34 protein-coding genes (1 of these 34 only partly in view) are annotated in these 41,300 nt (G+C 69.0%); 14 read left to right on the forward strand and 20 right to left on the reverse strand.

Translation table 11 applies throughout. From position 1 onward, the window contains the following. Positions 1–3,026, forward strand: partial view of a phosphoribosylformylglycinamidine synthase gene (purL, locus tag JHD82_RS01430; protein WP_199135180.1) — the 3' portion only. Its footprint begins 1,009 nt before the window's first position; the window shows 3,026 of its 4,035 coding nt (coding positions 1,010–4,035); its start codon lies off the left edge, out of view; its stop codon occupies positions 3,024–3,026. A gap of 78 nt (positions 3,027–3,104) precedes the next feature. Here purL and JHD82_RS01435 read toward each other — a convergent pair whose 3' ends face one another. The 3 genes from JHD82_RS01435 to JHD82_RS30250 all read right to left on the reverse strand — a co-directional run bounded on the left by JHD82_RS01435 (position 3,105) and on the right by JHD82_RS30250 (position 5,606). Next, a complete protein-coding gene (locus JHD82_RS01435; RefSeq protein ID WP_199135181.1) occupies positions 3,105–3,944 on the reverse strand; it encodes a TIGR03915 family putative DNA repair protein in 840 nt (279 codons plus the stop codon). A 15-nt stretch (positions 3,945–3,959) separates the two neighbouring features. Further along, positions 3,960–5,279, reverse strand: coding sequence for a putative DNA modification/repair radical SAM protein (locus tag JHD82_RS01440; RefSeq protein WP_199135182.1), 1,320 nt, complete (start codon positions 5,277–5,279; stop codon positions 3,960–3,962). Positions 5,280–5,474: 195 nt separating this feature from the next. Then, a complete protein-coding gene (locus JHD82_RS30250) occupies positions 5,475–5,606 on the reverse strand; it encodes a hypothetical protein (protein ID WP_256974396.1) in 132 nt (43 codons plus the stop codon). 151 nt (positions 5,607–5,757) lie between these two features. On the opposite strand from JHD82_RS30250, the gene JHD82_RS01445 reads away from it, so the two are divergent. The 8 genes from JHD82_RS01445 to JHD82_RS01480 all read left to right on the forward strand — a co-directional run bounded on the left by JHD82_RS01445 (position 5,758) and on the right by JHD82_RS01480 (position 16,841). Continuing rightward, positions 5,758–7,203: an SWIM zinc finger family protein gene (locus JHD82_RS01445; protein WP_199135183.1), complete on the forward strand. Its 1,446-nt coding sequence runs from the start codon at positions 5,758–5,760 to the stop codon at positions 7,201–7,203. Continuing rightward, positions 7,200–8,966, forward strand: a complete 1,767-nt coding sequence (locus tag JHD82_RS01450; protein WP_199135184.1) for a DUF5691 domain-containing protein — start codon at positions 7,200–7,202, stop codon at positions 8,964–8,966. The genes JHD82_RS01445 and JHD82_RS01450 overlap by 4 nt, the downstream gene beginning before the upstream one ends. Before the next feature lie 65 nt (positions 8,967–9,031). Further along, complete coding sequence (locus JHD82_RS01455; protein ID WP_012206645.1) at positions 9,032–10,114, forward strand: AAA family ATPase; 1,083 nt, start codon at positions 9,032–9,034, stop codon at positions 10,112–10,114. A 62-nt stretch (positions 10,115–10,176) separates the two neighbouring features. Continuing rightward, entirely contained in the window at positions 10,177–12,750 is a 2,574-nt protein-coding gene (locus tag JHD82_RS01460) for a DUF5682 family protein (RefSeq protein WP_199135185.1), read from the forward strand. After that, positions 12,747–13,979 carry a VWA domain-containing protein gene (locus JHD82_RS01465; RefSeq protein ID WP_012206643.1) on the forward strand — a complete coding sequence of 411 codons (1,233 nt, stop codon included), beginning with the start codon at positions 12,747–12,749 and terminating at the stop codon, positions 13,977–13,979. Before JHD82_RS01460 ends, JHD82_RS01465 begins: the two co-directional genes overlap by 4 nt. A 128-nt stretch (positions 13,980–14,107) precedes the next feature. Next, positions 14,108–15,085: a DUF808 domain-containing protein gene (locus JHD82_RS01470; RefSeq protein ID WP_012206642.1), complete on the forward strand. Its 978-nt coding sequence runs from the start codon at positions 14,108–14,110 to the stop codon at positions 15,083–15,085. A gap of 308 nt (positions 15,086–15,393) precedes the next feature. Next, positions 15,394–16,002 carry a hypothetical protein gene (locus JHD82_RS01475; RefSeq protein ID WP_199135186.1) on the forward strand — a complete coding sequence of 203 codons (609 nt, stop codon included), beginning with the start codon at positions 15,394–15,396 and terminating at the stop codon, positions 16,000–16,002. A gap of 32 nt (positions 16,003–16,034) precedes the next feature. Further along, positions 16,035–16,841, forward strand: coding sequence for a hypothetical protein (locus JHD82_RS01480; protein ID WP_199135187.1), 807 nt, complete (start codon positions 16,035–16,037; stop codon positions 16,839–16,841). A 37-nt stretch (positions 16,842–16,878) separates the two neighbouring features. Here the strand turns inward: JHD82_RS01480 and JHD82_RS01485 are convergent, their stop codons facing one another. Next, the gene (locus JHD82_RS01485) at positions 16,879–17,133 is read right to left on the reverse strand and encodes a hypothetical protein (RefSeq protein ID WP_012206639.1); all 255 of its coding nucleotides are present in this window, start codon (positions 17,131–17,133) and stop codon (positions 16,879–16,881) included. A gap of 433 nt (positions 17,134–17,566) precedes the next feature. Next, entirely contained in the window at positions 17,567–18,187 is a 621-nt protein-coding gene (locus JHD82_RS01490; protein WP_034396003.1) for a glutathione S-transferase family protein, read from the reverse strand. A gap of 524 nt (positions 18,188–18,711) precedes the next feature. Here JHD82_RS01490 and JHD82_RS01495 point away from each other — a divergent pair. The 4 genes from JHD82_RS01495 to JHD82_RS01510 all read left to right on the forward strand — a co-directional run bounded on the left by JHD82_RS01495 (position 18,712) and on the right by JHD82_RS01510 (position 23,197). Further along, positions 18,712–19,326, forward strand: a complete 615-nt coding sequence (locus JHD82_RS01495) for an OmpW family protein (protein WP_012206635.1) — start codon at positions 18,712–18,714, stop codon at positions 19,324–19,326. Between the two features lie 388 nt (positions 19,327–19,714). Beyond that, positions 19,715–20,773, forward strand: a complete 1,059-nt coding sequence (egtD, locus tag JHD82_RS01500) for an L-histidine N(alpha)-methyltransferase (protein WP_199135188.1) — start codon at positions 19,715–19,717, stop codon at positions 20,771–20,773. Further along, positions 20,760–22,058, forward strand: coding sequence for an ergothioneine biosynthesis protein EgtB (gene egtB, locus JHD82_RS01505; protein WP_199135189.1), 1,299 nt, complete (start codon positions 20,760–20,762; stop codon positions 22,056–22,058). The genes egtD and egtB overlap by 14 nt, the downstream gene beginning before the upstream one ends. Before the next feature lie 86 nt (positions 22,059–22,144). After that, positions 22,145–23,197 carry a hypothetical protein gene (locus tag JHD82_RS01510; RefSeq protein ID WP_199135190.1) on the forward strand — a complete coding sequence of 351 codons (1,053 nt, stop codon included), beginning with the start codon at positions 22,145–22,147 and terminating at the stop codon, positions 23,195–23,197. 67 nt (positions 23,198–23,264) lie between these two features. Here the strand turns inward: JHD82_RS01510 and JHD82_RS01515 are convergent, their stop codons facing one another. Further along, on the reverse strand, positions 23,265–24,554 hold the full coding sequence (locus JHD82_RS01515) for an O-acetylhomoserine aminocarboxypropyltransferase/cysteine synthase family protein (protein WP_199135191.1): 1,290 nt from the start codon (positions 24,552–24,554) through the stop codon (positions 23,265–23,267). A 315-nt stretch (positions 24,555–24,869) separates the two neighbouring features. Here JHD82_RS01515 and JHD82_RS01520 point away from each other — a divergent pair, with 315 nt between their 5' ends. Continuing rightward, on the forward strand, positions 24,870–26,048 hold the full coding sequence (locus JHD82_RS01520; protein WP_199135192.1) for a GGDEF domain-containing protein: 1,179 nt from the start codon (positions 24,870–24,872) through the stop codon (positions 26,046–26,048). Here the strand turns inward: JHD82_RS01520 and JHD82_RS01525 are convergent. The 14 genes from JHD82_RS01525 to JHD82_RS01590 form a co-directional block, all read right to left on the reverse strand. Beyond that, complete coding sequence (locus tag JHD82_RS01525; protein WP_199135193.1) at positions 26,045–26,938, reverse strand: 3'-5' exonuclease; 894 nt, start codon at positions 26,936–26,938, stop codon at positions 26,045–26,047. The genes JHD82_RS01520 and JHD82_RS01525 overlap by 4 nt on opposite strands. Before the next feature lie 260 nt (positions 26,939–27,198). After that, positions 27,199–28,011: a crotonase/enoyl-CoA hydratase family protein gene (locus tag JHD82_RS01530; protein WP_199135194.1), complete on the reverse strand. Its 813-nt coding sequence runs from the start codon at positions 28,009–28,011 to the stop codon at positions 27,199–27,201. 17 nt (positions 28,012–28,028) lie between these two features. Then, positions 28,029–28,919: an SDR family oxidoreductase gene (locus JHD82_RS01535; protein WP_199135195.1), complete on the reverse strand. Its 891-nt coding sequence runs from the start codon at positions 28,917–28,919 to the stop codon at positions 28,029–28,031. Between the two features lie 85 nt (positions 28,920–29,004). Beyond that, positions 29,005–30,153: an acyl-CoA dehydrogenase family protein gene (locus tag JHD82_RS01540; RefSeq protein WP_199135196.1), complete on the reverse strand. Its 1,149-nt coding sequence runs from the start codon at positions 30,151–30,153 to the stop codon at positions 29,005–29,007. Between the two features lie 25 nt (positions 30,154–30,178). Beyond that, positions 30,179–31,741 (reverse strand): long-chain-fatty-acid--CoA ligase, encoded by a 1,563-nt coding sequence (locus tag JHD82_RS01545; RefSeq protein ID WP_199135197.1) that lies wholly within the window; start codon positions 31,739–31,741, stop codon positions 30,179–30,181. A 9-nt stretch (positions 31,742–31,750) separates the two neighbouring features. After that, on the reverse strand, positions 31,751–32,833 hold the full coding sequence (locus JHD82_RS01550) for a CaiB/BaiF CoA-transferase family protein (protein WP_012206624.1): 1,083 nt from the start codon (positions 32,831–32,833) through the stop codon (positions 31,751–31,753). 12 nt (positions 32,834–32,845) lie between these two features. Further along, positions 32,846–34,501, reverse strand: a complete 1,656-nt coding sequence (locus JHD82_RS01555) for a long-chain-fatty-acid--CoA ligase (protein WP_043819689.1) — start codon at positions 34,499–34,501, stop codon at positions 32,846–32,848. A 35-nt stretch (positions 34,502–34,536) separates the two neighbouring features. Next, a complete protein-coding gene (locus JHD82_RS01560; protein ID WP_199135198.1) occupies positions 34,537–35,763 on the reverse strand; it encodes an ABC transporter substrate-binding protein in 1,227 nt (408 codons plus the stop codon). Between the two features lie 169 nt (positions 35,764–35,932). Next, positions 35,933–36,805 carry an enoyl-CoA hydratase-related protein gene (locus JHD82_RS01565; RefSeq protein WP_199135199.1) on the reverse strand — a complete coding sequence of 291 codons (873 nt, stop codon included), beginning with the start codon at positions 36,803–36,805 and terminating at the stop codon, positions 35,933–35,935. A 29-nt stretch (positions 36,806–36,834) separates the two neighbouring features. Continuing rightward, on the reverse strand, positions 36,835–37,863 hold the full coding sequence (locus JHD82_RS01570) for a branched-chain amino acid ABC transporter permease (protein WP_199135200.1): 1,029 nt from the start codon (positions 37,861–37,863) through the stop codon (positions 36,835–36,837). A 176-nt stretch (positions 37,864–38,039) separates the two neighbouring features. Continuing rightward, positions 38,040–38,912 carry a branched-chain amino acid ABC transporter permease gene (locus JHD82_RS01575; RefSeq protein ID WP_199135201.1) on the reverse strand — a complete coding sequence of 291 codons (873 nt, stop codon included), beginning with the start codon at positions 38,910–38,912 and terminating at the stop codon, positions 38,040–38,042. A gap of 5 nt (positions 38,913–38,917) precedes the next feature. Then, entirely contained in the window at positions 38,918–39,643 is a 726-nt protein-coding gene (locus JHD82_RS01580) for an ABC transporter ATP-binding protein (RefSeq protein ID WP_199135202.1), read from the reverse strand. Then, positions 39,627–40,451, reverse strand: a complete 825-nt coding sequence (locus JHD82_RS01585) for an ABC transporter ATP-binding protein (protein WP_199135203.1) — start codon at positions 40,449–40,451, stop codon at positions 39,627–39,629. The genes JHD82_RS01580 and JHD82_RS01585 overlap by 17 nt, the downstream gene beginning before the upstream one ends. A gap of 69 nt (positions 40,452–40,520) precedes the next feature. Next, the coding region (locus JHD82_RS01590) for an acetyl-CoA C-acyltransferase (protein WP_199135204.1) at positions 40,521–41,300 on the reverse strand (780 nt) is incomplete at its 5' end.

Here is a 41,300-nt window from a genome sequence, read left to right on the forward strand (position 1 = left end):
GCGACGAGGGCGCCACGGGCCGCGGCTCCAAGCCCAAGGCCGGCCTGTCGGGCTTCACGGTCTCCAAGCTGTGGGGCAGCGAAGTGGGCAAGCCCGAGCACATCGCCAGCCCGCTGCAGATCATGATCGAGGGCCCGCTCGGTGGCGCGGCCTTCAACAACGAATTCGGCCGTCCCAACCTGACCGGCTATTTCCGCGAGTACGAGCAGCAGGTCGGCGTGGGTGCCGATGCCGTGATGCGCGGCTACCACAAGCCCATCATGATCGCGGGCGGCCTGGGCGTGATCGACTCCGAGCTGACTCAGAAGATCGAGTTCCCCGCCGGCACCCTGCTGATCCAGCTGGGCGGCCCCGGCATGCGCATCGGCATGGGCGGCGGCGCTGCCAGCTCCATGGCCAGCGGCACGAACGCGGCCGAGCTGGACTTCGACTCCGTGCAGCGCGGCAATCCCGAGATCGAGCGCCGCGCCCAGGAAGTCATCAACCACTGCTGGGCCCAGGGCGACAAGAACCCCATCCTGGCCATCCACGACGTGGGTGCCGGCGGCCTGTCCAATGCCTTCCCCGAGTTGACCAACGATGCGGGCCGCGGCGCGCGCTTTGACCTGCGCGCCGTCAACCTGGAGGAATCCGGCCTGGCGCCCAAGGAAATCTGGTCCAACGAAAGCCAGGAACGCTATGTGATGGCCATCGCTCCCGAATCGCTGGCCGAGTTCACGGCCTTCTGCGAGCGCGAGCGCTGCCCGTTCGCCGTGATCGGCACGGCCACGGAAGAACGCCAGCTGGTGCTGGAGGACACGGCGGTGGCCTCGGGCGACCAGAAGTTCCCCGTGGACATGCCCATGAACGTGCTGCTGGGCAAGCCGCCCAAGATGCACCGCGACGTGGCCACCGTGCAGCGCGAGCTGCCGCCCATGGACCTGACCGGCGTGCCGCTGGAAAAGGCCGTGATCGACGTGCTGGCCCACCCCACCGTGGCCTCCAAGCGCTTCCTGATCACCATTGGCGACCGCGCCGTGGGCGGTCTCACGCACCGCGACCAGATGGTCGGCCCCTGGCAGGTGCCCGTGGCCGACGTGGCCGTGACCCTGGCCGACTACCGTGGCTTCAAGGGCGAGGCCATGGCCATGGGCGAGCGCACGCCGCTGGCCTCCATCAACGCCCCGGCGTCGGGACGCATGGCCGTGGCCGAGGCCATCACCAACATGCTGGCCGCGCCCATCGAGCTGTCCAAGGTCAAGATGTCGGCCAACTGGATGGCGGCCTGCGGCGAGCCCGGCGAAGACGCGGCGCTCTACGCCACCGTCAAGGCCGTGGGCATGGAGCTGTGCCCGCAGCTGGACATCTCTATCCCCGTGGGCAAGGACAGCCTGTCCATGCGCACCCAGTGGAACGAGGGCGGCCAAGTCAAGAAGGTGACCTCGCCCGTCAGCCTGATCATCACGGGCTTCGCCTCCATCGACGATGTGCGCGGCACGCTCACGCCCCAGCTGGACGCCACGGAAGACGACAGTACCCTGGTCCTGGTGGACCTGGGCCGCGGCAAGATGCGCATGGGCGGCTCCATCCTGGGCCAGGTGCTGGGCCAGTCCGGCAATGAAACCCCTGACCTCGATGACGCCAAGGACCTGATCGCTCTGGTCGATGCCGTTAACGACCTGCGCGCCAAGGGCCAGATCCTGGCCTACCACGACAAGGGCGACGGCGGCCTGCTGGCCACCGTGGCCGAGATGGCCTTCGCCGGCCATGTGGGCGTGGCCATCAACGTGGACATGCTGGTCACCGAAGGCGACGGCATCAGCGACAGCCGCATGGACTCGGGCGAAGGCAAGAACTGGGCCTCCCAGATCAGCGGCCGCCGCGACGACATGACGCTGCGCGCACTGTTCAACGAAGAGCTGGGCGCCGTGCTGCAGATCCGCACGGCCGACCGCGCCGCCGTGCTGCAGACCCTGCGCGAGCATGGCCTGTCCACCTGCAGCCACATCATCGGCAAGACGCGCCCCGTCTCGTCCAAGGTCGATGCGGGCAAGGGCGAACTGCAGGTCTGGCGCGATGCCAAGTCCGTCTTCGGCGCCTCGCTCAGCGACCTGCACCAGGTCTGGGATGCCGTCAGCTGGAAGATTGCCCAGCAGCGGGACAACCCGGCCTGCGCCGACAGCGAGCACGCCGCAGCCGGCGAGCCTGCCGACCCGGGCATGCACCTGCACCTGACGTTCGACCCGGCCGAGAACCCCGCCGCACCCTTCCTGAACCTGGGCGCGCGCCCCCGCGTGGCCGTGCTGCGCGAGCAGGGCGTGAACTCCCATGTGGAAATGGCCTACGCCTTCACCGAAGCCGGCTTCGACGCGGTGGACGTGCACATGACCGACCTGCAAAGCGGCCGCGCGCAGCTGCAGGACTTCGCCGGCGTGGTGGCCTGCGGCGGCTTCAGCTACGGCGACACGCTGGGCGCCGGCATCGGCTGGGCGCGCTCCATCACCTTCAACGACAGCCTGTCCGCGCAGTTCCAGCAGTTCTTCGGCCGCAGCGATACCTTCGGCCTGGGCGTGTGCAACGGCTGCCAGATGTTTGCCGAGCTGGCCGACATCATTCCCGGTGCGCAGGACTGGCCGCGTTTCACGCAGAACCAGAGCAACCGCTTCGAGGCGCGCCTGTCCATGGTGGAAGTGCTGGAGTCGCCCAGCCTGTTCCTGCAGGGCATGGCCGGCAGCCGCCTGCCCATCGCCGTGGCCCACGGCGAAGGCTTTGCCAACTTCCGCTTCCGCGGCAATGCGGACAAGGCCATCGCCTCAATGCGCTATGTGGACAATCACGGCAAGGCCACCGAGCAGTACCCGTTCAATCCCAACGGATCGGCCGGCGGCCTGACGGCAGTGACCACGGCCGATGGCCGCTTCACGGCCATGATGCCCCACCCCGAGCGCGTGTTCCGCAACGTGCAGATGAGCTGGACCAACGGCGACAAGTCGGAATTCAGCCCCTGGATGCGCGTGTGGCGCAACGCCCGCAAGTGGCTGGGTTGATGCACTGAGCGACGCTGCAAAGCAGACAAAGGCCCTTCGGGGCCTTTTCTTTTTTCTGTTTCTTTTTGGCGGCTGCCGTTACGGCGCCAGCATCTGCGCCGTGCGCGCGCGGGCCTGCTGGACCAGGGTGGAGATCAGCACCGTCTCGGGCAGGTTGTGCCAGTAGCGGCGCGGCATCTCGCGCAGCATGGCCTGCTCCTTCAGGCGCGCCGGGTTGAAGGTGCTGGCGTAGTAGGTCAGCCACAGGGCCTCGCCCGCGTCGGCTGGCGGGGCATCGCTGCGGCGCGCACCGGGCGCCAGGCGCAGCGCATGGCCGTCCCAGTGCGCGCTGCATTGCGGCGTGAGGATGGCCCAGTGCATGTTGGCAAAGCGCTTGCAGAAGAAGGGCGCCGCCGCGCGCACGATGTGGTGCTCGGGCTCGAACCAGGCAATGTGCAGATCGGGCTGGTTCTGCCGCTGCGTGGTCCGAAAGCGCACAAAAGCGTGCATCTTGTGGATCTCGCGCGAGACGGGGCGGGCCAGGGCCTCGATGGCGCGCCAGTCCGCATCCAGCGCATCCAGCCTCAGTTCGGGCCGGGCCTGCATGCGCGCCAGCCAGCGGTGGCATAGCTCGAAGCGGCCCGCCGCGCGGTGCATGCAGGCATGGCGCAGCGCGGACATCTGGGTGTCCGACAGGGACAGCCCTGCCTCGCCGGGGCCGGCCAGCCCGGCAAGCGCCGAGGCGGGCATGGCCTGCTGCGGCGCGCTGGAAAACAGGTCCACCCCCGCGCCGAGTGGCTGCGCACCCTGCGTGTCAGGCCACCGCCAGCGCACCAGGGCGGGGTCGGCGCCATGGGCCAGCAGCGCCCTGCAGGCTGCGCGAAAGCCGGGCCAGTCGTCGGGGCTGTCGAGTTCGATGGTGAGAGCCTGTGCTTGCATGGCGTGCTCCAGGCGCTAGAACAGGCTGGCCTGCAGCGCGTTTTGCACGCGCATGCCGCTGTGCCGTGCCTGGGCCTGGCTGGCCTGCGACTGCGCGATCAGCCGTGTGCGCAGCGCGGCCGAGTCGGTCTCGCCCAGCAGGGGCCGGTGGCCGTCGATCAGCACGAAGGGCAGGGCCTTTTGCACGGGGGCGCGCAGCCGCAGCAGATCGTCCAGCCGCAGCCTGCGCACGCGGCGCGCCGCCAGCAGGCGGTCCACCGTCTGCGTGCCCAGGCCCGGCACGCGCAGCAGCAGGCTGCGTGGCGCACGGTTGAGGTCCACGGGGAACTGCTGTCGGTTGGCCAGCGCCCAGGCCAGCTTGGGGTCGATCTCCAGGTCCAGCATGCCGTGGCGGCTGGCCGCCGCGATCTCGCCCGCCCCGTAGCCGTAAAAGCGCATCAGCCAGTCGGCCTGGTAGAGCCGGTGCTCGCGCATGAGGGGCGGCGCCTGCGGCGGCAGATCGCGCGAGGCATCGGGAATGGGGCTGAAGGCCGAGTAGTACACGCGGCGCAGGCCGTAGCCCGCATACAGCGTGTGGCTGGATTCGAGGATGTCGGCATCGGTTGCGCGGTCGGCGCCCACGATCATCTGCGTGCTCTGCCCGCCCGGCGCAAAGCGGGGCACGGCGGCGCGCTGCGCGGGCGCGCCGGGCAGGGACTGCGCCTGGCGCTGCTCGCGCGTGGCCGCGCGCCAGGCCTGTACATGCCGGTCCACGCCCTGCATGGCCTGGCGTATGCGCTGCCCATCCTTTTCAGGCGCGAACTGCGCCAGGCCGCTGGCCGTGGGCAGTTCCACATTGATGCTCAGGCGGTCGGCATGGCGGCCTGCCTGGGCCAGCAATTCGGGGGCGGCATCCGGGATGGTCTTCAGATGGATGTAGCCGCGAAAGTCATGCTCCTCGCGCAGGCGGCGCGCCACTTCCACCAGTTGCTCCATGGTGTAGTCGCTGGAACGGATGATGCCGCTGGACAGGAACAGCCCCTCGATGCAGTTGCGCCGGTAGAAATCCAGCGTCAACTGCACCACCTCGGCCACCGTGAAGCGGGCGCGCTGCACGTTGGAGCTCTTGCGGTTGATGCAGTAGCGGCAGTCGAAGATGCAGACATTGGTCAGCAGGATCTTGAGCAGCGAGATGCAGCGCCCGTCGGGCGCATAGCTGTGGCAGATGCCCATGCCGGTGACCGAGCCAATGCCCTTGCCGTCCAGCGAGTCGCGCCCCTGCGATCCGCTGGAGGCGCAGCTGGCGTCGTACTTGGCGGCGTCGGCGAGGATGAAAAGTTTGCGTTGCAGCTCCATGGCTGTATAAATATACAGTATATTTGCATGGCACGTCCGGTTTTCTGAGAGCCCATCCCCCAGCCAGGGTCTGGTCCGGCCTTGCCTGGCTGCGGGTCGAACGCACTGTCGCGCTATCGCAATGGCCAGCGGATTGCAATGGTTGCCAGTGCAATGGAATGAAACCGTTTTCAGGTGCGGAATGAGTGCTTGCTTTCAATGGGTGGCGATGTGCATCGCAGGAAATGGTGAATGCGTGTTTTCTGCGTCTTTCGCAATGCCTGAAGGCTGGCATGGCTTGGTGCCATCAATGCATGCGCTGATATAGCGCAGCTGGCTGCGCGCCATGGGGTTCCCCATTCATGGGAGAGAGGCTTGGTGTTGTTGTGAATTGTTTCAAATTGCCGATAACTATTGCTGATAGGCTTTCAGTTTTGCCGGGCAGTGCCGTTTCATTCAATGCGCCCGGCGATGACAAACACTTGGAGAGGGAGCTTCGGTGTCGCGTGTATTAGGAACAGAGAGCGAAGTGCTGGCGCTGTCGCCGGACGCCTCATCCAGCAAGGCCGCCAAGGGCCTGCAATCGCCCGCCAAATGGCCCGCCATGGGCGCCAATGATGTGGCGGTCTGGGGTGAATGCCAGGGCAGCGGCAGCAAGCCCTACCAGACCCAGGTGGACCTGTCGGGGCCTTCCTTCAAATGCTCTTGCCCCAGCCGCAAATTCCCCTGCAAGCACGGGCTGGCGCTGATGCTGATGCGTGCCGGCGGGCAAGTCCCCGAAGGCGTTGATCCGCCTGCCTGGGTGCAGACCTGGCTGGACAGCCGCCAGGAAAAGGCCGAGAAGAAAGAGGCCAAGGCTGCCGCCGCAGCGGCCGAGCCGCCACCCGATCCCGAGGTCGCGGCCAAACAGCAGGCCAGGCGCGAGGACAAGCGCTGGGACAAGGTCGAAGCCGGCCTGCAGGAACTGTCGCTGTGGATGCAGGACATGGTGCGTGCGGGCCTGGCCAACCAGGCCAGCGACACGCAGATGCGCCAGCGCTGGAACAACATGGCCGCGCGCATGGTCGATGCGCAGGCCACCGGCATGGCGGCGCGCATCAAGGATTGCCGGGATCTGGTGGACAGCCACCGCGACTGGCCGCGCGACATGCTGGTGCAGCTGGGCCACTGGCAGTTGATCATCGACGCCGTGCGCCGCCGCGAATCGCTCAGCCCCGAGGTCAAGGCCGACGTGATGGCCGCGCTGGGCTGGCCCATGGACAAGGCCGAGGTGCAGGCCAGGGGCCAGCTGGTCGAGGACGAATGGCTGGTGGCCGGCCTGCGCATGATCGAGCGCGAAGGCCGACTCATGGAGCGGCGCGTCTGGCTGCAGGGCCAGCGCACTGGGCGCATGGCCCTGGTGCTGGACTATGCGCAGGGCGGCCGCGGCTTCGAATCGGCCTGGGTGCCGGGCCATTGCTACGGCTGCGCGCTGAATTTCTATCCGGGCCATGCGCCGCTGCGCGCCATTGCGGCCAATGGCAACGGGCCTGCGCTGCCTGCCGATGGCGCCAGCCCGCTGGCCAACTCGGCCGGGGGCGACGTCCTGCAACTGCTGGGCCAGCGCATTGCCGCCAACCCGCTGCAGGCCACGCAGCCGCTGTGCCAGGACCGGCTGCGGCTGGTGCCCGCCCAGGGCCAGTGGTTCGCGGCCTGGCCCCAAGCGCCGGATGCATCGCCGGTCGCCCCTGGCACGGCGGCGCCAGTGCAGCCCGTTCCCGTGGCGATTGAAGATGCCGAGGCCTGGCGCCTGCTGGCGCTCAGCGGCGGTGCGCCCATGCAGCTGTTTGGCGAATGGGAACCCGGCCCGGCCGTGGGCCGCTGGCGGCTGCTGAGCGCCTGGCAGGCCCGCGAAGGCGAAACCGCCCAGCAATGTATCTGGCAGAACCAGGGTGATCCGGTATGAGCAACGCACAACTTTGGGCTGCGCTGCAGCAATCGGCCATGGTCGGCTCGGACCGGCTGGCCGTGCCGCCTGCGCTGGCTTCTGGCGTGGACCCGTCCGCAACCGGGTCGCAGCAGGCCGTGCAGGCCGCGCTGCAGCCCCGCACTGACGTGGCCGGTGACTCACCCGCCCAGCAACTGCTGCGCGCCAGCGCCGTGGCGGCCGTGTTCGAGCGGGCCGGCTGGCAGCCTGGCGTGCAGGTGCGCCTGACGGCACCGCTGGCCGTGCCGGCCGCAGCGCCTGCGGAGTCGCGCATCGCGCCTGCCGATGCGCGCCTGCACACCCTGATGGGCGACGTGCTCAAGGACGGCCCGTTCGAGCTGCAGGCCTCCATGCTGCGCACCCTGGACCAGGCCGGCCAGCGCCTGCCCCATGACCTGCTGGTGCCTGCGCTGGAGCAGGGCCGCCAGTCCGTGGAACTGCGCCAGTGGCTGGCCCCCGTGCTGGGCGAGCGCGGGCGCTGGCTGGGCGCGCTCAACCCGCAATGGGGCTATGCCAGCGGCGTGGAGGAAACCGCCGACCCCGAGCTGGTCTGGCAGGAAGGCTCGGTGGAGCAGCGCGTGGCCCTGCTGCGCAGCGAGCGCGCAACCGATGCCGCCAAGGCCCGCACGCGGCTGGAAGGCAGCCTGAAGGAGCTGGGCGCCAAGGAGCGCCTGCCCCTGGTCCAGGCCCTGGCCGTGGGGCTGGGCATGGACGATGAGCCGCTGCTCGAAAAACTGCTGTCCGACCGCAGCAAGGAGATCCGCGAGAACGCCGCGCAAATGCTCTCGTGCCTGCCGGACAGCGCGCACAGCCAGCGCGTCATGGGCTGGATGCAGTCCATGCTGCAGCAGGACGACAAGGGCCAGTGGATCGTGGAGCCTCCCGAAGAAGGCCTCAAGGAATGGGAGCGCGACGGCATCACGCTCAAGCCCGACGCCTACCACCGTGGCGGCAAGAAGGCCTGGCTGCTGGAGCAGATGGTGCAGCTCACGCCCGTGTCCTTCTGGACCCGCGCCCTGGGCCTGACGCCCCTGGAAGTGATGGAGTGGAGCCGGCGCAGCGACTGGAAGTCCTCGCTGCGCCAGGGCTGGGTGCGGGCCCTGCAGTACCAGCTGGACGTGGAATGGATCGATGCCGCCCAGACCATGGGCCGCGACATGCGCCACGACGCGCTCCTGCCCGCCCTCATGGCCCGGCTGTCCCGCGAGGAACGCGAGACCCGCTGGATTGCCCAGTTCGAGCGCGACAGGCACAAGCTCATCGACGCCATCGAAGGCATGTCCCAGTCGCTGGGCGGCGCCGAAGTGCTCTCGCCCGCGCTGTCTGCGCGGCTGACCGAGGCACTGCACCTGGCCGTGGGCGGCAAGCAGATCACGGGCAACTGGCACAGCTACCGCGCCGACCAGGCCCTGCTGTCCTGTGCGCGCATGCTGGACGTGACCGCGCTGGAGCGCTTTGCCGAACTGTGGCGCAAGCCCTCGGTGCTGGATGCGCAGCCCGAGCCCGAGCCCGAGCCGCAAACCGAACCTGCTGCTGCAGCAGTCACGGCCACCGCTACCGCCACAGCCGCTGCAGTTGCCGCACCGGCAAGCATTCCCCTCACGCCCCAGCAGCAGGCGCGCCTTGAACGCAGCCGCGTGCGGCCCTGGGACGAGGAGCGCATGCGCGGCCATCTGGAGCGCATCGTCGATCTGCGCCTGGGCCTGCACCAAGCCTTTGTTGCCCTGCGCGGCCCGGCCTGAGCCGCGCCCGTCCTGCCGCATACCCCGAACCGAATCCAACCCTTACCCCTTCCCGGAAGCACACCATGAGCCAAGTCCTGCGCCAGCATGCCGAACAGCAATTCGCCGAAGAACTCGAAGCCCTGCGCAAGGTGGACGACCGTCCGCGTCCGCCCAACTGGAAGCTCTCGCCCTGGGCCGTGCTCCAGTACCTGATGGGCGGCAAGCTCGGCAACGGCTTCGAGGTCAGCCCCAAGTACATCGGCAATCCGCGCCTGATGGAAATCGCCGTCTCCACCCTGGCCACCGACCGCGCCCTGCTGCTGTACGGCGTGCCGGGCACGGCCAAGTCCTGGGTGTCCGAGCACCTGTCGGCAGCCGTCAGCGGCGACTCCACCATGCTGGTGCAGGGCACGGCCGGCACCAGCGAGGAGCAGCTGCGCTACGGCTGGAACTACGCCCAGCTGCTGGCCCACGGCCCGTCCGAGAAGGCGCTGATTCCCAGCCCCCTGGTCAATGCCATGAAGCTGGGCAAGATCGCCCGCATCGAAGAGCTGACCCGCATCCCGGCCGACGTGCAGGACACGCTGATCACCGTGCTGTCCGAAAAGACCCTGCCCGTGCCCGAGCTGGGCAGCGAAGTGCAGGCCGTGCAGGGCTTCTCGGTCATCGCCACGGCCAACAACCGCGACAAGGGCGTGAACGAGTTGTCCAGCGCGCTCAAGCGCCGCTTCAACACCGTCATCCTGCCCGTGCCGGCCTCGCAGGACGAAGAGGTGCAGATCGTCACCAAGCGCGTGGCCGAGCAGGGCCGCGCCCTGGCCCTGCCCGCCGAGCCGCCGGCCCTGCAGGAAGTGCGCCGCGTGGTGCAGATCTTCCGCGAACTGCGCAACGGCCAGACCGAAGACGGCAAGACCGTGCGCGTCAAGTCGCCCAGCAGCACGCTGTCCACGGCCGAGGCCATCTCGGTCATCAACAGCGGCATGGCGCTGGCCGGGCATTTCGGCGACGGCGTGCTGCGCGCGGGCGATGTGGCCTCGGGCCTGCTGGGCGCCGTGATCAAGGACCCGGTGCAGGACAGCGTGGTCTGGAAGGAATACCTGGAGACCGTGGTCAAGGAACGCAGCGACTGGAAGGACCTGTACCGCGCCTGCCGCGAGCAGCTCTGAAGCCCGCACTCCCGCACCGCTGACCGACCGCATCTTCTGCGCATCTCCTGCGCACTTCCCGTATGGCCACCTCTGCCAATCCGCTTCATTTCTTCGGCATCCGCCACCATGGCCCGGGCTGCGCGCGCAGCCTGCTGCAGGCCCTGGAGCAGCTGCAGCCCGACTGCCTGCTGGTGGAAGGGCCGCCCGAGGGCGAGTCCCTGCTGCCCATGCTGCAGCATGCCGACCTGCAGCCGCCCGTGGCCATGCTGGTCTATGTGCAGGACAGTCCGGCCCATGCCGCCTTCTATCCCTATGCCGAGTTCTCGCCCGAATGGCAGGCCCTGCAATGGGCGGCGCGCCAGGGCGTGGCCACGCGTTTCATCGACCTGCCCCAGACCCACCGCATGGCGCTGGACATGGCCGAGCAGGAGCGGCGCCGGGCCGAGGCGGCGGCGGCAGATGCAGCCGATGCAGGCGCGGATGCGGCCGATGGAGGCCAGGATGCAGATGCCGGCTCCGATTCCGTCGCCGCTGCGGCAGACGGCAGCCAGCTACAGAGCAATGCCGCCGAGGCCCTGGACCGCGACGACACCACGCAGTCCGTGCCGGCTGCCGACCTCGCCGTCGATCCCTCGGACTCCGGCAGGCGGGACTGGCGCGATCCGCTGGACCTGCTGGCTGAGGCCGCTGGCTACCCCGACGGCGAAAGCTGGTGGAACCGCATGGTCGAGGAACGCGGCGACGGCGCCACCCTGTTCGAGGGCATTGCCGAAGCCATGACCGTGGTGCGTGCCGAGCTGCCCAACGAAGTGCGCGGAGAACGCCATGCCCAGCGCGAGGAGCTGCGCGAAGCCTGGATGCGCCAGTGCATGCGCGAGGCCGTCAAGGCCGGCCACCAGCGCATTGCCGTGGTCTGCGGCGCATGGCATGTGCCTGCCCTGCAGGCCCAGGTCACCGCCAAGGCCGATGCCGCCACGCTCAAGGGCCTGCCCAAGGCCAAGGTCCAGGCCACCTGGGCACCCTGGACCTACCGCAACCTGTGCTCATCCAGCGGCTATGGCGCGGGCGTGGATTCGCCGGGCTGGTATGAACATCTGTGGCGCTGCTCCGAGCCTGTGCCCGAGTCCTTGCTCCAGCCCGCACCTGCTGCCGACCCGGCACGCGCCAGCACCCAGCGCACCGTCGGCTGGCTGGCGCGCGTGGCCCATCTGCTGCGCTCCAAGGACCTGGACTGCTCCAGCGCCCACATCATCGAGGCCACGCGCCTGGCCGAAAGCCTGGCGGCCCTGCGCGGCCATGCCAGCCCCGGCCTGCCCGAGCTGGACGAGGCCATCGTCACCGTCATCAGCATGGGCGAGCGCACGCCGCTGCGCCTGATCGAGCGCGAACTCAGCGTGGGCGACCGCATCGGCGGCGTGCCCGCCGACGTGCCCCAGGTGCCGCTGCAGCGCGACATCGAGCAGCAGCAAAAAAGCCTGCGCCTCAAGCCCGAGGCGGCCGCCAAGGTCCTGGCCCTGGACCTGCGCAAGGACACGGACCGCGAACGCAGCCACTTCCTGCACCGCCTGCGCCTGCTGGGCATAGAGTGGGGCAGCGTCACCACCGACCAGCAGCGCAACCGTGGCACCTTCCGCGAAAGCTGGCAGCTGCAGTGGGAGCCCGAGCTGGCCGTGCGCATCATCGAGGCCAGCCGCTACGGCGGCACCCTGGTGCAGGCCGCCGCGGCCAAGGTGCGCCAGGCGCTGACGCCCGAGACCCCGCTGCCCGAGCTGGCCAAGACCATCGACGACGCCCTGCTGGCCGACCTGCCTCACCTGGTCGATGCCCTCATGCACGACCTGGCCGACCGCTCGGCCAGCACCGGCGATGTTTCCCAGCTCATGCAGGCGCTGCCGCCGCTGGCCAATGTGCTGCGCTACGGCAGCGTGCGCCAGACCGACACCCAGGCCCTGGCCACGGTGATCGACAGCATGGCGCTGCGCGCCGCCATCGGCCTGCCACTGGCCTGCATGGCGCTGGACGAAGACGCTGCAAGACACATGCAGGCCACGGTGCTGCAGGCCCACGAGGCCCTGCGCCTGCGCGATGCCGAGGAGCCGCGCGAAGCCTGGTTCGGCGCCCTGCGCAGCATTGCCATGGGCGACGCGGGCGCCGCCTTGCTGCGCGGCGCGGCCTGCCGCCTGCTGCTCGATGCCCACCGCCTGGACAGCGAGGCCGTGGCCACGCAACTGGGCCGCAATCTCTCGCTGGGCGTGCCGCCGCTGGACGCTGCCGCCTGGCTGGACGGCTTTCTCAACCGCCAGGCCCTGGTGCTGCTGCACGACGACGCCATCTGGGGCGCCGTCGATGCCTGGCTGGCGCAGCTGGGCGAGACCCAGTTCACCCAGATCCTGCCCCTGGTGCGCCGCAGCTTCTCGGCCTTTTCCAACCATGACCGCCAGAGCCTGGGCGAAAAGGCTCGGTGCGGCCAGGGCAGTGCGGCCGTGGCGGCCGCATCCGCAGGTGCCGCAGGTGCCGCAGGTGCGGCAGGCGATGGGAACGACGGCGCCTGGAACGAGGCGCGTGCCGTGCTCGCCATTCCCGTACTCGATCAACTGCTGGGCCTGAACCTGCCCGCGCAACTGCTGTCCAGCCCGCAGGAGGCCCAGCCATGAACACCGCTGCCACCGTGAACGATGCATCCCTTGCCGGCGCCGACCCGCAGGAGACCGCCCCCCAGCCCACCACCCGCCTGCAACGCTGGCGCCTGGTGCTGGGCCAGCCGTCCGAGGCCAGCTGCGGCGGGCTGGGCCCCAAGGGCAGCTCCATCGACGAGATGGACAAGGCCCTGGCCGCGCTCTACGAAGAGGACAACAAGGACGGCGGCCTTTCGCGCCGCGGCGGGCGGGGCAACTCCTCGCCCAGCGTGGCGCGCTGGCTGGGCGACATCCGCAAGTACTTTCCCAGCCAGGTCGTGCAGGTCATGCAGCGCGACGCCATGGAGCGCCTGAACCTGCGCGAACTCATGCTCCAGCCCGAAATGCTGGAGCATGTGCAGCCCGACGTGCACATGGTGGCCGACCTCATCTCCCTGGGCTCCGTCATCCCGCAGAACACCAAGGAGACCGCGCGCATCGTCGTGCGCAAGGTGGTGGATGACCTCATGCGCCGCCTGGAAGAGCCCATGCGCAGCGCCGTCTCGGGCGCGCTGGACCGCAGCCAGCGCAACCGCCGTCCGCGCCACTCCGAGATCGACTGGAACCGCACCATCCGCGCCAACCTGCGCCACTGGCAGCCCGACTACCGCACCATCGTGCCCGAGACCCTGGTCGGCTACGGCCGCAAGGTGCGCCGCCCGCAGCGCGAAGTCATCCTGTGCATAGACCAGAGCGGCTCCATGGCCAACTCCGTCGTCTACTCCAGCATCTTCGGTGCCGTCATGGCCAGCCTGCCGGCCGTCGCTACCCGTCTGGTGGTCTTCGACACGGCGGTGGTGGACCTGACCGACAAGCTCTCCGACCCGGTGGACGTGCTCTTTGGCGTGCAGTTGGGCGGCGGCACCGACATCAACCGTGCCGTGGGCTACTGCCAGGGCCTGATCAGCGAGCCGCGCAACGCCATCGTCGTGCTCATCTCCGACCTTTACGAAGGCGGTGTGGAAAGCGGCCTGCTCCGCCGCGCCTCCGAACTGGTGGAGTCGGGCGTGCAGTTCATCACCCTGCTGGCGCTCAGCGACGAAGGCGCCCCCGCCTACGACGCGCAACTGGCCGCCAAGCTGGCCGCGCTGGGCGTGCCCTCGTTCGCCTGCACGCCGGACGCCTTCCCGCAGCTCATGGCCGCCGCCATCCGCCGCGACGACGTGGCGGCCTGGGCGGCAGGGCAGGGCTTCAAGACCAGCAAGTGACGGACGGCCGGTCGGCCCCGTGACCGGGCTGGCCGCCGGGCATCTCCTACATGGGCAGGACATGCCCAGGCCCCATGATGGCGCCCGGGCAAAAAGAAGTTCCCCGAACAATTCACTGGAGTAATGCGATGGCTGGTGCTGGTTTGCTGATGCTGCTGGACGATATTGCAGCGATCCTGGACGACGTGGCCCTCATGACCAAGGTGGCAGCACGCAAGAGCGTGGCCATGGCCGACGATGTGTCCGTCATGACCAAGGTGGCCGCGCAGAAGACGGCCGGCGTGCTGGGTGATGACCTGGCCCTGAACGCCCAGCAGGTCACGGGCGTGCGGGCCGAGCGCGAGATTCCCGTGGTCTGGGCCGTGGCCAAGGGCTCGCTGATCAACAAGGCCATCCTGGTGCCGGCGGCGCTGCTCATCAGCGCCTTCATTCCCTGGGCTGTCACGCCGCTGCTCATGGTCGGCGGCGCCTTTCTGTGCTTTGAGGGTTGCGAGAAGCTGGCCCACAAATTCCTGCATTCGCCCGAGGAAGATGCCGTGGAGCGCGAGCGCCTGACCCAGGCCAATGCCGATGCGGGCGTCGATCTCGTCGCCATGGAAAAGGACAAGATCAAGGGCGCCGTGCGCACGGACTTCATCCTCTCGGCCGAGATCATCGCCATCACGCTGGGCACCGTGGCCTCGGCGCCGTTCGGGCAGCAGGTCGCCGTGCTGGCGGGCATTGCCCTCATCATGACCGTGGGCGTCTATGGTCTGGTGGCCGGCATCGTCAAGCTCGATGACCTGGGACTGTGGCTGGGCCAGCGTGCCAGCGCCGCGGCCCGCGCGCTGGGCCGGGGCATCGTCGCCGCCGCGCCCTGGCTGATGAAGGGGCTGTCCGTTGCGGGCACGGCCGCCATGTTCCTGGTGGGTGGCGGCATCCTCGTGCACGGCGTGCCTGCGCTGCACCACGCCGTGGAGGGCCTGGGCGAGGCCGTGGCCCAGGGCGCGCTGGGCGGCCTGTGGCGCGTGCTGGCCGTCAATGTGCTCAACGCGGTGGCCGGCATCGTGGCCGGTGCCATCGTGCTGGCGGCTGTCGAAGGCATCAAGCGCCTGCGCCGCCGCTGAGTCGCGGCAAACATCGCCGGCCGGCCCTGCAGCCGGCAAGGCACGCCACGGGGGCCGGACGGCCCCCGTTTGCATGGAATTTTCGCTTTGGCGCATCGCATTTGACTGTGGGCGCAAGCACATGCATTCCCGCTGGAACTCCGCAAGGCCAGGCGTCCTCCTGTCCCTTGGCGGCGGCGCAATGCGTTTGCGCCTGCCGGCCGCCGAGGCTCCGGGAACGGCCCATTGCCGCAGCGGAGCCGTTGTCGGGACCGGGCGGCTGAATTCGCATCCGCACCGGTCCCAGGGTGTTCATCAGGGGGGACTCCATGATTTCCAACCTCACCAAGGCCCGCGTGCTGCGGTCCGTCATCGCCGGATGCACGCTCGCGCAAGCGGGCAGGGCCGAGAAACTCAGTACCGAGCGCGCGCGCACGGCGCTCAACCGCATCTGCGAGCTGCTGCATCTGCCCAACGACCTGGCCGCCATCCACGCGGAGCCGCAGCTGTACCTCGAATCCCTGGCCCACTTCGAGAGCCTGCCCCAGTTCGAGCTGCGCACGCCGCTGGTGGCCAAGCTCAAGCAGGTGCTGGGCCTGCGCTCGTCCAGGCAACTGACGCCGGCCGTGCTCGCGCAGGTCAGCGCGTCACAGCTCATCAACCAGGGCGTCTCCATCATTGCCCTGGCCGATCTGCAGGAGTGGCTGTTCAAGCATGACCTGTCGCTGATGCATGGCCCGCCCATCACGGATATCGACTTCAGGGAGGCCAGAAAGGCCATTGCCTTGCTCGACGCCTTCGACTTCGACACCGAATCGCTGGAATGGCAAATGAATCGCCTTGCCCGCAAGCGCGGCCGGGCCAGGAGCCGGCCTGCCCCGGCCGCCTGCGCAGTGGAGTCCCTGCCTGCCGTCAGCACCACAGGGGCTGCGCTCTAATATCGGGGCCTCCCAACAAGGCCCGATACACCATGAAGTTCTCCTTGCTTGCTGCCGCGGCTGTGGCATTGCAACTGCTGGCACCGGCGCCTGCCCTGGCGGCCGACGACATCGTGTTCAAGGACAGCGCCGGCCGCGTGCTCAGGCGCAGCGACCTGGACAAGGCCGATGGCCGCTTCAGCTGGGAGCTGCCCTCCGCCACACCCGTCAGCCAGGCCGCGCGCGATGCCCATGCCTTGGGCCGCGCTGCAGGGCAGAACGGCGATTACCGCGCCGCCCTGGCACATTTCGAGACCGCCTCGAAGCTGGCGCCCCGCTGGCCCTATCCCGTCTACGACGCTGCATTCACCTACCTGCTGCAAAAGGACTTTGACGCGGCCTATCGGCATTACCGGCGCGTGGATGCACTGGCGCCCAGGGGCTTCTTCAGCGCCAAGACGGCCGTGCACAGCCTGCGCATGGAGCGTGACGGCAAGCTCCCCCAAGGCACCTACCTGCGCTACCTTGCCCTGGAGTGGGAAACCGACCGCGACAAGACGCGCCAGGCCGCGCTGGCCATGACCCGCGAGACGCCCGGCTTCGCTCCCGCCTGGAAGACCGCCGCCCACCTGGAGGACGACCCGGACAAGCGCCTGGCCCTGCTGGACAGCGGCCTGAAGGCCGGCCCCGATGCCGAGACCCGCGGCTTTCTGCTCCTGAACAAGGCCATGGTGCTGCGCGAACGCAACCAGATCCCAGAGGCCATGGTGATGCTGGGAGAGCTTGCGGTAGACCCGCAGTCTCCGCTGGATGTCGAGGCCCTGGCACGGCAGACGCTGGCGCAGTGGGCGCGGCCTTGACGCTGGCGGCTGCACCTTCACCCGCCCTGCAGCCAGCTCAGCGCAGGGCGAGCTCCACGGCCTCCGCAGACAACCCGTAGGCCTCCACGAAGACCTCGATGCGGTCCTGCGTCTGCGCGTTCACAAACGTCTCCATGCCCACGCTGTCCATCTCCCCTGACAGCATCTGGCCCGTATTCACGGGGCGGGTATCGAGCTGCTGCGCCAGCACGCAGCTGTCCTCTCCCTCCGGCTGCAGGCCGATGAGCCCCGTCTGGTTGTTGATGGCAATCACCCTGGCTTGTCTTTGCATGCTCCACCCTGTCGTCTGAATTCGTCGTTTCTGGAATGGCGAGAAGGCGCCGCCTTGTGCAACGCCCCTGCCTGTCCTGGCGACTGTAGGCAAGGCTTGCGGACGGCGGTAGAGGCCCGGGGCTTGGTGGACTGCCAAGCAGAATTTACGAATAGATTTCAGAGATGCTGGGTTTTGTGTCGAATGTGGCGGATGTGCCGAGGCGGTTGCGAGGCGCTTTGACCCGGCGACCTGGAGTGGATGCACTCGACGCAGCATCTGCTGTGCGATGGCCATGCATGGCGAGGAATGCGAGGCGCTGCCGATGTGGGCAAGGCATTGCGCGCCAGCATTCCTTCGCGATGAATCGGCAAGTGAACGGCATCTGCCAAACCTGCGATAGATACCTGACCCAAGCACCTTCATTGCGGGTATCGCAGGCAGCCTCCCCCTCTCAGCTCCCCAGCGCCCCGCGCACGGCAGCGCGCTCGCCCATGCGCTTGAAATGCGCCTGCACCTTGGGGAAGCCGGCGATGTCCACGCCGTCGCCTTCCAGCCAGCCGGCGATGGTGAACAGGTACGCGTCGGCCACGGAATAGTCCGAGCCCAGCACCCAGGGGGCATCGCCCAGGTAATGGCGTTCGATCACGCCAAAGCATTCGGCCATGTTGGCTGCCACCTTGCGCTGCATGGAGGCAATGGCCGCTTCGTCATCGGCCCAGCGGCCTGCGCGGCGCCCGTGGGCGTGGGCCACGTGCACGGTGGAGGACAGGTAGCTGTGGAAATCCTGCATGTGGGCAAAGGCATACGCATCGTCGAGCGGGGCGAGCCGGGCTTCGGGGAAGCGGCGCGCAACGTAGGCGAGCAGTGCCGGTGTTTCGGTGAGCACGCCGCGCTCGGTCACCAGGGCGGGCACGCGGCCCTTGGGATTGATGGCCAGGTATTCGGGGCTGCGCTGCTCGCCCTTGGGGAAGTCGAGCTTGATGACTTCGTGCGGCGCATTGGCTTCGATCAGGGCGATGCGGGTGGCCAGGGCGCAGGTGCCGGGCGCGTAGTAGAGCTTGAGGGTGGTCATGAAAGAGACGGGCAGGAATGGGATACGTGCAGATTCTGCAGCCGGCGCCGATGGCCGGGCCGGCCCTCCAAGTTAGTGCGTATCGCACGGCCGTGCAAGCGGCATCTGCGTCTTTGCTTATGCCGACCCGGTGTTCCAGCGCCCGGCTTCCTGTCCTGTCGAAAGGAGCCGTCAATCGCCGGCCGGGTCACTGCCCTGTCCGATCACCTTCAGGCGCTTTTCCACATCCTTGATCAATGCAGACGGCGTGATGTCCAGGGCATCGCCGAGGCGAAACAGCATGCGTCCAGCGAGGACGTAGTCAATCAACCAATGCAGCCACGACCTCGCAGCTCAAACCTCAAGCCAGGCAGCTCGAATCGGTTGCCGCTGGCCCGCCGCGCAATGCGTTGCATGCATCCAACGCGATCCGGCCATGCGGGGCTGCGCACCTTCGGGTTTGAGCTAGGACAAGATCGGCCACGTCCGCCCCTGATGCAATACAGCTACGGGATTTGCCCCGGGCTACTCCAAGACTCTCCATCATGAAAAGAACTCTGCTCGCCGTTGCTGCCGTTTGCGCCCTGTCGTCGGGTGCCGCGTTTGCGCAGCAGGCCGAAGGCCCCTGGATGGTGCGCGTGCGCGCCGTGAATCTGGACAGCGCCAACAAGGACAGCACGGGTCTGGGTCTGTCGATCAACAACAAGTGGATGCCCGAACTGGACGTGTCCTACTTCTTCACGCCCAACATCGCGGCCGAGCTGGTGCTGACCTACCCGCAAAAGCACGACCTGCGTGCCAACGGCCTGGGCCAGATCGGCAGCCTCAAGCACCTGCCGCCCACGCTGCTGGCGCAATACCACTTCACCAATTTCGGCGCCTTCAAGCCCTACGTCGGCGCCGGTGTGAACTACACCCGCTTTTCGAGCGTGAGCTTCGACCCTGCCGTGCAGGCCGCGCTGAACCCCTCGATCAAGAAGAACAGTTTCGGCGGCGCGCTGCAGATCGGTTTCGACTACGCGCTGGACAAGAACTGGTCGCTGAATTTCGACGTGAAGAAGGTCTTCATTGAAACGGACGTGAGCTCCGCCGGCACCAAGGTGGGCACCTTCAAGGTGAACCCGGTGCTGGTCGGTGTGGGACTGGGCTATCGCTTCTGATCTCCGGATCATGAGTGAGGCACGCGCTGCTTCATCCGGCAGCGCGTAGTGAGGCAAGGATGGGTACTTGGTCCGGTATGCCGTTCGCGGCATACCGGATTTTTTTCGTCCGAACCGGCGCTTTCGCCTGCTGCGGACATGCTGCGGCGCAGCACCGGACAGGTCACGAAAAAATCACGCGCGGGGGAAACTGTCCTACCCGCATGCCATGGGCAGGCGCCTAGGCTGGTGCCTCGGCCTGCCGGTGCGAGTCTTGCGAGGCTCGCTTGCCGTTTGCAGGCGTCAGTCACCATTGGCTGTCCGCCCCGTGGCGACCGCGCCCTGCTGCAAGCCGGGATGCGGCATTCACCATGCTGCGGCGGGCGGCGCACAACGCGAGGCCCCCACCATGCTGTCTGCCCACGATTCGACCGTGTCTTCCTCTGCCCTGGCATCGCGCGCCCAGCGCGTGCCGCTGCCTTTGCCTTCGGCGCCGCGTGTGCCCGCCGAAGGCGGCAGGCGAGAGGCGGCCCCGGAATGGGCGGACCACGCACTGCGCGCGACCCGCGCCGAACTGCAGCACGGGCTGATGCAGCCCCAGGCCCAGGTCTCTCCCAAATACCTCTACGACGCGCGCGGCTGCGACCTGTTCGAGCAGATCACGCGGCTGCCCGAGTACTACCCCACGCGCACCGAGGCCGCCATCCTGGCCGACTCTGGCGCCGCCATGGCCGAGGCCCTGCGCGGCAGCGAGGTGCTGATCGAGCTGGGTGCCGGCAATTGCGAGAAGGTGCGCGGCCTGTGCCGCAGCCTGCGGCCCCGGCATTTCGTGGGCGTGGACATTGCGGGCGCATTCCTGCGCCAGTCCGTGCGCCGGCTGGCCGAGGAGTTTCCGCAGCTGCAGACCCATGCCGTCACGGCCGACATCACCGAGCCGCTGACCCTGCCGCCCCATATCCCGCAGGCCGGGCGGCTGCTCTTCTATCCGGGCTCGTCCATCGGCAATTTCGACCCGGTACAGGCCCAGCGCATGCTGGGCCAGATGCGTGCCATGGTCAACGACGACGGCGGCCTGCTGATCGGCATAGACCTGCCCAAGTCCACGCAATGGCTGGAGCCCGCCTATGACGATGCCCAGGGCGTGACGGCGCGCTTCAACCTGAACCTGCTCAGCCACGTCAACAGCCTGCTGGGCAGCGACTTCAACCCGGACGACTGGGAGCATGTGGCCTTCTTCAACGCCGAGCATTCGCGCATCGAGATGCACCTGCGCGCGCGCCGCCCGCTGATCGTGGGCTGGCCGCAGGGGCTGCGGCATTTCTCGGCCGGCGAGACCATCCACACCGAAAACAGCTACAAGTACCCGCTGCCCGAATTCCTGGGCATGCTCGCCTGCGCGGGCTTCGGGCCCTGCCAGGTCTGGACGGATGAGCGCCAGTGGTTTGCCGTGATCCATGCCCATGCGTGAAATGCCCGCCGTCTTCCGCTGGGTGCAGCGCTACGAGGCCGTGCGCCAGAGCACCGTGCTGCTGGCCGCGCCCCTGTCGGCCGAGGATGCCTGCGTGCAGTCCATGCCAGACGCCAGCCCGGCCAAATGGCATCTGGCGCATACCACCTGGTTCTTCGAGACCTTTGTGCTGGCCGAGCACGCGCCCGGCGTGCCGCCCTTCGATGCCGACTTTCGCGTGCTGTTCAACTCCTACTACCAGCAGGTGGGCGAGCGGCATCCGCGTGCCCAGCGCGGGCTGCTGACGCGCCCCTCGCTGGCGCGGGTGCTGGCCTACCGCGAGGCCGTGGACCAGCGCATGCTGCAGATGTTCGAGGACTGGGGCACGCAGCCGCCTGCACGGCTGGCCGCGCTGCTGGAGCTGGGCCTGCAGCATGAGCAGCAGCACCAGGAGCTGCTGCTGACCGACATCAAGCACCTGCTGTCCTGCCACCCGCTGTGGCCTGCGTACCGCGCGCAGGAAGAGGGCGTGCCTTCGCCGCAAGAGCCCGATGGATTGCCCCCGCCGCTGCAGTGGCTGACCGTGCCGCGCGGCATGCATGCCGTGGGCCATGCGGGCGAGGGCTTTGCCTTCGACAACGAGCGCCCGCGCCACGAGGTGTTCCTGCAGGGCTGCGAGATGGCGCAGCGGCCCGTGAGCAATGCCGAGTTCCTGCGCTTCGTCAAGGATGGCGGCTATGCCCAGCCGCAGTGGTGGCTGGCCGAAGGCTGGGACTGGCGCTGCGCGCAGCAGCTGGAGCACCCGTGGTACTGGCGGCGCCAGGCCGGCGGCGTGATGGACGGCATGTGGCAGGAATTCAGCCTGCATGGCGCGCTGGCCCTGGACGGGCGCAGGCCCGTCTGCCACCTCTCTTACTTCGAGGCCGATGCCTATGCGCGCTGGGCCGGCGCGCGCCTGCCCACCGAGGCGGAATGGGAGGCGGCCCTTGCCGCGCAGATGGCGCAGCGCCCGCAGCACGGCGAGCCGCCCGACCCCGTGCACCCGCGCGCCATGCAGCCCGGCAGCCATGCGCTGGGCGAGGTCTGGGAGTGGACCCAGTCGGCCTACACCGCCTACCCGGGCTTTGTGGTGGCCGAGGGCGCGGTGGGTGAGTACAACGGCAAGTTCATGGTCAACCAGTACGTGCTGCGTGGCGGCTCCTGCCTCACTCCGCCCGGCCATGCGCGCGCCAGCTACCGCAATTTCTTCCCCACCCAGGCGCGCTGGCAGATGACCGGCCTGCGGCTGGCAAGGGATCTGGTCTGAGCCTGCCCGTGCCGCGTTGCCTGGCATTGCATCGCGCGCCGGCGCATGCAGTAGCATCGTCGGCCTCAATGATCCGAGGGAGTTCCATGTTGTTGCGTTCGCTTGTTCTTGCCATGCCGCTGTCCCTGGTCCTTGCCGGCTGCGCCACTGCGCCGCCCCAGGCACCGGCGCCCAGCCAGCCACAGGACCAGCCCCGGCCCGAGGTGCCCGCCAAGGCCCCGGCCGATGCGCCGCACGCCGAACCCGAGGTCGCCAACCTCACGCCCCTGCCCAGCCTGCTGCTGATCGGCGAAGACGCTGCCGGCCGCTACTACTCCATGGTGGCCAAGGCCACGTTCACCATCGAGGCCGATGGCCGCCTGAGCCTGGCCGACCAGGGCGGCGGCCACGGCGGCGAGCCCATGGCGCCCCAGGTCGACATGCAGGACCAGAGCATGTCCACCGAATGCAAGCCCTATGGCGCCGTGGCCAACCAGCGCACCACCTGGTTCCCGTACACGGGCGTGTTCGTGCGCGGCGGCACGCTGGTTGGCGCCAGGGCCGATGGTGCGGACGTGGCCGCCAAGGCGCTCACCGAGCATGAAGGTGCCCAGATGCTCTACACCGGCAAGGATGCCGACGCCACCGAGTACTACTACGCGCCCTGCGTGGGTGCGCAGCGTGTATCCACGGGCTGGCGGCTGGACCGCTACCTGCCCGACGGTGGCCAACTGCGCGTGCGCGCCGATGCGCGCGGCGGCAAGGGCCAGACACTGGAGCTGAAGATTCCCAAGCCCTTTGCGCCCTTCGTGCTGGTGCGCTACCAGTCGGGCGCCATGATTCCCGTGCCCATGCGCGCCGTGCTGGCCACGGTGGACCTGGCCGAGCGCCGCGTGGTGATGCAGTACCAGGGCACCTATGCCGTGGAGCCTGCCATCCGCAAGATGGAGCTGCGCCTCATCGTGCCCGGCAGCCGCCCGTCCGAAGGCGAGACCGCCGCGCGCCACGCCGAACGCACCCAGGCCCAGTTGCGCGACCTGGCCCGCTGCGCCCCGCCCAAGGGCCATGCCATCGAGCCCTGCGCCAACCCGCAGCGCACGCCCGATCCGCTGATCTTCTACCCCTCGCAGCAAGTGCGAGAGCGCGCCAAGCGGCGCTGACAGGGCAGGGCCTGCCTGCAAGGGCTGGCCGGGCCGCCGCGCAGTCCGGCCAGCCCTTGCGCGGGAATCAGACCTTGGCCAGCGCCTGCTCCAGGTCGGCCAGCAGGTCGCTGATGTGCTCGATGCCCACGGACAGGCGCACCATGCCTTCGGTCACGCCGGCCTTGGCAAGCTCCTCGGCGTCCAGCTGGCGGTGCGTGGTCGATGCCGGGTGCGTGGCCAGGGACTTGGCGTCGCCGATGTTGACCAGGCGCGTGAACAGCTGCAGCGCATCCAGGAAGCGCGCACCGGCGGCGCGCGTGTCGCTGTCGCCGCTGCCGTTCTTGAGGCTGAAGGAGAGGATGCCCGAGGCGCGGCCGCCCAGCTGCTTCTTCACCAGGGCGTGGTCGGGGTGGTCCTGCAGGCCGGCGTAGCGCACCCATTCGATCTTGGGATGCTTTTGCAGCGTCTCGGCGATCTTCTGGGTGTTCTCGCAGATGCGGTCCATGCGCAGGGCCAGCGTCTCTATGCCCTGCAGGATGAGGAAGGCGTTGTGCGGCGACAGGGCGGCGCCGGTATTGCGCAGCGGCACCACGCGTACGCGGCCGATGTAGGCGGCCTCGCCCAGGGCCTCGGTGTAGACCACGCCGTGGTAGCTGACATCGGGCTCGTTCAGGCGCTTGAAGCGTGTCTTGTGCTCGGCCCAGGGGAACTTGCCGCTGTCCACGACGGCGCCGCCCACGCTGTTGCCGTGGCCGCCCAGGTACTTGGTCAGCGAGTGCACGACGATGTCGGCGCCGTGCTCGATGGGGCGCAGCAGATAGGGGCTGGGCACCGTGTTGTCCACGATCAGCGGCACGCCATGGGCGTGGGCCACGTCGGCCAGCGCGCGGATGTCGGTGACATTGCCCAGCGGGTTGCCGATGGACTCGATGAAGATGGCCTTAGTCTTCTCATCGATGTGCTGGGCAAAGCTGGCCGGGTCGCGCGGATCGGCAAAGCGCACCGTGATGCCCTGCTGCGGGAAGGTGTGGGCGAACAGGTTGTAGGTGCCGCCGTAGAGCGTGCTGGCCGAGACGATGTTGTCGCCGGCCTCGACAATCGCCTGGATGGCATAGGTGATGGCGGCCATGCCCGAGGCCACGGCCACGGCGGCAATGCCGCCTTCCAGCGCCGCGACGCGCTTTTCCAGCACGTCGGTAGTGGGGTTCATGATGCGCGTGTAGATGTTGCCGGCCACCTTGAGGTCGAACAGGTCGGCGCCATGCTGGGCACTGTCAAAGGCGTAGGCCACGGTCTGGTAGATGGGCACGGCGGCCGACTTGGTGGTGGGGTCGGGCGAGTAGCCGGCGTGGACGGCCAGGGTTTCGATGCGCATGGAAGATTGCCTTTCTGGTGACGGCTTACGCAAGAAGGGCACGGGCGGGCCATTTGCCATGGGGAGCGGCGCGTTCCCGCGTCGTGTTTGCGTAAGTCCTGAGGTTTTACTAGCGGAGGACGGTTGGCATTGTGGCGTGCCGGCCTCCGGTGCCCAACGATGCGTTGGTTACGAACATATACGCCGCAGCCCGGTTGCGCCTCTGCCACGCGCAGGTATGCCCAGCCTGCCATTGCCAGAACCGTGAGTGAATGTGTATTTTTGTTAACGATGTGTTGTAACGTGACCTGATCGCTAGACTCCATCAGGGAGTTGATGGTGACGTTGACAGCAAGACATCTTCTGGCGCTGGCGGTGCCCCTGTGCACCTTGCTGCTGGCCGGCTGTTTCTATGTCTGCTGGCGGCATCTGCGTGCCCGGCGCGAGTTGCGCAGCATGTCCTTCGCCTTCACCGGCTTCAGCCTGGCGCTGCTGCTGCAGATCCTGGAGCGGCCTGCGGCCGTTCCCGTCAATGCATTGACGACGGCCGCGCTGCAACTGTGCGCGGCCTGGTTCATCACCGAGGCCATGGCCATACGCCAGGGCGTGCGCCCGGATGCACCGCTGGCGGCCGTCTTTGGCGGCGCGGTGCTGGTGGTGCTGGGCTACTACGCTTGGGCCGTGCCCGATGCCCAGGCACGCCAGCATGTGCTCAATTTCGGCCTGGGCCTGCAGCTGGCCCTGCCGCTGTGGCGGCTGCCACGCAGGCATCCCTGCACAGGCTGGGACCGGCTGCTGCTGTGGGTGTTCGTGGTCTTTGCGCTGAGCTTTTTCGTCCGCACGCTGTGGGTGACGCCGCGTGCTGCTTCGGTATCGGCCAGCGCAGCCGGGGAATGGCTGGGCATTTCTTCATCGTGGATGGCGCTGCAGTTGAGCCTGCTGGTGTTCGGCCTGCTGTTTGCCATGCTTTTCCTGGCCGCAGCGGTGCGCGACACCGTGCAGGAGCTGCACGAGGAGCGCGACCGCGATCCGCTGACCGGGCTGCTGAACCGGCGCGCCTTCAAGGAGGCCGTGCAGCGTCGGCTGGCCGAGCAGCCGCAGCTGTCGGCCGCCGTACTGGTCTGCGACCTGGACCATTTCAAGCGGGTCAACGACGGCTGGGGCCATGCGGCGGGCGACGAGGTGCTGCAGCGCTTTGCGCGCCTGCTGTTGCGCAGCACACGCCAGCAGGACCTGGTTGCACGCTTTGGCGGGGAGGAGTTCGTGGCCCTGCTGCCGCACGCCGACCCGCTGGCCGCGCAATGGATCACCCGGCGCATCCAGACCCAGCTGCGCCTGATGGGCTTCAGCGCGCTGCCCGACGACATACGCATCACGGCCAGCTTTGGCGTGGCCTGGATGGCCCAGGGCCAGACGCTGGAGCAGGCGCTGGCGCGTGCCGACGCCATGCTCTACGAGGCCAAGCGCGCAGGCCGCGACCGGGTGCGGCTGGTGCCGCAAGAGGAAGATGCCTAGCCAGGGCTTGGCTTGCCCGGTGTGACCGGCGCCTGCAGCAGGCGTGGGGTGCGGGAAGGGCGTGGCGATGAGCGTGGGGCGCTGGACTCGCGCGGTGCATGTGGCTCATGCGGCTTGTGCGGCTCGTGCGACACATGCGGCTCGTGCGACACATGCGGCTCGCGCGGTGCCTCCTGCTCGCGTGGCGCGTGAGGCCTGCGTGGTCCCCGCGGGCCGCTGGAGCTGCCGGGGCCGCGGGGTTCAGGCGCAGGCCTGGCGGGCCTGGCCGGGCGTTCGGCCACGGCCGGCTGGCGCTGTTCCCAGGCGGGCAGGGCGGCATGCACCATGGCGGCACCGTGGGCGTCGTTGGCCGCGTAGTGGCGCTGGGCCAGGCTCAACTGCGGTGCAGCCCAGTTGGAGGTGGAGATCTTCTTGGACTTGTGGAAGTTCTGCCCCAGCACCAGGGCCACGGCCGCGCGCACGCCCACCGAGCTGGCATAGCCGTGGCGCTTGAACACGCGGTCCAGGTCGATCACGTTGTGCAGCGCAACGCCCAGGCGCGCGGGCAGCGCGCTGCGGTCATGGTCCAGGCCGAAACCGGCCTTGCAGATGGACTCGCTGGCCAGCACGTCGGCCGCAAGCGCGCGTGCCTGCGCATGGTGCAGCTGCAGCAGCCAGGCCTGGTCGCAGGTGGCCAACTGCACCACATGGGGGCCGGTGTCGGTCTGGTGGGCGTGGAACAGCGGCTTGCTCTCGGTATCGAAACCGAGCACGGGAGCCGCCATCAGCGTGGCGCGTGCGGCCGCGAATTCGGCGTCGGTGGCGGGCACGTGGATGCAGCGCTCGGGCAGGGCGGCAAAAGGCGGCAGCAGGCGGCTGTCATCCTTGCTGGGAGCGTGCAGGCGGGGCATGGGAAAAGAGGGGGAAGCCGAGGCAAGCCGTCAAGTATGCCTGCACTTGCATGCCCCTCAGGCACCGGGTTTTTATCCCCGGTGCGTGTGGACGGAGTTGTGGAAAACTCCGGGTGTAACTTGCCGAATCCGCGCCCTGCAAGGCTTTCCACGGAATGCCTAAAAAATCAGCGCAGTGGCGAAAGGGCATCGAATAAGGGTATTTGCGGATGGCTGCGCCGGACCCCGATGCAGGGTCCGGCGGCTGTTTCAAAAGGTGTCTAAAGGCCTTGATCGTTGAAGACCGGCACCCGCTTTTCCAGGCCGGCGCGCACGGCCTCGGCCTGATTGGGGCTGCCCAGCAGGGCCTGCTGCTCCTGCGCCTCGGCCAGCAGGATGTCTGCGGGAGAAGCGGTTTCGCTGAGCTGCATCAGGCGCTTGGATGCGCGTATGGCGTGCGGGCTGCTGGCCGCGATCTGGCGGGCCAGATGGCGCGCTTCCTCCAGCGGCGCAGCGCTCACGCGCGTGGCCAGGCCCAGGGCCACGGCCTCGGGGCCGGGCACGATGCGGCCGGTGTAGACCAGTTCGCGCAGCACATCGCCGCGCACCAGCGGCGCGGCCAGCGCGCAGCCGGCCATGTCGGGCACCAGTCCCCACTTGATCTCCATGATGGACAGCCGCGCATCATCGGCCACCAGGCGGATGTCCGCACCCAGCGCCAGTTGCAGGCCGCCGCCGTAGGCCACGCCGTGCACGGCGGCGATCACGGGCACGGGCAGCTCGCGCCAGCCCCAGCAGATCTGCTGGAAGCGGTTGGCCATGCCGTGCGTGCGCGCGGCCAGGTCCGTCATGTCCGCCGTCTGCTGGCCGTCGGCAATGCCGGCCATGCTGCCCATGTCCAGGCCCGCGCAGAAGGCGCGCCCTTCGCCATGCAGCACCACGGCGCGCAACCCGGGCGTGTCCCGCAGCCGCGCCAATGCGTCGATCAGGGCGTCGAACATGGCGGGGTCCAGCGCATTCATCTTGTCGGGCCGGGCCAGGGTCACCTCGGCCACGCCGTGGTCCACCGATATGCGCACGCGTTCTTGGCTCATGGCTTGTCTCCTTGTGTCTATGCGGTTCTTTGCTGGCGGTCGGCCGCGTTGCGCGATTCGATGGCGCTGCGCGCATTCGCCCAGTCCTGGTCGCTCCAGCTGGCCAGCCCGGCGAAGTTGCCGCCCGTCGCCTGGTATTGTCCGCCGTCTATGGCGATGGTCTGTCCCGTCAGGTACTCGGCCTGGCGGCTCATGAGGAAGACGGCCAGGTTGGCCAGCTCGGGCATGCGGCCGTTGCGGCCCATGGGGTTGTCGGCACGCACATGCTCGCCGCCCTGCGGGTTCAGCCGCGCGCTCATGCCTTCGGTGGGGAACAGGCCCGGCGCGATGGCGTTGAAGCGTATGCCCCGGTTGCCCCATTCCACGGCCAGCGACTGCGTCATGGCATGCACGCCCGACTTGGCCATGGCCGAGGGCACGGTGAAGGCCGAGCCGTTCCAGACCCAGGTGGTGAGGATGGACAGCACGCTGGCCTTGCGGCCCTCGGCCAGCCAGCGGCGGCCGCACTCCAGCGTGAGGTTGAAGCTGCCGCGCATGACGATGTTGGCCACGGCGTCGAAGGCGCGCATGGACAGGTCCTCGGTGCGGCTGACGAAGTTGCCGGCCGCGTTGTTGACCAGGCCCGTGAGCGCGCCGCCGTCGGCCCAGATGGCCTCGATCATCTGCTCCACGGCCTCGGGCTGGCGCACGTCGCAGGCATGGCCCGTGGCCCGGCCGCCGTGCTGCTGCACCAGCTCCTGCGCTGTCTGCTCGACCACGGCGCCGCGCCGGCCGCACAGGTAGATGTCGGCGCCCATCATGAGAAAGGCCTCGGCCATGACACGGCCCAGGCCGGTGCCGCCGCCAGTGACGAGGATGCGTTCGCCCTTGAGCAGGCCGGGCTTGTAGATGAGGTCGTCGAGGGTCATGGCTGCTGTCTCCTGTGCTGCCGGGGAAGGGATAGGGGGACTGAGGCAGCGCTTGGCGCCGCCAGGGGATCAGAGCGTCAGAGCGTCAGAGCGCGCGAGCGATCACTTCCTTCATGATTTCGCTGGTGCCGCCGTAGATGCGCTGCACGCGCGCATCGGCGTACATGCGGGTGACCATGTATTCGTTCATGTAGCCGTAGCCGCCATGCAGTTGCACGAGTTCGTCGAGCACGCGGCCCTGCGCTTCCGAGCCCCACAGCTTGGCCATGGAGGCCGTGGCCGTGTCCAGCGTGCCGGCCACCAGCTGCTCCACGCAGCGGTCGATGAAGGCGCGGCCCACGGTCAGCGTGGTGGCCACTTCGGCGAGCTTGAACCGGGTGTTCTGCATGTCGGCAATGGCCTGGCCGAAGGCGCGGCGCTCGCGCACGTAGGCCAGCGTGGCCTCGTAGGCGCCTTCCATGCAGGCCAGTGCGGCCAGGCCGATGATCAGCCGCTCGTAGGGCAGGTCGCCCATGAGCTGGTAGAAGCCCTGGCCTTCGCGCCCGCCCAGCAGCGCGTCCTGCGGCACGGTCACGTCGTCGAAGAAAAGCTCCGAGGTGTCCTGGGCCTTCATGCCCATCTTGTCGAGCACGCGGCCCACGCGAAAGCCCGCGCAGTCCTTCGTCTCCACGATGAGGATGGAGGTGCCGCGCGCGCCCTGGGCGGGGTCGGTCTTGCAGACCACGAGGATCAGGCCGGCCAGCAGGCCGTTGGTGATGAAGGTCTTGCTGCCGTTGATGCGGTAGCGGCCGTCCCTGAGTTCTGCGCGCGTGCGCACGCCCTGCAGGTCCGAGCCCGCGCCGGGCTCGGTCATGGCGATGGCGCCCACCAGCTCGCCGCGCGCCATGGCGGGCAGGTACTTGCGCTTTTGCGCCTCGGTGCCGTGGTTGAGCAGGTAGTGGGCCACGATGGAGTGCACGGAGTTGCTCATGCCCGAGAGGGCACGGCGCGCCATCTCCTCGTGGATCACGGCCTCGTGGCGGAAGTCGCCGCCGCCGCCGCCGTATTCCTCGGGGATGTCGGTGCACAGCAGGCCCAGCTCGCCGGCGCGGCGCCAGATGGCATGGCCCACGTTGCCGCGCTGGCGCGCGGCCTCGTCCTGCGGCTGCATTTCGGTTTCCAGAAAGCGCACGGCGGTGGCGCGCAGGCTTTCCAGCTCGGGGGTGCTCCAGGAGCGTGTCAGTTGCAGTGGCATGGCGTGGCCTGGTGGTTCGTGGGGGTTAGTTGATGCGGCGTTCGCGGCCCTGCCAGTAGGGTTCGCGCAGCTGGAATTTCTGCAGCTTGCCGGCGGCCGACAGCGGCAGCTCGCTGCGGAACTCCACCGAGCGCGGGCACTTGTAGCCCGCGATGCGTTCGCGGCAGTGGGCGATGACCTCGGCCTCGGTCAGCGGCTGGCCCTCGCGCGCGACGATCACCGCGTGCACGCGCTCGCCCCAGCGTTCGTCAGGCACGCCGATGACGGCGCACATGGCGACCTGGGGCAGCTGGGCGATGGTGTTCTCGACCTCGGCCGAGTACACGTTCTCGCCGCCGCTGACGATCATGTCCTTGAGCCGGTCCACGACGAAGAGGTAGCCGTCGGCATCCAGCCGGCCCATGTCGCCCGTGTGCATCCAGCCGTCCTTGAGCGCGGCGGCCGTCTCGGCGGGCCTGTTCCAGTAGCCTTGCATGACCATGGGGCCGCGTGCCGTGATCTCGCCCACCTCGCCGGGCGGCAGCTCGCGGCCCTCGCCATCGACGATGCGCACCTCGGCAATGGTCACGGGCCGGCCGGCCGCGCGCAGCAGGCGCTCGCGCTGCGGGCCGGGACGGTGCTCGGCCGGGCCCATGGACACGATGGTGGGCGACAGCTCGGTCATGCCGTAGGCCTGGGCGAAGTCGGCGCCGGGCAGTAGCTGCATGGCGCGCTCCAGCAAGGTGGCATCGATGGGCGCCGCGCCATAGAGCATGAGGCGCAGGCTGGACAGATCGAATTCGGCCAGGCGCGGATGCTCGATCAGCCGGCGGATCATGGTGGGCACCAGGAACAGCTCGTTCACGCCGTGCTGCTGCACGCCGTCCAGGATGGCCAGCTCGTCGAAGGCCGGCACGATGACCTGGGGCACCAGGCGCTGGGCCATGAGCAGGGCCAGGCCGCAGCCGGCCACATGGAACATGGGCGTGACCACCATGCCCACCTTCACATGCTGGCGCGGCACGTTGCTGGCATTGGACAGGGCGTTGATGAACAGGTTGTCGTGGCTGAGCATCACCCCCTTGGGCCGACCCGTGGTGCCGCCTGTGTACATGACGGCGGCCAGGTCGTTACCGCTGCGCAGCGCGTCGGCGCAGGGCGTGGCGGCGGCCAGCAATTGCTCGTAGTGCAGCGCGCCTTCGGGCGCGGCGCCCGTGCCGCAGAACACCACGGTGCGCAGGCTGGAGGACAGCTCGCGCAGCCGGGGCACCAGGGGCGCGAAGGCATCGTCCACGAAGAGCACGCGCGTGTCGCAATCGTCCAGCGAGTAGGCCACCTCGTGCGCGCTCCAGCGGATGTTGACGGGGTTGACCGCGGCGCCTGCCCACCAGCAGCCATAGAAGTATTCAAGGTAGCGGATGGAGTTCAGTCCCATCATGCCGACGCGGTCGCCGGGCGCCACGTCCAGCGCCCGCAGCAGGCCGGCACAGCGTTCGATGCGCTGCGCAAGCTGCGACCAGCTGGCCTGCTCTTCGCCGCAGATGGCCGCCGTGGCGCCGGCCCTTTCGCGGCGGCCCTTGTGGATGGCCTGGGTGAGATACATGGGCATGGGGTTTCCTCAGGAGCGGGCATTCCAGGCGGCCAGCGTGTCCTGCAGGCTCGCGGCGCGCGGGGGGCGGGGCTGCTCGGGCACGCTGCGCGAAAAACGCGGCGCCGGCGCGGGCTGGAGCACGCCACCGGCCTCGGTGAACGTGGCGCGTGCGCGGTTGTGGGCGTGCTGGGGCGCCTCGTCCCAGTCGAGCACGGGGGCGAAGCAGGCATCGCTGCCTTCCAGCAACTCGCACCACTGCTGGCGCGTGCGCGTGCGGAACACGTCGGCCAGGCGCAGCTTGAGCAGGGGCCAGCGCGCGGCGTCCAGCTGCGCGTCGAACAGCGGGTCCTGTATGCCGCAGCGCTGGCGCAGCTCGGCGTAGAACTGCGGCTCGATGGCGCCTATGGCGATGTATTTGCCGTCGGCGCAGGCATAGGTGTCATAGAAGTGCGCTCCGCCGTCCAGCAGGTTCTCTCCGCGCTGGTTGCTCCATTGGCCCTTGGCCTTGAAGCCGTACATGAAGGCCGACAGCAGGGCCGTGCCATCGGTCATGGCCGCATCGATGACCTGGCCCCGGCCGCTGCGCCCGGCCTCGTGCAGGGCGGCCAGCAGGCCCACGGCCAGCAGCATGCCGCCGCCGCCGAAGTCGCCCACGTAGTTGAGCGGCGGCACGGGCGCCTCGCCCGCGCGGCCGATGGCGTGCAGCGCGCCGGAGATGGCGATGTAGTTGATGTCATGCCCCGCCGCATGCGCCAGCGGCCCGTGCTGGCCCCAGCCCGTCATGCGGCCGTAGACCAGGCGCGGGTTGCGCGCCAGGCAGGGCTCGGGGCCCAGGCCCAGGCGCTCCATGACGCCGGGCCGAAAGCCCTCGATGAGCAGATCGGCGCGTGCGATCAGCGCCAGGGCCGAGGCCTGGCCTTCCTCGCCGCGCAGGTCGATCTCGACCTGGCTGCGGCTGCGCGTGGTGATGTCCTGTGCATCGACCGGCGTGCCGGGCCGCGCGATGCGCAGCACCTCGGCACCCATGTCGGCCAGCAGCATGGCGCAGAACGGCCCCGGGCCCAGGCCCGCGAACTCGACCACGCGCACGCCTTCAAGCGGTCCTGGCATGGAGGTCTCCTTTCAGGCCGTGGGCAGTGGATGGTTCTTGTACTGCTCGCGCAGCTTGGTCTTTAGCAGTTTTCCCGTGGCCGTGTGCGGCAGCTCGGCCACCTGCAGCACATCGTCGGGCAGCCACCATTTGGCGATGCGCGTGGACAGGAAGTCGAGCATGGACTCGCGGCTGACGCTGTGGCCTGCGCGTGGCACCACCAGCAGCAGCGGCCGCTCCTGCCACTTGGGATGGGCCACGCCGATGATGGCGGCCTCGGCCACGCCGGGATGGCCCATGGCGGCGTTCTCCACGTCGATGGAGGAAATCCACTCGCCGCCCGACTTGATCACGTCCTTGGCGCGGTCCACCAGCTGCAGGAAGCCGTCGGCATCGATGGTGGCCACGTCGCCCGTGGTGAAGAAGCCTTCCTCATCGACGGGCGAGCCGCCTTCGCCCTTGAAGTAGCCGCTGGCGATCCAGGGGCCGCGCACGCGCAGGTGTCCCCGGGCCTGGCCGTCCCAGGGCTGGGGCCGGCCGTCGTCGTCCACGATCTTGAGGTCCACGCCCCAGACGCCGCGCCCCTGCTTGAGCTTGACCTTGACCAGTTCCTCGCCCGACAGCGCGTCGTGCCGGGGCAGCAGCTTGCTGACCACGCCGATGGGGCTGGTCTCGGTCATGCCCCAGCCCTGCACGACCTGGGCGCCGAACTGGTTCTCGAAGCGCTCCAGCATGGCGCGCGGCACGGCCGCGCCGCCGATGCCTATGCTCTTGACGCCCAGCGCGCGCGGGTCGATGTCGGGATGCGCATCCAGGTACTGGAACAGCATCAGCCACACGGTGGGCACGCCCTGCGAGAAGGTGACCTTCTCGTCGCGCATGAGCTCGTAGACGCTCTGGCCGTCCAGGTGGGGGCCGGGCAGCACCAGCCGTGCGCCGGCCATGGCCGCCGCATAGGGCGTGCCCCAGGCGTTGGCATGGAACATGGGCACGATGAGCATCACGGTCTCGCTCGCGTTCAGGCCGAAGGTGTCGGGCGCCAGCTCCATCAGCGTGTGCAGCACGGTGGAGCGGTGCGAGTACAGCACGCCCTTGGGGTGGCCCGTGGTGCCCGAGGTGTAGCACAGCGAGGAGGCCGTGCGCTCGTCGAACTCGGGCCAGTCGAAGTCCTCGCTCTGGTTGCCCACCAGCTCGTCCCAGCAGTGCAGGCCGGGCAGGTCCAGCGCGGGCATGTGCTCGCGCGAACTCATGCAGACATAGGTGGTCACGGTCTTCAGATGCGGTGCGAGCTTTTCCACCAGCGGCGCGAAGGTCACGTCGAAGAACAGCACCCGGTCCTCGGCATGGTTGGCGATGTATTCGATCTGCTCGGGAAACAGGCGCGGGTTGATGGTGTGCAGCACCGCGCCGCTGCCCGAGACGCCGAAGTACAGCGCCAGGTGGCGCCAGCTGTTCCAGGCCAGCGTGCCCACGCGTTCGCCAGGCTGCACGCCCAGCGACTGCAGGGCGTTGGCCACCTGGCAGGAGGCGCGGCGCATGCCGGCCCAGTCGGTGCGGTGCAGGCCACCGTCCCGGGTTTCCGGCAGGCGCGAGACGATCTCGGTGTGCGGGTGAAAGCGCGCCGCATGCTCGATCAGCGACGAGATCATGAGCGGGCGGTCCTGCATCAGTCCTTGCAAGGCGGGCATGGGGGTGTCTCCTGTCGTTGTCCTGAAGGCCGGGGTCATTGCACGGGCGCGTAGCGGCTGCCGTCGAAGCGCACGAGCTGCATCTTCTTGATGGGGAAGAAATCGTCCGCACCGGTCTGCAGGCTGATGCCCGGGTAGAGCATGGGCAGGTCCATCTTCAGGCTGGCGGCCTGCTCCATGATGTTGGCGCGCGTGAGCTCGTCGCCGGCCTGCCTGAGCACCTGCACCAGGGTCTGGGCCTGGGAGTAGCCGATGACGTTGAGCGAATCGTTGGGGTCGCCGGCCGGGTAGAACTGCTGCATGAAGGCTAGGTAGCCGGCCAGCTCGGGCGTGCCCTGGTTGGTGGGGTCCGAGGGCTCGCGCAGGTAGCTGGCCGTCATCACGCCGCGCGCGTTGTCCAGGCCCGCGGGCTTGAGCACCGAGCTGATGGACAGCGAGACGCTGACCAGGTAGTGCGCAGGCTTCCAGCCGATGTCGGCGGCCTTGCGTATGGACTGGGCCGCGAACTTGGGCGTGCTGATGTTGATGAAGGTGTCCGCCCCCGAGCCCTTGAGCGCCACCATCTGGCTGTCCACCGTGGGGTCGCCGACCTCGTAGGTCTGCTGCACGACGATGCGCTGCTTGGCCTGCTCGCCGAATCCGTCGAGCACGCCCTTGAGGTAGTCCTTGCCGAAGTCGTCGTTCTGCATCAGGACGGCCACCTTGGCCTGGGGCCGCGTGGCCAGGATGTGCTGGGCGAAGGTGCGGCCTTCGAGCTGGTAGGTGGGCTGCCAGCCCATGGTCCAGGGGAAGTTCTTCGGATCGCCCCAGCGCGTGGCGCCCGTGGAGACGAACAGCTGGGGCACCTTGCGCTGGTTCATGTAGCGATGCACGGCCTGGTTGTGCGAGGTGCCCAGCGCGCCGAACATCAGCAGCACGCCGTCGCGCTCGACCAGCTTGCGCGTCTGCTCCACGCTCTGGGCGGGGTTGTAGGCGTCGTCGGCGGAGAGGTAGGTGATCTTGCGGCCGTTGATGCCGCCCTCGGCATTGATCTTGGCGAAGTAGGCCGCATGGGCCTTGCCGATGGTGCCGTAGGCCGACACCGGGCCCGAGTAGGGCACGAAGTTGCCGATGCGGATCTCGCTGTCGCTGGCGCCGGTGTCGTACTTCTTCTGAGTCTGAGTCTGGGTCTGGGCCTGGGCTGGCGCCTGGGTGACGGCCGGCAGGACCAGCGCCAGGCAGGCGATCAGGGCGCGGGGGCCGCGGGCGAAGGGGTTGCGCATGGTGGTCTCCTGGCTTGCGGGCGCCGTGCCCGCTTTTCTTGTGGTGGCCGGTCCATGGTAGGAACCGGCCCGGCGCGCGCCCATCGTCGATTCCGACGAATGCATGTGCGGGCGCAGCAAGTCGCGTCGGGAAGGTGCGGCGGGAAGGCGTGGCGGGAAGGCGCGGCGGTCAGCCCGGCTGGCGTGGCGCGAACACGGGTTCGCGCTTTTGCATGAAGGCCTGCACGCCCTCCATGAAGGCCGGCGCGCCCACCAGATCGCGCTGGCGTTCGGCCTCGTAGTGAAGCTGCTGCTCCAGCGTGGAAGCGGCTGCGTGGTCCAGCGCGCGGCGGGCTTCCAGCACGGCGCCGGCCGGCAGCCGCGCCAGGCGGGCGGCCGTGGCCAGGGCCTGCTCGCGCAGGGCCTCGTCGTCCACGCAGGCCCAGACCAGGCCCCAGTCGGCAGCCTGCTGCGCGCCCAGCCTGTCGCCCAGCAGGGACAGGCCCAGGGCGCGCGCACGGCCCAGCCGGCGCTCGATGAACCAGGTGGTGCCCAGGTCCGGCACGATGCCCAGGCGCGGCAGGAAAGGCAGGTAGAAGTAGGCCGAGCGCGCCGCCAGCGCCACGTCGCCGGCCAGGGCCAGGCCCACGCCGGCCCCGGCTGCCGCGCCGTTGATGGCGCAGACCACGGGCACGGGCAACTGCTGCAGGTCCAGGATGAGGCGGTTGGACAGCTGGTGCATGTTGTCGGCCGTCTGCGCGCCCAGCGTGCGGCCGTCGGCCTGGGCCCCGCCTTGTGCCCCGCCTTGCGCCCCGCCTTGTGCGCCGCCTTGTGCGCCGCCCATGGACGACAGGTCCGCGCCCACGCAAAACCCCCGGCCCTCGGCGGTGAGCACCAGGGCGCGGAGGGAGGTGTCCTCGCGCACCTCGGCCAGCAGTTCGCGCAGCCGCAGCTGCAAGGGCCTGCCCAGCGGATTCATGCGGGCGCTGTCCTGGAGGACGATGAGGGCGATCTCGCCGTTGTTGCCGTGGCGTTCCATGCGGACGGCCGGACTGGAATTCATGGGGGACTCCTGTGGGTGGGGATGGAAAGTCAGGCACGCGGCCGCTGCCGGGGCAGGCGCCGGCCCGGCCGGCCCAGCCGGTGCAGCAGGCCCATCACGCCGCCGGGCATGGCGAACATGAAGACGATGAGCACGGTGCCGTAGACGGCCCAGGGCGCGGCCTTGGACACCTGCTCGGCCAGCCCCGGGATGAACATGATGAACAGGGCGCCGAACAGCGCGCCCCACAGCGTTCCCACGCCGCCCACCACCACGCCCACCAGCAGCGAGATCGACAGGAACATGGTGAAGGAGTCGGGCGCCACGAACTGCACGGCAATGGCCGACAGCGCGCCGCCCACGCCCGTGTAGCCGGCCGAAATCGCAAAGGCCATGGACTTGCAGTGCGCGTTGTCCACGCCCATGGCCTCGGCCGCCATGGCGTGGTCGCGGATGGCGCGCAGCGCCAGGCCGCTGCCGCTGTCTATGAGGTTGCGCGCCATCCAGAACAGCAGCGCCGCCACGGCCAATGCATAGAGGTAGAACCACTGGTCGGCATCCAGCGGCAGGCCCCAGGGCGCCTCGGGCTTGGTCAGCACGATGCCGCCCACGCCGCCGGTCCAGGCCTCCAGGTGGCGGTACTTGAGCAGCTGGGGCATGGCCACGCCCAGCGCAAAGGTGGCCAGCGCCAGGTACAGCCCTTCCAGCCTGAGCGCGGGCCGCCCGAACAGGTAGCCCGCCGTCAGGCTCACCAGGCCCGCTGCAGGCACGGCCAGCCAGTAGGCCAGGCCCGCGCGGTCCATCAGGATGCCGGCCGCATAGGCGCCTATGGCGAAGAAGGCGCCATGGCCCAGCGAGATCTGGCCGCTGTAGCCCGTGAGGATGTTCAGCCCCACCAGGGCCACGGCATAGGCCAGCACCATGGTGGCCTGGAACAGCTGGTAGCCCTTGGCCACGAAGACCAGCGGGCAGGCCGCCAGCGCCAGCGCCGCGATCAGTACCGTGCCCAGGGGCAGGGGGCGGCGTGCGCTGGTGGCGGCGACCAGTGCGTCAGACGAGGAGGCGGATCGTGTGGACATCATTGTTCTCCAGGGCGTTGGGCACAAAACTGGCGTGGTCCAAAAGCGAGGGACACCGGGCAAGGGCCTACGCCGGCCGCGCCGCCCCGCCGCGAGGGTGTCGTCCCCCTCCCGCGTAGCGAGAGAGGGGGCGCCGTGCAACGGGAAGCGGCGTAGCCGCTCAGGGGGGGCATTGTTCAAACCCTCCTGACGACTTTGCGGCCCATCAGCCCGGCCGGCCGCACGATGAGCACGCCCACGATCAGCACCAGGGCCACAGAAAGCTTGAGTTCGGTGCCGACCACGTAGCTGCCCACGAGGTTTTCAAGCACGCCCACGATGAAGCCGCCCAGCACGGCGCCCGCGGGGCTGTCGATGCCGCCCAGCAGCGCGCCCGCAAAGGCATACAGCAGCACGCCGCTCATCATGTGCGGATCGAGGAAGACCACGGGCGCCACCATCATCCCGGCCACCGCGCCGATGGCGCCGGCCAGGCCCCAGCCCAGCAGCAGCATGCGCCCCACGGAGATGCCCACCAGGCGCGAGGAGGCCGGGTTCTGCGCGGCCGCGCGCATGGCCAGCCCCAGCGGCGTGAGCCGGAAGAAGGCAAACAGCAGGGCCACGATGGCCAGCGCCACGAAGATGGTGCCCACCTCGTGGGCCGACATCAGGGCGCTGCCATACCAGGCGTCGGCCGGGAACGGGCTGGGAAACTCCTTGATGGTGTAGCCGAAGATCCAGCCGGCCAGGCTGTGGAAGACGATCAGCAGGCCGATGAAGACCACCACCTGGGCCAGGTCCGCTGCCTTGTGCATGGGGCGGATGATGGTGAACTCCACGGCCGCGCCCAGTACGAAGGACAGCGCCACCGTGGCCAGGAAGGCCCACCAGTACGGCAGCCCCGCCTGCAGCAGCGCCCAGGCGATGAAGGTGGAGAACATGGCCATCTCGCCCTGCGCGAAATTGATGTGGTGCGTGGCCTGGTAGATCATGACCAGGGCCAGGGCCACGGTGGCATAGATGCCGCCCGTGGCCAGGCCGGCCAGCAATTGGTGGATGAAGGCGTCCATCGCCGCTACTCCCCGAGATAGGCCTGGCGTACCGCATCGTTGCGGCGCATGGCTTCGCTGGGGCCGTGCAGCACGATGCGGCCGGTCTCCAGCAGGTAGGCGCTGTGCGCCAGCTCCAGCGCCAGGCGCGCGTTCTGCTCCACCAGCAAGATGGTCGTGCCCTGCTCGGCGTTGATGCGCCGCAGGATGCCGAAGATGTCGCGCACCACCAGCGGCGCCAGGCCGAAGGAGGGCTCGTCCAGCAGCAGCAGGCGCGGGCGGCCCATGAGGGCGCGGGCAATGGCCAGCATCTGCTGCTCGCCGCCCGACAGCGTGCCGGCCTGCTGGGTGCGGCGCTCGCGCAGGCGGGGGAAGTAGCCGAACATGCGCTCCATATCGCCGCCCACGTCGGCGCGGGCCGCCCGCGTGGGGCGGGCCTGCGCGCCCAGGCGCAGGTTCTCCTCGGCGCTGAGCTGGGCGAAGGTGCCGCGCCCGTCGGGCACATGGCCCACGCCCTGGCGCGCGATGCGCTCGGTGCTGTGCCGGTCTATGCGTTCGCCGGCCAGGCGCACCTCGCCGCGCGTGTCCACCAAATGGCGGCAGATGGCACGCAGCGTGGTGGTCTTGCCCGCGCCATTGGCGCCCAGCAGGGCCGTGACGCGGCCTTCGGCCAGGTCCATGTCGATGCCGTCCAGCACGCGCACCGACCCGTAGGCCGCATGCAGTCCGCGGATTTCAAGCAGTGCCGGCATGCGCCACCTCCCTGTCCTGATCCTGCGGCTGCATGTCCGAACCCAGGTAGGCGCGGATGACTTCGGCATGGGCGCGGACCTCGCCGGGCGTGCCCTCGGCGATCTTGCGGCCGAAGTTCAGCGCCACGACCTTGTCGCTCACGCGCATGACCAGGCCCATGTGGTGCTCCACCAGCAGCACGGTCAGCTCCAGCCGGTCACGCAGCGACAGGATCAGGTCGCCCAGGCCGGCCAGCTCCTCATGGTTGAGGCCGCAGGCCGGCTCGTCCAGCAGCAGCAACTGCGGGCGGCAGGCCAGGGCGCGCGCCAGCTCCACGCGCTTTTGCGTGCCGAAGGGCAGGTCGGCCACGCGGCGCTCTGCCACGCCCGTCAGCTCCAGCAGGGCCATCAGCGATTGCGCCTGGGCGCGGGCTTCTGCCTCGCGCCGGCGCACGCCGGGCAGGCGCAGGGCATCGCGCACAAAGCCGGCGTGCTGGTGGCTGTGCGTGCCCAGGCGCACGTTGTCGGCCACCGTCATGCTGGAAAACAGGGCCAGGTTCTGGAAGGTGCGGCCCATGCCCAGCGCGGCCATGCGGTGGCGCGCCAGCGTGGCCAGCGGCTGGCCGCGAAAGCGGATGTGGCCGGCCTGCCAGGCATACAGCCGCGACAGGCAGTTGAACAGGCTGCTCTTGCCTGCGCCGTTGGGGCCGATGAGGCCGCAGATCTGGCCTGCCGCAACATCGAAACTCACGCCGTCCAGCGCGACGATGCCGCCGAAGCGCAGCGAAACGCCTTCGATGCGCAGCAGGGGCTGCGAGTCCTGGCTCATGGCTTTCCCTCCCCCCGATGGTGGGCGACCGGCGCGGGCCGCGCCGGCCGCACGGTGGCATGGCGGCGCCTAAAGACGCTCGATGATGGTGACGTTGGCCATGCCGCCGCCCTCGCACATGGTCTGCAGGCCGTAGCGACCGCCGCGCGCATGCAGGGCGTGGATCAGCGTGGCCATGAGCTTGGTGCCCGAGGCGCCCAGCGGATGCCCCAGCGCAATGGCGCCACCGTTGACGTTGAGCCGCGCCGGATCGGCGCCCGTGGCCTGCAGCCAGGCCAGGGGCACGGGGGCAAAGGCCTCGTTGACTTCGTACAGGTCGATGTCGGAGATGCGCATGCCGGCCTTCTTCAGCGCGGCCTGGGTGGCGGGGATGGGGGCCTCCAGCATGATCACGGGGTCATGCCCGAGCAGGCTCATGTGGTGGATGCGCGCCAGCGGCTGCACGCCCAGGGCCTTGAGGCCGCGCTCGCTGACCACCATGACGCCGCTGGCGCCATCGCAGATCTGGCTGGCCGTGGCCGCCGTCACGCAGCCGCCCTCGCGGATGGTCTTGACGCCGGCAATGCCTTCCAGCGTGGCGTTGAAGCGTATGCCTTCATCCACCGTGTGCGGCTGGCCTTCGCCCTCGGCACCGCCTTCGGCGCTGCGCGCCTGCACGGCCAGGATCTCGCGGTCGAAGCGGCCCTCGCGCGCGGCCTGCACGGCGCGCTCATGGCTTTGCAGCGCATAGGCGTCCAGCTGGTCCTTGGCCAGGCCGTACTTGCCGGCCATCATCTCGGCGCCCATGAACTGGCTGAACTCCACGCCCGGGTAGCGCTGCTGCATGGCCGGGCTCATGTACACGCCCAG

It is taken from the genome of Delftia sp. ASV31 (assembly GCF_016428765.1).
Taxonomy (GTDB): Bacteria; Pseudomonadota; Gammaproteobacteria; order Burkholderiales; family Burkholderiaceae_C; genus Comamonas; species Comamonas acidovorans.

What these genes read in the sequence shown, in the direction of transcription:
- JHD82_RS01435 (WP_199135181.1), bottom strand. Translation starts at nt 3,944, where the DNA reads ATGCAAGCACAGGCTCTCACCATCGAACTCGACAGCCCCGACGACTGG.
- JHD82_RS01440 (WP_199135182.1), bottom strand. Translation starts at nt 5,279, where the DNA reads ATGGAGCTGCAACGCAAACTTTTCATCCTCGCCGACGCCGCCAAGTAC.
- JHD82_RS30250 (WP_256974396.1), bottom strand. Translation starts at nt 5,606, where the DNA reads ATGGCGCGCAGCCAGCTGCGCTATATCAGCGCATGCATTGATGGCACC.
- JHD82_RS01450 (WP_199135184.1), top strand. Translation starts at nt 7,200, where the DNA reads ATGAGCAACGCACAACTTTGGGCTGCGCTGCAGCAATCGGCCATGGTC.
- JHD82_RS01455 (WP_012206645.1), top strand. Translation starts at nt 9,032, where the DNA reads ATGAGCCAAGTCCTGCGCCAGCATGCCGAACAGCAATTCGCCGAAGAA.
- JHD82_RS01460 (WP_199135185.1), top strand. Translation starts at nt 10,177, where the DNA reads ATGGCCACCTCTGCCAATCCGCTTCATTTCTTCGGCATCCGCCACCAT.
- JHD82_RS01465 (WP_012206643.1), top strand. Translation starts at nt 12,747, where the DNA reads ATGAACACCGCTGCCACCGTGAACGATGCATCCCTTGCCGGCGCCGAC.
- JHD82_RS01470 (WP_012206642.1), top strand. Translation starts at nt 14,108, where the DNA reads ATGGCTGGTGCTGGTTTGCTGATGCTGCTGGACGATATTGCAGCGATC.
- JHD82_RS01475 (WP_199135186.1), top strand. Translation starts at nt 15,394, where the DNA reads ATGATTTCCAACCTCACCAAGGCCCGCGTGCTGCGGTCCGTCATCGCC.
- JHD82_RS01480 (WP_199135187.1), top strand. Translation starts at nt 16,035, where the DNA reads ATGAAGTTCTCCTTGCTTGCTGCCGCGGCTGTGGCATTGCAACTGCTG.
- JHD82_RS01485 (WP_012206639.1), bottom strand. Translation starts at nt 17,133, where the DNA reads ATGCAAAGACAAGCCAGGGTGATTGCCATCAACAACCAGACGGGGCTC.
- JHD82_RS01490 (WP_034396003.1), bottom strand. Translation starts at nt 18,187, where the DNA reads ATGACCACCCTCAAGCTCTACTACGCGCCCGGCACCTGCGCCCTGGCC.
- JHD82_RS01495 (WP_012206635.1), top strand. Translation starts at nt 18,712, where the DNA reads ATGAAAAGAACTCTGCTCGCCGTTGCTGCCGTTTGCGCCCTGTCGTCG.
- egtD (WP_199135188.1), top strand. Translation starts at nt 19,715, where the DNA reads ATGCTGTCTGCCCACGATTCGACCGTGTCTTCCTCTGCCCTGGCATCG.
- egtB (WP_199135189.1), top strand. Translation starts at nt 20,760, where the DNA reads ATGCCCATGCGTGAAATGCCCGCCGTCTTCCGCTGGGTGCAGCGCTAC.
- JHD82_RS01510 (WP_199135190.1), top strand. Translation starts at nt 22,145, where the DNA reads ATGTTGTTGCGTTCGCTTGTTCTTGCCATGCCGCTGTCCCTGGTCCTT.
- JHD82_RS01515 (WP_199135191.1), bottom strand. Translation starts at nt 24,554, where the DNA reads ATGCGCATCGAAACCCTGGCCGTCCACGCCGGCTACTCGCCCGACCCC.
- JHD82_RS01520 (WP_199135192.1), top strand. Translation starts at nt 24,870, where the DNA reads ATGGTGACGTTGACAGCAAGACATCTTCTGGCGCTGGCGGTGCCCCTG.
- JHD82_RS01525 (WP_199135193.1), bottom strand. Translation starts at nt 26,938, where the DNA reads ATGCCCCGCCTGCACGCTCCCAGCAAGGATGACAGCCGCCTGCTGCCG.
- JHD82_RS01530 (WP_199135194.1), bottom strand. Translation starts at nt 28,011, where the DNA reads ATGAGCCAAGAACGCGTGCGCATATCGGTGGACCACGGCGTGGCCGAG.
- JHD82_RS01535 (WP_199135195.1), bottom strand. Translation starts at nt 28,919, where the DNA reads ATGACCCTCGACGACCTCATCTACAAGCCCGGCCTGCTCAAGGGCGAA.
- JHD82_RS01540 (WP_199135196.1), bottom strand. Translation starts at nt 30,153, where the DNA reads ATGCCACTGCAACTGACACGCTCCTGGAGCACCCCCGAGCTGGAAAGC.
- JHD82_RS01545 (WP_199135197.1), bottom strand. Translation starts at nt 31,741, where the DNA reads ATGCCCATGTATCTCACCCAGGCCATCCACAAGGGCCGCCGCGAAAGG.
- JHD82_RS01550 (WP_012206624.1), bottom strand. Translation starts at nt 32,833, where the DNA reads ATGCCAGGACCGCTTGAAGGCGTGCGCGTGGTCGAGTTCGCGGGCCTG.
- JHD82_RS01555 (WP_043819689.1), bottom strand. Translation starts at nt 34,501, where the DNA reads ATGCCCGCCTTGCAAGGACTGATGCAGGACCGCCCGCTCATGATCTCG.
- JHD82_RS01560 (WP_199135198.1), bottom strand. Translation starts at nt 35,763, where the DNA reads ATGCGCAACCCCTTCGCCCGCGGCCCCCGCGCCCTGATCGCCTGCCTG.
- JHD82_RS01565 (WP_199135199.1), bottom strand. Translation starts at nt 36,805, where the DNA reads ATGAATTCCAGTCCGGCCGTCCGCATGGAACGCCACGGCAACAACGGC.
- JHD82_RS01570 (WP_199135200.1), bottom strand. Translation starts at nt 37,863, where the DNA reads ATGTCCACACGATCCGCCTCCTCGTCTGACGCACTGGTCGCCGCCACC.
- JHD82_RS01575 (WP_199135201.1), bottom strand. Translation starts at nt 38,912, where the DNA reads ATGGACGCCTTCATCCACCAATTGCTGGCCGGCCTGGCCACGGGCGGC.
- JHD82_RS01580 (WP_199135202.1), bottom strand. Translation starts at nt 39,643, where the DNA reads ATGCCGGCACTGCTTGAAATCCGCGGACTGCATGCGGCCTACGGGTCG.
- JHD82_RS01585 (WP_199135203.1), bottom strand. Translation starts at nt 40,451, where the DNA reads ATGAGCCAGGACTCGCAGCCCCTGCTGCGCATCGAAGGCGTTTCGCTG.